The organism is Paenibacillus silagei (assembly GCF_017874735.1).
Taxonomy (GTDB): domain Bacteria; phylum Bacillota; class Bacilli; order Paenibacillales; family Paenibacillaceae; genus Paenibacillus_AQ; species Paenibacillus_AQ silagei.
Window position 1 is genome coordinate 1 of sequence record NZ_JAGGLV010000033.1, and the last position, 57,671, is coordinate 57,671.

The 57,671-nt window shown below is 50.4% G+C and carries 45 protein-coding genes (1 of these 45 running past the window's edge); 16 read left to right on the forward strand and 29 right to left on the reverse strand.

Features of this window, described 5'->3' with window-relative positions:
- Nucleotides 1–249: 249 nt before the first annotated feature.
- From J2Z70_RS30210 to J2Z70_RS30225, 4 genes are all read right to left on the reverse strand, one after another.
- Nucleotides 250–864: a TVP38/TMEM64 family protein gene (locus tag J2Z70_RS30210; protein ID WP_209879070.1), complete on the reverse strand. Its 615-nt coding sequence runs from the start codon at nt 862–864 to the stop codon at nt 250–252.
- A 208-nt stretch (nt 865–1,072) separates the two neighbouring features.
- The gene (locus tag J2Z70_RS30215) at nt 1,073–1,957 is read right to left on the reverse strand and encodes a glycine betaine ABC transporter substrate-binding protein (RefSeq protein WP_245368634.1); all 885 of its coding nucleotides are present in this window, start codon (nt 1,955–1,957) and stop codon (nt 1,073–1,075) included.
- Nucleotides 1,958–1,972: 15 nt separating this feature from the next.
- Entirely contained in the window at nt 1,973–2,809 is an 837-nt protein-coding gene (locus J2Z70_RS30220) for an ABC transporter permease (protein ID WP_209879072.1), read from the reverse strand.
- Complete coding sequence (locus J2Z70_RS30225; RefSeq protein ID WP_036732571.1) at nt 2,806–4,005, reverse strand: quaternary amine ABC transporter ATP-binding protein; 1,200 nt, start codon at nt 4,003–4,005, stop codon at nt 2,806–2,808. The genes J2Z70_RS30220 and J2Z70_RS30225 overlap by 4 nt, the downstream gene beginning before the upstream one ends.
- Before the next feature lie 255 nt (nt 4,006–4,260).
- On the opposite strand from J2Z70_RS30225, the gene J2Z70_RS30230 reads away from it, so the two are divergent.
- Complete coding sequence (locus J2Z70_RS30230) at nt 4,261–4,815, forward strand: GbsR/MarR family transcriptional regulator (RefSeq protein WP_036732568.1); 555 nt, start codon at nt 4,261–4,263, stop codon at nt 4,813–4,815.
- A 735-nt stretch (nt 4,816–5,550) separates the two neighbouring features.
- On the opposite strand, the gene J2Z70_RS30235 is transcribed toward J2Z70_RS30230, so the two are convergent.
- A complete protein-coding gene (locus J2Z70_RS30235; protein WP_209879074.1) occupies nt 5,551–10,794 on the reverse strand; it encodes a carbohydrate binding domain-containing protein in 5,244 nt (1,747 codons plus the stop codon).
- Between the two features lie 315 nt (nt 10,795–11,109).
- Here J2Z70_RS30235 and J2Z70_RS30240 point away from each other — a divergent pair, with 315 nt between their 5' ends.
- Nucleotides 11,110–12,135, forward strand: a complete 1,026-nt coding sequence (locus J2Z70_RS30240) for a LacI family DNA-binding transcriptional regulator (protein ID WP_036732636.1) — start codon at nt 11,110–11,112, stop codon at nt 12,133–12,135.
- A 241-nt stretch (nt 12,136–12,376) separates the two neighbouring features.
- Here J2Z70_RS30240 and J2Z70_RS30245 read toward each other — a convergent pair whose 3' ends face one another.
- A complete protein-coding gene (locus tag J2Z70_RS30245) occupies nt 12,377–13,393 on the reverse strand; it encodes a ketoacyl-ACP synthase III (protein WP_209879076.1) in 1,017 nt (338 codons plus the stop codon).
- A 204-nt stretch (nt 13,394–13,597) separates the two neighbouring features.
- On the opposite strand from J2Z70_RS30245, the gene J2Z70_RS30250 reads away from it, so the two are divergent.
- The 3 genes from J2Z70_RS30250 to J2Z70_RS30260 are packed head-to-tail and all read left to right on the forward strand — an operon-like array spanning nt 13,598 to nt 15,324.
- The gene (locus J2Z70_RS30250; protein WP_209879078.1) at nt 13,598–14,167 is read left to right on the forward strand and encodes a TetR/AcrR family transcriptional regulator; all 570 of its coding nucleotides are present in this window, start codon (nt 13,598–13,600) and stop codon (nt 14,165–14,167) included.
- A 12-nt stretch (nt 14,168–14,179) separates the two neighbouring features.
- A complete protein-coding gene (locus tag J2Z70_RS30255) occupies nt 14,180–14,689 on the forward strand; it encodes a flavoprotein (protein WP_036732563.1) in 510 nt (169 codons plus the stop codon).
- Nucleotides 14,686–15,324 carry an NADPH-dependent FMN reductase family protein gene (locus J2Z70_RS30260; protein WP_209879080.1) on the forward strand — a complete coding sequence of 213 codons (639 nt, stop codon included), beginning with the start codon at nt 14,686–14,688 and terminating at the stop codon, nt 15,322–15,324. The genes J2Z70_RS30255 and J2Z70_RS30260 overlap by 4 nt, the downstream gene beginning before the upstream one ends.
- Before the next feature lie 527 nt (nt 15,325–15,851).
- Here the strand turns inward: J2Z70_RS30260 and J2Z70_RS30265 are convergent.
- From J2Z70_RS30265 to J2Z70_RS30285, 5 genes are all read right to left on the reverse strand, one after another.
- Nucleotides 15,852–17,195, reverse strand: coding sequence for a glycoside hydrolase family 28 protein (locus J2Z70_RS30265; protein ID WP_209879082.1), 1,344 nt, complete (start codon nt 17,193–17,195; stop codon nt 15,852–15,854).
- 101 nt (nt 17,196–17,296) lie between these two features.
- Nucleotides 17,297–18,406, reverse strand: coding sequence for a glycoside hydrolase family 88/105 protein (locus J2Z70_RS30270; protein ID WP_209879084.1), 1,110 nt, complete (start codon nt 18,404–18,406; stop codon nt 17,297–17,299).
- 90 nt (nt 18,407–18,496) lie between these two features.
- Nucleotides 18,497–19,372, reverse strand: coding sequence for a carbohydrate ABC transporter permease (locus J2Z70_RS30275; RefSeq protein ID WP_036732546.1), 876 nt, complete (start codon nt 19,370–19,372; stop codon nt 18,497–18,499).
- Nucleotides 19,373–19,393: 21 nt separating this feature from the next.
- A complete protein-coding gene (locus J2Z70_RS30280) occupies nt 19,394–20,362 on the reverse strand; it encodes an ABC transporter permease (protein WP_036732542.1) in 969 nt (322 codons plus the stop codon).
- Nucleotides 20,363–20,574: 212 nt separating this feature from the next.
- The gene (locus J2Z70_RS30285; RefSeq protein ID WP_036732540.1) at nt 20,575–22,134 is read right to left on the reverse strand and encodes an extracellular solute-binding protein; all 1,560 of its coding nucleotides are present in this window, start codon (nt 22,132–22,134) and stop codon (nt 20,575–20,577) included.
- A gap of 146 nt (nt 22,135–22,280) precedes the next feature.
- On the opposite strand from J2Z70_RS30285, the gene J2Z70_RS30290 reads away from it, so the two are divergent.
- Nucleotides 22,281–22,433 carry a hypothetical protein gene (locus J2Z70_RS30290; RefSeq protein WP_209879086.1) on the forward strand — a complete coding sequence of 51 codons (153 nt, stop codon included), beginning with the start codon at nt 22,281–22,283 and terminating at the stop codon, nt 22,431–22,433.
- A gap of 544 nt (nt 22,434–22,977) precedes the next feature.
- On the opposite strand, the gene J2Z70_RS30295 is transcribed toward J2Z70_RS30290, so the two are convergent.
- A complete protein-coding gene (locus J2Z70_RS30295; protein ID WP_209879088.1) occupies nt 22,978–23,238 on the reverse strand; it encodes a hypothetical protein in 261 nt (86 codons plus the stop codon).
- Between the two features lie 138 nt (nt 23,239–23,376).
- On the opposite strand from J2Z70_RS30295, the gene J2Z70_RS30300 reads away from it, so the two are divergent.
- Nucleotides 23,377–23,583, forward strand: coding sequence for a CopG family transcriptional regulator (locus J2Z70_RS30300; RefSeq protein ID WP_245368635.1), 207 nt, complete (start codon nt 23,377–23,379; stop codon nt 23,581–23,583).
- A gap of 140 nt (nt 23,584–23,723) precedes the next feature.
- Nucleotides 23,724–23,996 (forward strand): DUF6809 family protein, encoded by a 273-nt coding sequence (locus tag J2Z70_RS30305; RefSeq protein ID WP_209879090.1) that lies wholly within the window; start codon nt 23,724–23,726, stop codon nt 23,994–23,996.
- Between the two features lie 255 nt (nt 23,997–24,251).
- On the opposite strand, the gene J2Z70_RS30310 is transcribed toward J2Z70_RS30305, so the two are convergent.
- The 9 genes from J2Z70_RS30310 to J2Z70_RS30350 form a co-directional block, all read right to left on the reverse strand.
- Nucleotides 24,252–25,370, reverse strand: a complete 1,119-nt coding sequence (locus J2Z70_RS30310) for a transcriptional regulator (protein WP_209879092.1) — start codon at nt 25,368–25,370, stop codon at nt 24,252–24,254.
- Nucleotides 25,371–25,388: 18 nt separating this feature from the next.
- On the reverse strand, nt 25,389–25,571 hold the full coding sequence (locus J2Z70_RS30315; protein ID WP_209879094.1) for a helix-turn-helix domain-containing protein: 183 nt from the start codon (nt 25,569–25,571) through the stop codon (nt 25,389–25,391).
- Nucleotides 25,572–25,796: 225 nt separating this feature from the next.
- Nucleotides 25,797–26,354 (reverse strand): hypothetical protein, encoded by a 558-nt coding sequence (locus J2Z70_RS30320; RefSeq protein ID WP_209879096.1) that lies wholly within the window; start codon nt 26,352–26,354, stop codon nt 25,797–25,799.
- 53 nt (nt 26,355–26,407) lie between these two features.
- Complete coding sequence (locus J2Z70_RS30325) at nt 26,408–26,851, reverse strand: GNAT family N-acetyltransferase (RefSeq protein WP_209879098.1); 444 nt, start codon at nt 26,849–26,851, stop codon at nt 26,408–26,410.
- A gap of 24 nt (nt 26,852–26,875) precedes the next feature.
- Complete coding sequence (locus tag J2Z70_RS30330; RefSeq protein WP_209879101.1) at nt 26,876–27,694, reverse strand: DUF4037 domain-containing protein; 819 nt, start codon at nt 27,692–27,694, stop codon at nt 26,876–26,878.
- An 830-nt stretch (nt 27,695–28,524) separates the two neighbouring features.
- Complete coding sequence (locus J2Z70_RS30335; protein ID WP_209879102.1) at nt 28,525–28,869, reverse strand: DUF3969 family protein; 345 nt, start codon at nt 28,867–28,869, stop codon at nt 28,525–28,527.
- A 15-nt stretch (nt 28,870–28,884) separates the two neighbouring features.
- Nucleotides 28,885–34,788 carry a polymorphic toxin-type HINT domain-containing protein gene (locus J2Z70_RS30340; protein ID WP_209879104.1) on the reverse strand — a complete coding sequence of 1,968 codons (5,904 nt, stop codon included), beginning with the start codon at nt 34,786–34,788 and terminating at the stop codon, nt 28,885–28,887.
- Between the two features lie 69 nt (nt 34,789–34,857).
- Nucleotides 34,858–36,183, reverse strand: a complete 1,326-nt coding sequence (locus J2Z70_RS30345; protein WP_209879106.1) for a hypothetical protein — start codon at nt 36,181–36,183, stop codon at nt 34,858–34,860.
- A gap of 572 nt (nt 36,184–36,755) precedes the next feature.
- Nucleotides 36,756–38,285 (reverse strand): extracellular solute-binding protein, encoded by a 1,530-nt coding sequence (locus tag J2Z70_RS30350; RefSeq protein WP_209879108.1) that lies wholly within the window; start codon nt 38,283–38,285, stop codon nt 36,756–36,758.
- A gap of 185 nt (nt 38,286–38,470) precedes the next feature.
- Between J2Z70_RS30350 and J2Z70_RS30355 the strand changes: the two genes are divergently transcribed.
- Nucleotides 38,471–40,810 (forward strand): AraC family transcriptional regulator, encoded by a 2,340-nt coding sequence (locus J2Z70_RS30355; protein WP_209879110.1) that lies wholly within the window; start codon nt 38,471–38,473, stop codon nt 40,808–40,810.
- On the opposite strand, the gene J2Z70_RS30360 is transcribed toward J2Z70_RS30355, so the two are convergent.
- The 3 genes from J2Z70_RS30360 to J2Z70_RS30370 form a co-directional block, all read right to left on the reverse strand.
- Complete coding sequence (locus J2Z70_RS30360) at nt 40,785–41,549, reverse strand: hypothetical protein (RefSeq protein ID WP_209879113.1); 765 nt, start codon at nt 41,547–41,549, stop codon at nt 40,785–40,787. The genes J2Z70_RS30355 and J2Z70_RS30360 overlap by 26 nt on opposite strands.
- Nucleotides 41,550–41,710: 161 nt before the next feature.
- The gene (locus J2Z70_RS30365; RefSeq protein WP_209879170.1) at nt 41,711–43,540 is read right to left on the reverse strand and encodes an APC family permease; all 1,830 of its coding nucleotides are present in this window, start codon (nt 43,538–43,540) and stop codon (nt 41,711–41,713) included.
- A gap of 279 nt (nt 43,541–43,819) precedes the next feature.
- A complete protein-coding gene (locus tag J2Z70_RS30370) occupies nt 43,820–44,236 on the reverse strand; it encodes a MarR family winged helix-turn-helix transcriptional regulator (RefSeq protein ID WP_209879115.1) in 417 nt (138 codons plus the stop codon).
- 143 nt (nt 44,237–44,379) lie between these two features.
- Here J2Z70_RS30370 and J2Z70_RS30375 point away from each other — a divergent pair, with 143 nt between their 5' ends.
- Nucleotides 44,380–44,853, forward strand: a complete 474-nt coding sequence (locus J2Z70_RS30375) for a DUF2798 domain-containing protein (protein ID WP_209879119.1) — start codon at nt 44,380–44,382, stop codon at nt 44,851–44,853.
- A gap of 156 nt (nt 44,854–45,009) precedes the next feature.
- On the opposite strand, the gene J2Z70_RS30380 is transcribed toward J2Z70_RS30375, so the two are convergent.
- From J2Z70_RS30380 to J2Z70_RS30390, 3 genes are read right to left on the reverse strand one after another with little or no spacing between them, the layout of a single operon-like run.
- Nucleotides 45,010–46,464 carry a glycoside hydrolase family 32 protein gene (locus J2Z70_RS30380; protein ID WP_209879121.1) on the reverse strand — a complete coding sequence of 485 codons (1,455 nt, stop codon included), beginning with the start codon at nt 46,462–46,464 and terminating at the stop codon, nt 45,010–45,012.
- A 56-nt stretch (nt 46,465–46,520) separates the two neighbouring features.
- Entirely contained in the window at nt 46,521–48,140 is a 1,620-nt protein-coding gene (locus J2Z70_RS30385; protein WP_209879124.1) for an extracellular solute-binding protein, read from the reverse strand.
- Nucleotides 48,141–48,158: 18 nt separating this feature from the next.
- Nucleotides 48,159–49,061: a carbohydrate ABC transporter permease gene (locus J2Z70_RS30390; protein ID WP_209879127.1), complete on the reverse strand. Its 903-nt coding sequence runs from the start codon at nt 49,059–49,061 to the stop codon at nt 48,159–48,161.
- Between J2Z70_RS30390 and J2Z70_RS30395 the strand changes: the two genes are divergently transcribed.
- Complete coding sequence (locus J2Z70_RS30395) at nt 49,060–49,638, forward strand: PfkB family carbohydrate kinase (protein WP_209879130.1); 579 nt, start codon at nt 49,060–49,062, stop codon at nt 49,636–49,638. The two genes, J2Z70_RS30390 and J2Z70_RS30395, sit on opposite strands and share 2 nt — an antisense overlap.
- 113 nt (nt 49,639–49,751) lie before the next feature.
- Nucleotides 49,752–50,450 (forward strand): DUF6710 family protein, encoded by a 699-nt coding sequence (locus tag J2Z70_RS30400; protein WP_051478692.1) that lies wholly within the window; start codon nt 49,752–49,754, stop codon nt 50,448–50,450.
- Between the two features lie 74 nt (nt 50,451–50,524).
- On the opposite strand, the gene J2Z70_RS30405 is transcribed toward J2Z70_RS30400, so the two are convergent.
- On the reverse strand, nt 50,525–51,496 hold the full coding sequence (locus tag J2Z70_RS30405) for a LacI family DNA-binding transcriptional regulator (RefSeq protein ID WP_209879133.1): 972 nt from the start codon (nt 51,494–51,496) through the stop codon (nt 50,525–50,527).
- 139 nt (nt 51,497–51,635) lie between these two features.
- Here J2Z70_RS30405 and J2Z70_RS30410 point away from each other — a divergent pair, with 139 nt between their 5' ends.
- The 4 genes from J2Z70_RS30410 to J2Z70_RS30425 all read left to right on the forward strand — a co-directional run bounded on the left by J2Z70_RS30410 (nt 51,636) and on the right by J2Z70_RS30425 (nt 57,193).
- Nucleotides 51,636–53,057, forward strand: coding sequence for a glycoside hydrolase family 1 protein (locus tag J2Z70_RS30410; RefSeq protein ID WP_209879136.1), 1,422 nt, complete (start codon nt 51,636–51,638; stop codon nt 53,055–53,057).
- A 534-nt stretch (nt 53,058–53,591) separates the two neighbouring features.
- Nucleotides 53,592–55,064 (forward strand): hypothetical protein, encoded by a 1,473-nt coding sequence (locus J2Z70_RS30415; RefSeq protein WP_209879139.1) that lies wholly within the window; start codon nt 53,592–53,594, stop codon nt 55,062–55,064.
- Between the two features lie 15 nt (nt 55,065–55,079).
- Nucleotides 55,080–55,766 carry a response regulator transcription factor gene (locus J2Z70_RS30420; RefSeq protein WP_209879141.1) on the forward strand — a complete coding sequence of 229 codons (687 nt, stop codon included), beginning with the start codon at nt 55,080–55,082 and terminating at the stop codon, nt 55,764–55,766.
- A gap of 2 nt (nt 55,767–55,768) precedes the next feature.
- The gene (locus J2Z70_RS30425; RefSeq protein ID WP_340980289.1) at nt 55,769–57,193 is read left to right on the forward strand and encodes a sensor histidine kinase; all 1,425 of its coding nucleotides are present in this window, start codon (nt 55,769–55,771) and stop codon (nt 57,191–57,193) included.
- A 20-nt stretch (nt 57,194–57,213) separates the two neighbouring features.
- Here J2Z70_RS30425 and J2Z70_RS30430 read toward each other — a convergent pair whose 3' ends face one another.
- Nucleotides 57,214–57,671 carry the 3' portion of an OsmC family protein gene (locus J2Z70_RS30430; RefSeq protein WP_076085265.1) on the reverse strand. 16 nt of this gene lie beyond the right edge of the window, so the window shows 458 of its 474 coding nt (coding positions 17–474); its start codon lies off the right edge, out of view — the gene reads right to left on this strand; its stop codon occupies nt 57,214–57,216.

The following is a 57,671-nucleotide window of genomic DNA, read 5'->3' on the forward strand; positions in this document are numbered from 1 at the left end:
TCCAGCCTCATTTAGAATGGATGCGACGGATGCCACCCACTTATTTTCATTCCTGGGGGTGACAAGGCCTCTGTCTTGTCATGCCTGTTTTTCGACCATATCCGGCCCAGAATATAGTCATCCTGCCGATGCTCCAAGACACTTACCCCCAACTTTATGCACAACTTATCCACATCGGACGCAAATCATAATTTTCCAATCCACAAAAAAAAGAACATCCCCGCGGCACCACACCGCAGCAACGTTCTTCTAATGCCCCGCCCGCTTGCGCTTATCCTCCTGAAGATGCCCCCAATGCAGCCGGACAAAGATAGCAAGCAGAATCAGCATAAATACGCCATACCACAACAGAAAACCGTTCCAGTCCTCACGCGGGACAATGAGCGAGGAGCTGAGCGTACCGAACAGCCAGATAAAAGACAGATTGCCGAGCACCGTCCCCCAGACAAAAGCCGCCGGCTTCATCGGAGACACGGCTGACATCAGGTTGATGATATTGCTGGGCACAATCGGAATCGTACGCAGCAGCACCAGCGTCCAGATGCCGTAACGGTCCAGAGAGGTCTGCCATTTCTCATACTTCTTGAGCTTGTAGCCCCATTTACGGTCGAACCAGTCGAAGAGATAACGCCGGAAGAGAAAATAGACGACTACCGCGCCCAGGTTGCAGGCCAGCCAGCTGACAGCCATCCCGCCGATCACTTCGAATACAGAGACATGCAGCACAATCAGAATCGCCAGGGGGAAAAATCCGAACAAGCTTTGCAGCACGGCGAGCGGAAAGGTAGCAAAAACAATATACGGGCCGCTAAGTCCCAGACTTTGCAGCAGCCAGTCAATCCAGGCATTGATGATCTCGGTCATAGAGCGCTCTCCTTCCCTGACTCTTAGCAGCATGTAAAGGAACCGCTCATTAATGTTGAAGAAAAACACCCCTTGCGGGGTGTTTATTGAACATTTAACTATAGATTCTGCGACATTATCGTACAAGTTACAGAATTGTTGCTTATTTTCTCCCATCATAGCACACATCGGTCATCGCCGCCAGATCACTGAACCCTACAGAGTTCACTTAAGCAGAGATACCAGCCGTCCACTCATTAACCTTGGCTTCATTACTCTCTACCCATTCCTTGGCCGCTTCTTCAGGCGATTGTCCGCCCTGAATCTTGACCATAACCTGCTCCATATCCTCTGCGGTCCATTTGAATTGGCTCAGGAACTTGTGTACATCAGGCATATCTTCCTTCAGGCCTTTGCGGACCATCGTATGAATCTGCTCGGCACCGCCGTAGACATTCTTCGGATCGTCCAGGTACTTAAGGTCCATGTTGGCGAACATCCAGTGCGGAGTCCAGCCAGTGACTACAATCGGTTCATTCTTGTCAAAAGCCTTCTGCAGCTCCTGCGCCATTGCCGCCGACGAGCTCTCCAGCAGCGTATAATCGCTCAAGCCGTAGGCTTCGAGCGCTTTTTCCGTGGCCGTCATAATTCCGGCCCCCGGCTCAATTCCGATAATCCGCTTATCGAGCGTTGCCGCTACTTCTGCATTATTCAGATCTTCAATGGAGTTGATCTCCATATAGGCGGGAACGGCAAGCCCGGTCTTCGTTCCATCCAGATTCACACCGGCATCCTCAATGTCCTTGCCGTATTTCTCCAGATAAGAGGCATGCGTGCTTGGCAGCCAGGCGGCTACCATGGCATCTGCGCTTCCGTCAGCAATCCCTGCCCACATCGGTCCGGCATCGACCTGCAGCATCTCCACCTTCACGCCGAGCTTCGTTTCCAGCACTTCCTTGACTACGTTAGTACTGGCGATCTCGGAATCCCAGGCCACATAAGCCAGCTTCACCGTACTGTTATTATTGGACGAACAACCTGCTACCAGAATTACTGCCATCAGCAGCATGAGCATCATTAGCGGTTTGCGCTTTATCGATTGGATTCTTTTCATATTAATCATACACTCCTATTCTTGTGGTTTGGATTTGAAGAGCTTCTGGGTCAGACGATCCAGCAGAATGGCAATAATAACAATCGCAATCCCCGCCTCGAAGCCCGCACCCGTCTTCGCCTGTGATACTGCACGGTATACATAGGCACCTACACCCTGGGCACCGATCATGGACGAGATGACGACCATAGACAGCGAGAGCATAATCGTCTGGTTAATCCCGGCCATAATGGTCGGGAGCGCGATCGGCAATTGCAGCTTGAACAGCTTTTGCCCTGCGGTTGAACCGAAGGCATCCGCCGCTTCCACCAGCTCCGGTGAGACCTGGCGAATCCCCAGGTTCGTTAACCGGATCGTTGGCGGAATAGCAAATATAATAGAAGCAATGACGCCGGGAACAACACCCAGCGAGAAGAACGACACGGCTGGAAGCAGATATACGAACGCCGGCATCGTCTGCATGAAGTCTAAGATAGGGGTGGCAATATTCTGGAAAGTCCGGCTCTGTGCACACAGCACTCCGAGCGGAACCCCGATCACTACAGCCAGCAGAGAGGCTGTCAGTACCAGGGCCAGCGACTGCATCGACGGTCCCCACAATCCAAGATTGTCAATCAGGAGCAGTCCGACCACCGCAAACAGCGCCATCCGCCATTTGCCGATCCAGTAGGCCAGAGCTGCGATCAGAAGGGTCAGCACAATTGCGGGCAGGAAATTCAGCGCCGCATCAATCCCGCTCACCATTCCGCCAATCACAGCATGAATGATATCAAATATAGGGCCGAAGTAGGTCGTGAGCCAATTTTCAATCCATTCTACGCCCTTTCCGAGCGGTATTTTAGGTAAATTCATGAACCAATTCCTCCTTCAGGAACCGCGTTACCGGCCAGGGCAGACAACACGGCCCCTTTGATAACAATGCCCTTCAGCTTCTCGCCTTCCCCCACTACAGCAACGGGCAGATGCGTCTCCGACATCAGCTCGAACAGATCATTCAGCAGGGTATCCGGCTGAACCCGGGGAATGTCGCGCAGCATCACATCCAGAATACTGCGGTTCTCCTTCAAGGCCTGTGAGGCATTATCCGCTGTCAGCAGACCTTGCAGCCGCATCTCATTATCTGCGACATACAGGCTGGAGACCCCGCTGTCCCGCATGAGCTGCAGGGCTACCCGGGGACCGCGTTCCGGGCGGATCATCTCCGGCTGGCGCATCACATGGGAAGCGGTCAATACTTTGGACAGATCCACATCCTCCACGAAGCGTTCCACATATTTGTTCGCAGGCTGAATCAGAATTTCTTCCGGCGATCCGATCTGGACAATGACCCCGTCCTTCATCAGGGCAATACGGTCCCCGATCCGCAGCGCTTCATCCAGATCGTGCGTGATGAAGACAATCGTCTTCTTCACTCTGGATTGCAGCTCCAGCAATTCCTGCTGCATATCCTTGCGGATCAGCGGATCAAGCGCACTGAAGGCTTCATCCATCAGCAGAATGTCAGGATCATTGGCCAGACCGCGCGCCAGGCCGACACGCTGCTGCATGCCTCCGCTGAGCTGATCCGGGCGGTGGTTCTCCCAGCCCTTCAGCCCCACAAGCTCAAGAGCCTCCATGGCCAGCCGGGTTCGTTTGCTTTTCTCCACGCCCTGGACTTCCAGTCCGTATTCTGCGTTAGCCAGCACACTGCGGTGCGGGAACAGCGCGAACTTTTGAAAGACCATGCCGATATTCTTCCGCCGGAATTCCCGAAGCTGCTCCGGATTCATCTTGACAACATCCTTACCCTTGAACAGCACCTGTCCTCCGGTAGGCTCAATCAGCCGGTTCAACAGACGGACGAGCGTGGATTTACCACTGCCCGACAATCCCATAATGACAAATATTTCTCCCTCTTCAATGCTGAATTCGGCTTTATTCACACCGACCGTCAGCTTGGCTTCCCGGGCGATCTTTTCTTTGGACCAGCCTTGTTCTAATAATGGAAGCGCCCGTGCTGCATCATGACCGAATACTTTGGTTAACTGTTTCACCTCTATAATTGCCATGTTGACCTCCTTCTCTCCTTTTACTTTCGGGTTAACGCTACTGACCTAGTGTAACGGACTTACGAAAAAATACGCAAAGCTCATATTCGCTAAGAATTGAGTGTACAGTTTTAACTTTACGTACTTTACGTATAGAATACTCTGTTTAACGCCGGATTCCGTTCCGGATGAATTCTTTACTTCTTGCCGGGGATTTGATTACAATACACTAGGAGAGACATGCAGAATGTCAGCCTATTCCTCAGGAGGGACATCATGAACGATTTAGAGGGGCTTTTGCCCGAGCAAATAGAAAAAATCAGCAAAGCCCGTGAACGGGTCATCGACTCTATCGGCAAAAATATGGATTTATACGGCATCACCCTGTCCATCGGGCATTTATACGGTTACATGTACTTTAATGAGGGCCCGGTTACACTGGATGAGTTAAGCAGCACCATGGGCATGAGTAAGACCTCCATGAGTACTGGAGTACGTACACTGCTTGATTTGAAGATGATCGATAAAGTCTGGGGCAAGGGCACCCGCAAGGATCTGTTCGAGGTGGTTCCCGACTGGCATCAGAACTTCAGCGATTACTTCTCTATTAAATGGAGAAAAGCAGTTGAAGGGAATATGACCGCCCTTAACAAATCACTCGCCGAAATCCGGCAAATGAAAATCGATTACGCGGACGAGCCCGACCTATCGCGCCTGCTCCACACCGACGAGCTCAAGATTGAAGAAGCCATTAAATATTACCGCTGGCTGCTGAAGCTGATCGAAGCGCTGGAGACCGGCAAGATTTTTGAATTAATCCCTAAAGAATAATATCAGCTATTGGCGTTCAAACTATTCTGCTCATGCTGAAAAGGCTGTCCCAAAAGGGGATGTTCCATAAGCCATGAAATGGCAGGGACACCCCTTGTTTTGGAGTTGGATGGACGTTTGCGCTCGGTGAGGACGCTCCGCGAACGAAACGTTGTTACAATCGCTGTGCTCGTAAGAATTTTTTTCATTCCCCTATTCGGTGAAAATCCGGAGACCAAGGCGACCGCTATCGCTTCTCCGCGGGTCGTTTCGTCCTCTCCACTGTTTAAGCAGGAAATGGAACTACCAAAGACTTCAAGGGAACCTAGCCTCGCATACATTTGAGCCATCGCCTACGTTTGAGCACAATGTATGCTGTTTTCCGCACACATTCGGGCCATCGCCTGCGTTTGAGCACAATGTATGTTGTTTTCCGCATACATTCGGGCCATATGCCTGCGTGCGAGCACAATGTATGCTGTTTTCCGTATACATTCGGGCCATATGCCTGCGTGCGAGCACAATGTATGTTGTTTTCCGCATACATTTGGGCCATGCGCCTGCGTTTGAGCACAATGTATGCTGTTTTTCACTTTCATTTGATCCCATATGATGATTTATCAGGGAAACTATAGTTTCCATACAAGTATCAAAACGGCCGCGACCCTTGAATTCAAGGATTGCGGCCGTTTTCGCATGCTGATGTGCTGTCTTTCGGCATTATTACGCCAGCAAATCACACCATCTTTCGTTAGCTTACGGGTTCTCGATCAGACTGACATCATCGATGTAGATATGATTGCCTGCTTCGATAGCGGCATTCGTCTCTGCGCTGTTTCCGGGATTCAGCCCCAGCAGAAAGACCAGATGAACCCCTGCATCCGTTCCGCCATTCATGGTGAAGGTGTAGCTGAAGCGCTGCATTTCGCCAGTTAATGAAGCGGCGGTTGTCTGCAAATATTTCGTATAATCTCCTCCGAAATGCTCGACTGCTACTTCAATCTGCCGGTTGATATCCGAACGGGCGCTGAAGGCCAAGGTATAGCTTTTACCCTGAGTCAGCTTCAAATCCCTGTAGTCTACCTGAGCGGCGTAGTTGGCAGAGCCCGTGAAGCCCAGCGACACCTCAAGCTCCCCATTCTGGACTGTGGCATTTCCGGTGCTCTCGAAGTACTGGGTCCAGCCTTTAAGGGCCGGCTGCGTATCGAATGTGCCGTTATCCAGTGTGCCGCTGGCAGGCTCGGTGTCCGGTCCGTCTGTTACCTTTCTAAGAACTATATCATCCAAAGAAATCGTATGCGCCGTATGGTTTGCCGTTTTATCTTCACCCAGCGTGGCGCCGATCAGATAGTTCAGCTTCAGCGGATTGGCGTTCGTCACACTGAACTGAGTGCTGTAAGTCGCCCATGTGGCTGTAATGTCGAACTTCGCCTGAGCCGCCTGGGCAGAGGTTCCGCTATATTCCACGATAATCTGCCGGGGAACGGTAGATTTCGCTCTGAAGCTTAGCTCATAGGTTGCGCCAGCTTCCAGCGGGATTTTCTCCTGATAGAGCTGGGTGTGCCAGGCTTGTGACCCGGCCGCCGTGATCAGCACCTCCGCTGCTCCGTTCACCACTTGGAAGGACGAGACTCCACCTTCACCGGACCAGGTGGACCAGCCCGAGCTGCCGCCAGTGAATGATCCGTTGACGACCAGATTGTTATCATTCGCCAGTATAGTCTGAACCACACTAGCATTGACGTACCCTTCGGCTTCCACGATAATGTTATAGCTTCCCTCTGCCGGGAATGCGGCAGGCTGAATTGTGATTGCTCCCGGTCCTACATCGTACAGCTCCGCCGCAAGCGTGACGCCGTTCACTTTAAGAGACTTAATGCTGCCGGACCATTCTGCTTTCGGGATGAAGGTAAGCTCAATCGGCTGTGATACCCGGTTGGCTGTGGAATCTGCAAGCAGCTCCTGCGGCTTGGCCGGGGCGTCCTTGATCTCGAATCGCACATTGTCGATGATGATATCATGACTTTGCGGAACGCTCACACCCCCTACCTTGCCAAGCAGGAATTTCAGCGAGAGCATATCATTCGCCCCCTGCCGGAATTCGAACCGGTAATGCTTCATCTCTGGTGTCAGCTCCACCGTCTTATCGATGGAAGGGGAATAGCTCGCATTCTCTGCCTTCACATTCATCTGCCGGGCCACGCTGGCACTGGCATCGAATTCAACCACATAATCGAGGCCCGCCGCTGCCTTGAGGTTATTCTGGAAAAGCATCACCGAATACGCCTGATTGCCGGTATTAGTAATGCTGAATTTGGCTGCTCCATCCACCGCAGCGGCATTGCTCTGGCCGCCGTCTTCTGTCAGCAGCCGCTCCCAGCTCGTAAGCCCGAAGCTGAAATCACCGTTCAAAAGCGGGTAATAGGTCAGATCAGGATCATAATAGGAGCTGGTGCGTACCAGCACGAATTGATCCAGAAGGACCGTTCCTGCTGTCCCGTCAAGCAGCAGTACGAATCGTCCAAGATGATCCGTGGCCCCCGCGAGATTCTTGAACAGCGCTTCAACCTGCTGATGTCCTGCATTCAGCTGAACCGGCTCCGAAGCATAGACTACGCCGTCATTGCCTTGCAGTTCGACTACAGCTGTCCTTGCGGAGAAGCTATCGGCCTCGAAGGTCAGCTTATAATCCTGGCCTTGCACCAGGAAGATTCCCTTCTGTTGCAGCGTAACCTCGCTGCCGCCGGTGTCTGCGTCTGTAATGTCCAGCTTCAGGCGGCCGTCAGCCTCAACCTGCGGAGTAACCTCCGCACCTCCTGAAGCAGCAATATGCCAATAGCTCATCCGGTCCGGTTCTCCCAGATCAAAGCTGCCGTTGTAGAGGTGGTTGCCGTTGCCGAGCGGCGCCTTGGCGCTGTCATGATCGAAGGGAATGCTATCGATCTCTTCAAGCCGTGCATTGCCAAGCCATACCGGGGAAGCATTGGTCCCCAGATTGAACTCGATCCGCGCGGCATTGTCCGAGCTCTCCTTCATCTGGAACATCGTCTCGTAATGCTGAAGCTGCGGGGTCAGCGCTGCCTTGAACGCTGGAGAATAAGACGGGAAGCCAAGCGGTGCGCCGCCTGTCAGCCGGGCGGTCAGCTCGCGGGCCGTATCCGTTCTGGCATCGAAGCTTAGCTTGTAGAATCTGCCCTTTGCCAGCGACACAATCGCCTGCGGCTGGATCGAATAAGAGTTGCCGCCCGGCTTCAAGATGTTTACCTTGAGCAGATTCACGCCGTCTGCCTGCTCCAGAGATAGAGCCGCATCTGCGCCTTCATCTTTGTAGAGTACCCAGTGGGCTGTATTCGGGATGCCCATCCCGGGATCTCCTTCTACCTGCTCCGTGAACCCGCTGTTATAAATGAAGTTCCCGTCTGCCAGCGGCGGCTTCGCTCCCTCCAGATAAGGTTCCTTCGCCAGCTCCACCGGTACCGGCTGCCGGTATTCGCGTCCAGTCAGCTCATAGATTCTGACATAGTCAATTTCCATGGAACTCGGAAATACGGTCTCATCCGTAGGGTTACCGTCAAAGTTGCCGCCGACTGCCAGATTCATCAGCAGGTGGAACTTCTGGTTGAACGGTGCCGGATACGCGTTGATAGCCGGCTGTCCGCTGCTCTTGCTGTACCAGTCATTCTTGGTCGAGAACAGCACCCCGTCCACATACCAGCGGATCTCTCCCGGCTCCCACTCAATGGAGTAGGTGTGGAACTCTTCAATGGTGGAACTGCCAGGCAATACATACTCCTTGCCGGAATAGACATTATCCGGCCACTGGGAACCATAATGGATCGTTCCGGCAACCACATTCGGACGGCTGCCCCAGCCTTCCATAATATCCAGCTCCCCGGAGGCCGCCCAATTGCCGTACACATAATTCTCCGGCAGCATCCAGATCGCCGGCCACAGCCCCTTGCCAGCCGGAGCTTTTGCCCGGATCTCGAATTTGCCGTACATTTTGCTGTACAAGCCATTTGTCTTAATTCTGGTGGAAGTGTACGGCTTGCCGCCTATTGCCTCCTTGCGTGCGGTAATGATTAGCTTACCGTCCTGCTCTTTCACATTCTTCGGATCATTGGTGTAATATTCCAGCTCATTATTGCCCCAGCCCGGATTCCCGACAGCGGTGCCGTCTCCGAGATCATAGGTCCACTTCGCAGGATCAATGACATTATCATCGAATTCATCATTCCACACCAGACTCCACGGATCACTGCTCGGCGTCGGTGTTGGCTCCGACGTAGGCTTAGCTGTCGGTGTCGGCGTCGGTGTCGCTGTTGGCTCCGGCGTGACCTCTGGCGTCGGTATTGGCGTCGGCTCCGGCGTAACCTCTGGTGTTGGTACTGGCGTCGGTTCCGGCGTAGGCTTCGCTGTCGGTTCCGGTGTTGGCTTCGCTGTCGGTTCCGGCGTAGGCTTCGCTGTCGGTTCCGGTGTAGGCTTCGCTGTCGGTTCCGGCGTAGGCTCCGCTGTTGGTTCCGGCGTAGGCGTGACCACCGGAGTCGGCGTCACTTCCGGCGAAGGGGTGACAGCCGGTGTAGCCGTCGCTGTCTCTCCGCCACCGGCGGCCACCGGCGGCTGGCTGGCCTGCGGCGACGCCAGATTGAGATTGCTGCGGCTGCCTGTCATGAGAGCAATGCCCCCGGCCGTGACAGCCTCGGCCTGATTCAGCACAGTACCGAAGCTGCCGCTGCCTGTAATTGTAGTGCCCCGGGCACCGGCTGTAAGGAGCAGCTCAGCCACCTGCGCCTGATTCATCAGCACCAGCTTGCCGGGAGTGCCCCAGATCAGCTTGGATAGCTTGCCTGACAAGCTCAGCGTGAGGTTGCCTCCGGCCGCATCAGCGGTGGATACAACCCCATAATTGCCAATAAGAGTGACCGTCTGCTCACCTGCCGGGAGGACAACACCAGCGAATCCCTCCCCGGTAAGCGCAGCTTCTTCAAGGATAGCACCGGAATCAAGATGTACCGTTCCGGCGGATGTTGTCCCGCTGGCAACGATGCGGACACTGCCCTTCGGCTTCGCCACCTGCACAGCCCCAAGGCTGCTGTCCGTAAGGCTCACGCCCTGCCCGCCACCGCCGCGAATATAGGTTGTGCCGGTAACCTGCACCCCCTGAAGCCGGATCACTCCTTCCCCGATCCCCTCGGTAAGATAGAGATTTCCTTCTATGATAGTGTCCCTCAGTGTAATATCCTCATGGCTCAGCACCACATTGCCCTTCACCTTGCCCAGCTTCACTTCCCCGGCGGCGGAGCGCAGCTCCGGCACCAGTGTATCCGCCAGCTTCGCCAGCTCGGCACGGGTGATCCTCCCGTCTGGCTTGAATAAGCCTCCGGGGTAGCCTTGCATATAACCGGCTGCCGTAAAAGCATCCGCCGCAGCGCTAACTGCACTGTCGGCTCCCGCCAGGTCGCTATACATCCCCTGCGCTTGACGCTCAGTCTCCAGCCTCAGTATCCGCTGAAGCGCAAGGACCGCCTCCCCGCGTTTCAACGGAGCCGCAGGTTCGATTCGCTGATGTGCGTCTGCACTCAGATACCCCGCTGCTACCGCTTTGGCGATATCGTCCTTGTACCAGGCCGCCGCCGGGATATCCGCCGGAAGCACAGCCGCCATATCCTTATAGCCAAATATACGGTTGACGATTGCCGTGAATTCTGCCCGGGTGACCTGCTGCTCCGGCCGGAAGCTGCCGTCCCCGTAGCCGGAGATCACCCCGCTGCGGCTCCAGCGCTGCACCGCATGTGCCGCCCAGCTGCCCTCTTTTACATCGGTAAACGCTTTCAAATCATTAGCAGCCAACCTCCCGCTCTGGAAGGCGGCTGTGGTCTCCGCAGACGCTGTCAGTCTGCTCTGAACAGACTTCGCCTCAGCCCCGCCGCTGCCCAGCGGCGATAGAAGTCCCGTAACGATGACAGCGGCCGCTAACAACGCTGATATATTTCTTTTCATTCCGTGTATGCCTCCTCAGGATTAGAGTCTCCTCTTACCGCATTTCCATCGCCCCGCTGCCTTCAAGTTGCTCTCAGTTCAATCTAAAGTACCCTCAGGCACCCTGACCGAAATCGGTTTCGATTTTCTCCGTGCCATTCCTCTAAACGCAATTAACCTTTGACTTGTTTCGGCAAGTTGAATAGACTCTAGAAAGGACTGCTGTTTGACAGCAGAGAGTGTCCAAGTGAACGGTCAGTAGCCTTGATAAACCCTGGCATACCCGTCTTTTGGCCCTGTTATAACTATGAAGCGGGGGTGAGCATAGCCATGCAAATGAATATCAAAAAAATCGCCGAAATGGCCGGGGTCTCTGTATCGACTGTCTCCAAAATCATGAATAATTACAGCGATGTTTCCGAAAAAACGAAACGAAGAGTGCTCGAAATCATCGAACAAACCGGATATACCCCCTCAAGCTCCGCCAAGACGCTGGCTACCAAGAAATCGAATCTGATCGGGGTTATTTTTGCCGGTGAGCTAAATGTGGAATTTACCCATCCTTTTTTTGTTGAGGTGCTGAATTCGTTCAAGAAGCAGATGGGGGTTCTGGGGTATGATCTGATTTTCTTCTCGAATGAGAAGTTCATTAACAGCGGCGATTACTACTCGCGTTGCCTGCATTTCCATGTGGACGGCTGTGTCATTATCTCTGGAGAACAGATGGAGCCTGCGATACAGGAACTCGACCGGAGCCATATTCCCTGCATCGGCGTTGACCTGGAGCTGACCGGCAGGAAATCCGGCTATGTCATGTCAGACAATTACCAGATTGCTTCCAAAGTGGTGGAGCATTTCTACCTGCTCGGACACCGGGAGCTTGGTTTCATAGGCAGCAGAGCGGATTCGGATATCTCCAACCGGCGCGAAGCAGGGTATGTCAGAGCCATTGCCGGCTTCGGCCTGGTCATGAATCCTAAGTGGTTCGTGCATGGTGATGATTTCTTCGAGCCCAGCGGGTATGCAGCAATGAACTCGTTAATTGAATCGGGAGATTTGCCAAAAGCGGTCTTCGCCGCCTCCGATCTCCTCGCCCTCGGCGCAGTCCGCGCCTTGAAGGAGCAGGGTCTGCGTGTTCCTGAGGATGTAGCCATCATCGGCTGTGACGATATCGAGGCCTGCCAGTATACCAGCCCTACGCTGACTACCATCCGCCAGAACAAGGAACGCCTGGGTGTGCTCGCCGCCCATATGCTGTTCGATCTCATCAATAACCAGTCTGAAGGCGGCTCATTTGTAGTTGAACCGGCGCTGATCGTCCGTGAATCCTGCGGCAGCGGGCTGAACCGCTTGAACCGCTGAACGCCTAAACCACTGGATCGCCGTAACGCTGAACTTCTGCCTTTCCCGGATCTGCCCTTCAATCCCTCCCCTCCAGCCCAGAACAATAGCTTGGCTGCATTCCGCAACTACCTGAGAACGCTTTCGATACTATAATCGCTCATTTAACGGACTGCTTCAAGGCACCGTTTTTCTGGTTTTGGGGACCATTTTTCGGCTTGGCCCCCGTATTAGCCTGTCCATGCTCTCTATCCTGGCCGCATTACAGCGGAGTAGGCTCAGCCACCTGAGGGTCCAGCGACAGTCTGACCAGTTGGCCCGCATGGGTAAGACCCGCACCGAAACCGTACAGCAACACCTGCTGGCCGCTGCGCACCTTCCCTTCGCGGATGCCCAGATCCAGCGCAAGCGGAATACTGGCTGCCGAGGTATTACCGAAGGCTTCAAGACTGTATAATGCCTGCTCCAGAGGATAGTTCAGCCGTTCACAGATGGGTTCAATCATCCGCAGATTGGCGCTGTGCGGGATGAACCAGTCTACTTCCGCAATATCTGCTCCGGCGTTCTTCAGCACCTGCTGTACTCCCTGCGGAACCGTACGGACCGCCCACTTGAATACTTCACGGCCATTTTGCACCAGCAGCCCTGTCCCGGAGAGCTCCACTCCGTTCACCTTCTCCGCCAGCCCTGTGCGATAGACATGCTGCGCTCCGCTTCCGTCACTCCCGAGATGGTATCCCATGAAGTCGTCCTGCGCCCCGCTCCCGCTGCGCTCCACCAGCACAGCCCCTGCTCCATCCCCGAACAGAATGCAGGTACTGCGGTCCGTATAATCTGTGATCTTGGATAGCGTATCTGCACCGATGACCAGCACCTTATGATGCAGTCCCGAAGACACCAGCGCGTGAGCCGTATGCAGAGCATATACGAATCCGGCGCAGGCAGCGCTCAGATCGATCGCTCCCGCAGTCAGCGGAATACCAAGGGTATTCTGCACAATGGACGCTACAGATGGAAAAGAGAAGTCTGGCGTGCTGGTCGCCACAAGCACCATATCGACATCCTGTACGCTTTTGCCATAACGCTTCATCATATCCCGGACGGCAGCTGCACACAGATCACTGGTATATTCATCCGCGCGGCTGATTCTGCGCTCCCGGATACCCGTCCGCTGCACAATCCACTCATCATTGGTATCCACCATCTGCTCCAGATCCTGATTCGTAAGTCTGCGGGCCGGCACGTAAGATCCGATCGCTGTTATTCTTGCACCTGTCATTAGATCCACCTCAGCTTTCGATTTTATTAGTATCTGATATTAGCACTTGGTACTAATTATAACCTGCTCCTGACTATTTTGCAAAATGTATACCCGGAATCGCCCAGCAGCAAGCACATCTTAACATTGTAAAGATCACTAACACATGCTACAATCTTTACAATGTTAAGATGACAGGCAAGTATGAAAGGAAGAATGCATACCTTGAAAGATAAACCTTACCACCACGGCAATTTACGCAACCAGCTGATCGAAGCTGGCATCAGGCTGATTAACTTGGACGGCATGAATAGCTTTTCCCTGCGCAAAGTAGCCGCCGAATGTGCAGTCAGCCATACCGCCCCCTACAGCCATTTTAAAAATATAGATGAACTGGTAGCCGCCATGGGGGAGCATGTCACGAGCCAGTTTATGGACACTCTGCATGCCTCGGTTCAAGGCCAGGAGGGGAACCCTGATACGATTATTCTGCTGGGGCAGGCCTATATTGATTTTTTCATAGAGCATCCACAGTATTTCCAGTTTCTGTTCTACCATTCAGGCATCGTTATTGATCTGGACAACTACGATTCTGACAGCTATCCGCCATTTGCCCTATTCCGGACAACGGTCTATGAAGTGTTCCGCAGCAGCGGGCTGCCGGAGTCGGAATTCACCAAGCACCTAGTTACACTCTGGTCCATGGTGCATGGAATTACGGCTTTGCTTACTAATAACGGAGTGCGTTATTCGGGCAACTGGCGCGATCTGCTGGAGCTTAAATCTATCTTTTAGGGAGATGAAGTCTTGAGAACGATCATACACGATCTGCAGGAGCAAGAATTCGCGGGCTGGCTGGGGGATACGGCGCAAGAGGAAGTAACGGTCATCTCGGATAGCGGTGCGATCCGTTCGTGCATGGGCTGCTTCGGCTGCTGGACCCGGACTCCCGGGACATGCGTCATTAAGAGAGATGGCTACGACAATCTGGGCGAGCTGTTCTCCCGCAGCGATGAGCTCATGATCATCAGTAAATGTATGTACGGCAGCTATAGCCCCTTTGTGCTGAATGTGCTGAACCGGAGCCTCTCCTACATGCTGCCCTATTTTGTCACCACACACGGGGAGACACATCACCGGCCCCGCTATAAGCACCAGTTCAAATTATCCGTACATTTCTATGGCAGTGACCTTACGGAGGGTGAGCAGCATACGGCCCGAATGCTGGTCGCGGCAAACGGCCTGAATCTGTATTCGTCAGAGAACAATGTCTATTTCCACACCAGCCCGCAGCACATTAAGGAGGCCCTCCAATGAACATCGCGCTGATTAACGGCAGCCCCAAGCCAAACGGCAGCAACTCGGGCATACTGCTGTCCATGCTGGAGCCGCTGATTGCGGACGGGAACGAACTGCACCCCTATACGCCGAATAAAAGACCGCTCACTCCTGAAGAATACAGCGAGCTATGCCGCATGGATGTGCTGGTTCTGGCCTTCCCCCTGTATTATGACGGAATTCCGTCACACTTGTTCCAGCTGCTGGTTACCCTGGAAGGATATTTGAAGACCGAGCGCGAACGGGAGATTTACGTCTATGCGCTGATTAACAACGGCTTCTACGAGGGACAGCAGAACCACATTGCGGTGGAGATCCTTAAGAATTGGTGCGCGCGCGCCGGTGTTCACTTCGGGCAAGCCATAGGCCAAGGCGCCGGGGAAATGCTGGGCTCCCTGGATAAGGTGCCTCTGGGCCGGGGGCCGCTGAAGAATCTGGGCCGTGCCATGTATAGCCTGGCCGAGAGCATCCAGTCCAGAAGCGCCGGGGAATCCCTGCTCTTCAGCCCGAACTTCCCCCGCTTTGCCTGGAAATTCTATTCCACCCGTTCCTTCTGGCACCGCACAGCCAGGGAGAACGGACTGAAGCCGAAGGATCTGCGGCGGCGGATGTAACGAATACTGTAACTAATTGCATACTGGCGGTGGGGGGCTGCCGTACCCGATTAAGGTACAAGTGGAGGACTAAATTTAGGACTTAATTGCACTCTGTACATCTAAATCACCTGATATTCCTCCGATGATATGTTTAGTTGTATTTCGTACACCTAAATTCCACCAATACCGGCCTTATCCCCCATTCGGGCAGATTTAGTTGTACAAACTACATTTAGAAGCGGCGAACCTTCCTTTTCACTGTTTTTAAGTGTACAGAATGCAACTATCTATCCCTTATCCGCCGGATTTAATGTTCCCAATCGTCCCGGCACCTACATCTACGGGTAATGGCCACTTGGAAGAAAGGTAATGCTATTTATGCCTTAAAAATTCAAGTTAAATAGTACAAACTTCTATTTAACCTTAAAAGCCCGGTCCCCCAACAGGACCAGGCTCTTTCACTTTCAACTTCCACGCACACGCCCAGAGGAATGACTCCGCTGATCTCGCCAGACCTCACCTGATCTCACCGGCCCTCCAGGTCATTACCGTTCCGCCAGCGCCACCGTAACCTCCTCCACCAGCTTCTCCGGCTTGACCGTGTTCCTGGAGCGGCAGTTCAGGAATTCCACTTCTTCCCCATTCTCAACATAAAAGGCCGGGCCGTCATGGTTCTCAATTGTGACCTGCTGGAACTGCACCTCGCGGACATTGCCGAGGAAGAAGCCACGGCGCTGCATGTCCTGAAGTCCTGCCATCATATCCGGCTGGCCGGGCACCGCGTGCTCCGCCATCGAGATATCGATGTTGGTGAAGGTGATTTCCGAGACGGCCTGCTCCGCCAGCCCGTACAGGAATCCCGCCGCCGCATGGACATTGCGGGCTGTAATATTGGCATAATGAATCCGCCGGAACTGCGGGGTCTCCTCCGTCACCGGATACGGGTTCTTGTCCCAGACGTATTTCTCCTTGCCCCGGGGTCCGCAGAAATAATAGAGATTCAGCGTGAAGGGACAGATCACATCCTCCATCACAATGTTGCTGATCCGGATATCCTCAATAATCCCGCCCCGTCCCCGCCGGGACTTCATGCGGATGCCGCGGTCCGTCTGCTTAAATACACAATTGCTGATCGTCACATTGCGGATATCGCCGCTCATCTCACTGCCCAGCACCACCGCTCCGTGGCCGTGAACCATCACGCAGTTCGTAATCGTGATATTCTCGCAGGGAATTCGTTCCCGGGTATCCTCGGTGCCTGCCTTAATGGCAATGCAGTCATCACCGACATCGATATGGCAGTTGCTGATACGCACATCGCGGCAGGATTCGGGATTGATTCCATCGGTATTCGGGGAATCTGCCGGATTCAGGATCGACAGATTATCGATCATCACATTGCTGCAATTAATCGGATTCACCGTCCAGCTTGGGGAATTCACCAGCGTCAGATCGCGGAGCGTCACCCGGTTGCAATCGTCGAAGCCAATCAGTCTTGGACGGGGATACTCCAGCTCTTTTGGGCAGTCCCGATGCTTTTTCCACCAAGGTTCTCCATTCCCGTCAATAGTTCCGCTCCCGGTAATCGAGACATTCCTCAGGCCCGCTCCGTAGATGCAGGCGGCATGAACCTCCCGCTTCACCCCTTCCCACCGTGATTCCACGGCAGGATAATCCGCCGGATCGGTACTGAAGGACAATAGCGCACCGGGACTGAGATGCAGCTCAATGTTGCTGCGCAGCCTAACCGCGCCTGTCAGGAAAGTACCGGCCGGAATATATATCGTCCCGCCACCAGCCCCGTGCGCCGCTGCAATCGCATCGGCGATCGCCTGCGTTGCTGGCAACCCGCTGTCCCGCTGCGCTCCGTAGTCTACTATGTTATACACTGTCCGCCTCCATTCTTGTCATCCGCTGCCGGGCTGATCCAGGCAGCTTCCGGCTCTATTGTGCCTATGTCTGAACCGGCAGCCCTCTAACTCCACTCCGCTTATGCCGGATACAAATCCTGCATCTCCACACAGGCCATCACCAGCGCGCCCACGCCGTGCAGATCATTGCTGACCTTCGGACGGGTTACATAGTTACGGTAATCTCCCGCCGAGGTCCCGATGCAGATATCCGGCAGCAGCAGCCGGCCCTGCTCATCCCACTGGAGCACCTGAATTAAGCCTTCGTAGCCTTTACGCGCGGCTTCCGCCGCTTCATCCGCAATTTCAGCCGGAAGGATACCCAGCTTCACTGCTCTGGCAATCGTGTAGACGAACAGACAAGAGCCGGAGGTCTCCAGCCAATTATCAGGTTCATGTCCCTTATCCACCACCTGATACCACAGACCGCTCTGCGGGTCCTGATAACGGATCAACGCCTGTACGAATCCGTTTAGCTCGGCTGCAAGCTCGGCCCGACCAGGATCAGTCTCCGGCAGTTCATCCATGAACTGTGAGACGGCAAGCCCGTACCAGCCAAGCGAGCGGCTCCAGAATTCTGGCGAGCAGCCGGTGGCAGGATTCGACCATGGCATGCGGCGGCTCTCATCCCAGGCATGGTAGAGCAGGCCGGTCGCCTCGTCTTTCATATATTTGCGCATTAGGCGCTCCTGATGAAGGACTTCGGCCCGCAAGGCATCGTCTCTATAAGTATTCGCGTACTTCAGCGAGAACACCCCGGCCATGTACAGCCCGTCCAGCCACATCTGGTGCGGATATTTGTCCTTATGCCAGTACCCGCCCTCGGAGGTCCGGTTCAGCGTCAGCAGCAGATGGCGGAGCTTGAACGCAGCCTCCCGGTATTTCCGCTTACTGGTCCGTTCATACAGTGTGAAGAGCAGCAGCCCCGCCTGCACGGCATCCAGCTCATCCCGGGCAAAGTCGAAATTCCCCTGTTCATCCACCAGATCATCCACATACTGCTGGATATAATGGATGTAGCGGTCCTCCCGGAGCGTCTTCCACAGCAGCTCCATCCCGCACAGGAATACGCCCTGATGATAATGCCAGCGGTGCGCAGGCGGGAGTTCTCCCGCCTGATACGTATCCATTAATGAATCACAGGCCTTTTGCGCCCATTCAATCGGTGTTTGCGGCAGACTGCCTATCATCGTAATCCCCCTTCAATTGCTCAGAATATCCGGCGGCCCCTCTATCTCAGCGACCCTCCTTCCATCCTTCCATCCTTCAGCCGTCAGTCATCAGCCCTTCATCGAGCCCAGCATCGCACCCTTGGCAAAATGCTTCTGCAGGAACGGATACACCATCAGAATCGGCAGCGTAGCGACCACGATAACCGCCATCTTGATCGTCTGATCCGGCGGCGGAACCGTGCCGTCCAGTGTCGCACTGTGATCCATCCCGCTGGCCAGCACGACAATCTGCCGCAGCAGGACTTGAATCGGCCATTTGGCGCTGTTATCCAGATAGAGAATGGCGCTCATATAAGTGTTCCAGTACGTCACAGCGTAGAACAGAGAGATCGTGGCAATCGCTGGCAGCGACAGCGGCAGCACGATTTTGAACAGAATCCCGAAGTCATTGCAGCCGTCAATCTTGGCCGATTCCTCCAGCCCCTCCGGAATGTTCTGAAAAAAGTTCTTGAGTATAATCATATTGAACGCACTGATCGCGGAAGGAAGAATCAGCGCCGCATACGAGTCGATCAGCCCCAGCTCCTTCACCACGAGGAACGTAGGAATCATCCCCCCGTGGAACAGCATCGTGAACACCACCAGGAAGTTGAACACCCGGCGGCCGTCCAGATCCTTGCGGGAGAGACCGTAGGCCATCAGCGCCGTGATGAACATACTGAACAGCGTGCCTATCAGCGTGACTCCAATCGATACCCCCAAGGCTCTGAAGATCGTATTCGTGGAGAAAATAAATTTGTACGCCTCTAAGCTCCATACCTTCGGAATCAACACAAACTTGTTGGCAGCCAGCTCAGCACTGGTTGTGAAGGAGCCTGCTACGACGTGGATGAACGGCAGCACCGTTACCAGCGCGATAAGGGCAAGCAGTATAAAGTTGACGGCAGAGAATAGTCTGCCGCTGAACGTGCGGTCTTCTACCATTTGAATTCCTCCTGCGGCATTTTAATATACGCCTTCTTCTCCTATTTTCTTGGATACCTTATTGACGGTCATGACCATGATCAGGCCCACAATCGACTTGAAGAAGCCGATGGCTGTACTGTAGCTGAACTGCCCTTGCCGCAGACCGGCGGTGTAGACATACGTATCGATAATTTCCGCAACCTCGCGGTTCATGGAGTTGAGCAGCAGGTAGACATGCTCGAAGCCCAGGTCGAGAACGGAACCGATTTTCAGAATAAACAGGGTGATAATCACTCCCCGGATGGCCGGAAGCGTAATATGCCAGACCTGTCTGAGCCGTCCGGCTCCGTCCATGCGCGAAGCTTCATAGAGCCCCGGATCAATAGCAGCAATGGAAGCCAGATAGATAATCGTCCCCCAGCCTGCTTCCCGCCAGATGACCTGAAGGATATACATCGGCCGGAACCAGCCTGGACTCAGCAGGAAATTGATCTTGGCGAATCCGAAGTAAGCGAGCAGCTCGTTGATAATCCCCCCGTCCATCGTCACCATGACGAAGGAGATTGAGACGACAATAACCCAAGACATGAAGTGCGGCAGATACACCAGGGTCTGGAAGAATCTTTTGAAGAAGGTGCCTCTGAGTTCATTAAGCATCAGGGCCAGAATAATCGGAATCGGAAAATAAATCAGAATATTCATCCCGAACAGAATCAGCGTATTGGCTAATATGTTCAAGAAATCAGGCTCGGTGAACAGCCGGCTGAAATGCTTCATGCCCACCCATTCGCTCCCGGTAATCCCTTGGTAAGGCTTGTAATCCTGGAAGGAAATAATCAGTCCGTACATCGGTAAGTATTTGAAGATAATGAAATACAGCACGCCGGGGATGAGCATGACATAGAGCAATTTGTTGCGCCACAGCCGCTTTTTCAGCTCACTGCTGCTCTTGTATTTCTTCGGCTGCGGTTCGGGAACTACGCGGGGCGGGGCGGTTACTTCCTGCATGATTCTCTTCCTTTCTCTGTAAATTATTCGTTAGTCAAGTGGAAACAGCTTCGCAGTCCTTTTAAAGGACGGTAATGTTTCAGCGAGAAATAGAAGGATAATCTATAGCGTGAAACATATAAATTCTTATATTTGGAAAAAAGGCTGCCGGAGCGCTAACCCGGGTCAGCCCTCTTCCTCTTCAGTCCGCTGCTATAGCGGCTATGCTCTGCTTATTTTTTGTACGCGGCATTATATTCTTCGATGATCTTCGCCCCGCCCCGGCTCTTCCAGTTCTCGACTTCCTTCTCGAAGCCGGCTTTATCCAGCTGACCGTACATGTATTTATACGTGGCATCCGCAATAATCTGCTGAAGCTCAACGCCCTTGGACGTATAGGTAGCCGAGTCGAGCGCAGCCGTAGGATCTGCGACCCCGTATTTCACATTCTCCAGCACCAGCTCCTCCGCATGAATCCGGCCCGGCAGCACGTTCAGACTCTGATACATGCCGTTCGTTTCGTATTCGCCGATAACGCTGTCCTTGAAGCCTTTGACTTCGCGTTCAATGAGCTCTTTATTGTCGGTCGCTTTGGCTTTGCCGTCCACCACAGTATAGTGTGTGCCTTCAATGCCCCAGTACATCAGGTTCGATACTTCAGGAGTCATCATGTAGTCGAAGAACTTCAGAATCTTCTTCAGCTCCGCTTCATCCTTCACCGCCGATTTCGGGAACAGCACTACGTTGTTATAGCCGGGAATCATCCACTGGGCGAACTTGCCGTCAGGTCCAGCCACCATACTATGCGTATCCAGCACGGCATCCGGCACGTTCTTGATCAGGTCCTTGTTCAGGGAATCGATATCCTGCATCGAGCCGCCGATATACAGCCCGGCCTTGCCGCTGGTGAACATATTGACCGCATCCGTCTTGCTGGTTGCTGCGAAGTCCTGGTTCATGTAACCGCCTTCACGCAGCTTTTTGAAGAAATCCATGGTATCGATATATTGCGGAAAAGTGAACTCTGGCGCAAGCTGCCCGTCCTTCTCCGCCCAGTTGTTCGGGGTGCCGAACCAGGAGGAGACGGTTTTAAACGCACCATACACCAGCTCATTGCGGTCCACCACGCCGATGGTATCCTTTTTCCCGTTGCCGTCCGGGTCCTGCTCGGTAAAAGCCTTAGCCATCGCGAACAATTCCTCCGTGTTGGCCGGTGCTTTCAGTCCCAGCTTATCCGCCCAATCCTTGCGGTAGATGATGCCCTGGCGGGCCAGCGGACGGCCGATATACAGGGTATACAACTTACCGTCGACCTTGGTGTTATTCAGGATCTCCGGCTTCAGCTTATTCAGGTTCGGGAATTCGCTGAGCAGCGGCCCGATCTCCCAGAACTGCCCGTCCTTGATCGCTTCCTTCATCTGCAGGAAGGTCGTCTGGTTCTTCAGGTACGTCACCTGCGGCAGGGAGCCGGTGGCGAACGAGGAGTTCAGCTTCTCCTCATACGTATCGGCTGGGAAGAACTGGTAGGTCAGCTTCGTATTCGTCAATTTCTCCACTTCATTCTTGATCGTATCCGGTGGAGTATCTGTCGTATTCAGCGGCAGCATAATCTTGATCTCTGTTGGCTTCTCCGGCTCTGCGGCCGGGTCCGTGGTTGCGGTTGTGTTGGTCCCGGTGCTGGCGCCCGGGTCTTTCGTGGCTGCCGCCTCTTTGTTGTTGTTACCGCCGCAAGCGGACAACATGCTGAGTGTCAGCAGCGAGCTTAGGAGCAGGGTGAAGGATTTTTTCGTCATTCCTCTTTGACCTCCGTTTAACTTGTATTGGTTACAAGCCTCACATTACGCTCTGCGCTGGATTACGAAAACAATCATTTGCTCATAAAGGTGCACAGCGGCGGGAGGTGTGGGTTAATGATTATCGTGTGATGGGGGGATAGGCATTGAAAGCTAAGTGTGTTGGAGCGATGGTCGAGCAGCGGCGGGCGGTATTGAGGTGCAGCTGCGAGGGGCGGGACTGCGGTGGCAGGGCACGAAGCGGCGGCGGGCGGGACTGCGCTGGCAGGGCGGGTGCGGCGGTGGGCGGGACTGCGTGAGCTTTGGACTTCCGGCCGCTGTTAGGTTTGGATTTCCTGATTCGGACCGCTAGTTGCGGTAGAAATCCAAACCTAAAGGCGGACGCTACCGCTCCTACAGTTCCAAACCTCCCTCCGTCCCTTTCTGCCGCTCCAGTTAGGGGGCTTTCAAGGCCTATCCTTGAAAGGGGAGCAATGGGAATAGCCCCGCCGCTTCGCGCGGCGGGGCCTTAAAGTATGCTGTGTAGCGGGCGAGGAAGAAAAGGATAGAGTGAAGGTGCTGAAGAGGCCGAGATTGGGTCAACTTTTGCTACCTTAGGTGGGCTGAATAGGATTAATGGATGAACAGTCTCGCTATTACTCGAAAATCCTGCACAAATTGCAACATTCCTCTCATAAAACTAACCATAATCAAAAAATGTTGCAGGAAAAGCAGCATTCTTTCTCTTATAAGCTGCTCAAAGAAAGAATTCCTGCATTTCGTGCAACATTCCTTTGTAATGCCCTGGTATGGGCAATTCAGAGATGCATTATCTGCAACATTTTAAGCGCATCTTCGTGAGAACTATTTTCCTCTTGCAGCATTCTTTATATAACTCTTCGCTTCAGCCAGGGTTAACTGTGTAGACGTAATGGATACCTTTAATTCTTCTTGAGTTGTTTCATTGTATAGTGATTTCTCACCCAATGAATCAAGATTTCCAATTAATTTGTTTAATAAGGAAGGGAGTTTACTTTCAACCTTAATGATAGAGAAATAATTGTCTTCAGTCTGTACAGAAAAAAAACCTAACCGTCTATACTCCACATAGACTTGACCTCTCATTAACCCACTCCTTTCCCCTTACCATTTGCTTATCTTGTTCTGTATTTTCATCAGCGTTAGATTCATTTTCGGGATGAAAAGATAGATATATCACGAACGACCTCATTGACTTTTCGTGGACACAAAAATATACTTATTATGGACACAAAAAGTGAGGTGAAGTCGATGTCGTCCAAAAAGATGGGGCGTCCACCATCTGACAATCCCAAAAGCGAATTGATTCGGGTACGTGTAGATCAAGAAATTCTGAGCAAGCTTGATGCCTGCACCGAGAAGCTCCAAACGACCCGTTCCGATGTGATCCGCAAGGGAATTGAAAAGGTGTTTGACGAGCTCCAAAAATAAAGAAGGAAGCAGCGTTAGTCCCTAGAAGAACACCGCTACTTCCTATCCCGCAACTGCTTGGATAAGCAGACTGCATAAATATCCTACCATGTGCAGGAATCTCATTCAAGCGGTGCGATGAACATAATGGGAGGACAAACATGAGAACAATTTTGGAAGCCTTGTATCATGGGCAGCTTCAACCCAATATGACTATTGTGCCGTCACATCCAGAATATCTTTCCGCATGCAAACAGGTAACAGCAGAGACACAGCAATGGCGCGAACGGTTGGGCGAGGAAGTGTTTAGAGCGCTGGAGGAATATTTGGATTTGTACGATAGCGTGAACAGCATGTATGTGGAAGCTGCCTTTCATCATGGGTTCAAGTTGGGGGCAAACCTACTGATTGAAACGATGAGTCCTCGGCAGTAAGCCTTAGAGGATTTATCGTCTGTATTGCGCGCGGATTAGTCCCATATCTAAGCCCCACCGCTGAAGCGGCGGGGCTGCTTTTGCATCAACAGCTCCATTCTGGAGATGCCGATACTTCTGCAAATCGTTCAGGTGTGTGCTTGAAGTCTACTGGGAGTGGGCAGCGACGGTGATTGGATGATTGAATGAAGCTCAGCGGGTACAGGGGGCAATAGGTTCTATGGAGGATTGTAGGAGAAATAGCTTGTTCAACTGTTAACCTGTACTGCTTGCAGAATGCTTAAATATGTTGGTGAAAACGCCCAGAATCTTATGCTTCTCATCATTGATCAACTGATACTGTTGAACCGACTTCGTTAGAAATTCTAGGCCGCTGTCATATTCACCTCTGTCTAATAAGTACTTAGCCAACTCCAATAGTAAATTAGCATGACGGTCTAGAACTAACTTGCGCGAATATCTTATTTGGACCAGATCAATAACACTCTTCTCTAGGTCCTGCTTAAATTGTTGTAAGGTATCATCGATATTAAAGTTGTATTTATTAGCAGCCTTAAGCATATACAAAAGCCCAGTAATTCTCTCCTCTTGATGTGCGTTAAGGTAGGCAGAATATTGATCAATTACAGTTGAATCTCCACCTAGCAGCTTTGTCAAAATAATATTAGCTTTGGACCACTCCATGAACAGACTCTCCCAACGCTCGACTTCATCCCCTTGCTCTCTTACCCAGCTCAAATCAGCATAACTCTTTATATAACCCAAAGCCCCCTCATAATCACCCAGCTCATCGCAGACATTTCCACGCAGCAAATGACTGTACGCAATGTAAAAGAACAGCGGTCTGCCGGGAAGCTTGACTGGCTCGGATGCTCTGCGTTCGTCCCGGACCTTCAGGTCATATTGAATTCTAGCCTTATGGCCCATCTTGGCAGCGTATTCCTCAACCTTGTCCCAGCGCTGTAAGGAGCGGTATGTATTGGCAAGTTCTTTGAGTGCATCGAGTTGATCGACTTCATCGAGCCGTTCCACAAAAGTCTCAAACCGATTCGCTGCCCACAGGTTCCGGTTCTGATCATCACTGAGCGAAATGGTAAACAACCTGAACTGGCATAGCGCCAGCCGTTCCGAATGTTGGTAGCGTTCGGCTTCGGCGACAATCTCATAGATTGCAGCAGCAGCTTCCTTTTTCCCGGCTATGAAGAGTTCTTCTGCACTATCAAACAACAAGGGAGCGTACATCAGATTGGACAGAATATGGCGGGCCATTCGCTCAATACTCTCCAGCATGTTCAGTTCGGCACAGCGAAGCAGCAGCGGTCCAATCCTCCGCCAGTCGGAAGAGCCGCCGATAATATAGTCATTGATGTACAAGTCGTAAAAATATCCTTCTTACCGTCCCATGGCCTGAGTAATCCGATCCAGCTGCTGCATCGCAATAGGCCGGTGCCCGCGAAGAATATTGCTGAGTGTCCCCGAATGAAGCTGAGAACGCTTAGCGAATTGGGTAACTGTCAAGTCCTTCTGCCGCAAATATTCCTCTAGTTCCGATAATATCGTAGTCGTTGCCTGCAAGTCCTAACCACCTTTCCTCTTCAATTTGTGATTTATAGAATAATATCCCTTTTATATTACACAAAATATATCAATGCCCGATACGTTAATCAAGTACTATTTTATGTATTTTTCCTAAAATTTAAAATTTTGGCATTACGATTGCCATTGTGAGCATCCTGGTCATACAACATAGCGTAATGCATAGTTCGGGTGCAAAAAAGACCCCGAGAATTCACTCAAGGTCTAAGAAATTTCACTATCTATAACATTAACAATCGTTTCTTTCAGTATAGGTACAGTCCAATCTTTCACTACTAAAAGCTTAATAAGGACTTGTATAGCCTTCCTAAAACTAACTGAACTTGAAGCTACAGATCCATGAGCTCCTAGATGAATATGTATCTTACCCGATGGTATTTCGATAATCGATTCTTCAGAAAGAACCCTTATTTCATCTAAGATAGCATCCGTATATTCCTCGGGTATCCCCAGTCTTACCTCTTCGGGCTGCATGGCAATTACTTCGTAAACAATCTCACCTTTTTCATAACCTATCTCTACTTCCACCTCTAATTTATCTTGAACAGATGGATCATAGGAGAGACCAATAAAGGCATAATTACTAACCATACGGGCTGCAATTATTAGTTCAACAGTTATTGAACATGGTGCTATACTTGGAATGTTTGAAGAAAAGACGTTCGTCTTCTTTCCTCTTGAAGGATACGGGATAAGCGGAAACTCATTCACCCAAACTCTTCCTCTTCTATATTTCCCCAAATCATCAAAATTAGCATGCATGATTTATTCACCTCCCAGAGTTCCTCTGTTAAAGAGACATTGCTCTTAAAACCTCACATCATATAAGCCAAAATAATATCCCCGTTGTCTTCAAACTCCCCAGTATCAGAGAATCCTACACTCTTATAGAGCTTATTAGCCACTAGATTAATCGGGATATGCGACACCCTGATCTGTGTGCAATCCTCGCGGGTGCTCAGCATCTTGATAACCTCTTTAATTGCAGCTTTCCCATAACCTTTGCCCTGAAATCTTGCGTCAATCATAAATCTCAGAATCCAATAGTAGCCGTCTGTATATCTCTCATTATCAAACAGAATAAATCCAACCATCTCTTCATCATTGAAAATACCATAGGGTACAGAGGTAGGTTCGTTGGCCGCATGTATAAGAGAGTCGGCATTGCTTGCCACCAAGTTCAGTTGCTCTTTACTTACACTCAATTGGACGCATTCCTGTTCCAGGTCAGGGGTAATCTTATGTAGTTGAATATTCACGGTGTAATCGTCCTCCATATTGATCTAAAATGCACTAAATATTTGAAATGGTTTTTGAAAAATCATACTGTAGTTGTCAATACACTCTAGTTCAATCGAATGCTGCTGAATCATAAATTGCTTCATACATTCATGCACTTTCATAAACTCTTTATAATGATCTTCTTCACAATGTGATGCAGCTATTTGTTCAAGAGCATCTCCCAGCCCAAAATCCTTGTGTACATTAACTAATCCCGCTGATAACCATTTAGTTGGATAAAAATATTGATTATTAAGAACATACACCAGCCTGAGCATAGCTTCTATTGCTCTATATTGATAGATCCGCCCTTCAATTATATTATTTCTTGTTAATGCTTCGCAGAAATTGTACTCACCACTGTCATTAATGGTAACCCATAGACCACGAATAATCTTCTTTTTAATCTCATCCGGGTAGCATTCAACCTTTTTTTGCGATAATGCTAAGATTCCTTTGGGGTCCCACACTGGAATAGCTCTCATAATATTATTTAATACATAAGGATCAAACTCATTCCAAAATTGATCCATTTCATCCTTCATAAGGAGATCAAATTTCCAATACGCTCCGCCAAATCCATAAGATACCCGCACTCCTTGATACCAATAGGTTTCGCCCGTAAAAATTTCTCTAATGCTTTGACGGATATCCTCATTAATATCAATGTCGATGTAATAATCTAAATCAATGTCCGATTTCTCATCACAGAATCCATAAGCAACTGACCCTTCAATGAAAATCAACATATTATTGACAGCCTCGTCTGAAATCAATCTGAGTTTTGGAAGGATTACAGCTTCAAAATGCTCCTTACCCATTCTCACAAACTCATTCTGTGAATATTTTATTATTCGTTCCATATGTGTATTCATTCCTTTCGAAAGGCTTAAGTCATAGGAATAATGGATTTGAAATCTAATTCGCTACTTATTCTCTGCCCCATATAGTGTTTTTTATGTTAAACTCTGATCATCACCGACCAGGGACTACTCGTTATTTTAAATACCAATACTCCGCCAATTTCCTATGTGCTATATCTGTCTTTAAATCGAATGTATTGAACTGTATTGGTCACCGAAAAAGCAACTTTTACCTTCAGGGACTGATTCCCAGTATGATAATTTTTTGAATCGATATTGATCACCCGTATCTACTATTTTAACCTTCAGCGATTGCTTGCCCTGATATCTGACATTGCTATCTACGACAGCAGATCATTTGGCAGCACAGTTTATGGAACATGATTAAACCCATAAATTGGATCCATAAACTTAAAATAGACGAAAATCACCTCTCATTCAATATTTATATCTCCTAATAAAATTAAGTTCCTATGAGAAGTAGGTGCTCAATTTTACTATTTCAAACAAGAATTCAAGTCCATTTTTTCCTTTATCTAGAAAGTTTTCCAATCACCGTTTTCAGCCCTCTCCAGCCACTCCATGAATCATTTGCAAAAAAATTCCTCAGCGCATGTCCTATTTATAATAGGTTCAGGCGACCAGTAATTTAAACATTTTGTGTATACTAGCATATTATAAAAACATCTTACTGAGGTGATGTTATGTTCTTTTGGACGTAGCTGCTCAATTCATTCGGCACAGTGGGGATAAAAAAGACCTTGAGGACCGTCCCCAAGGTCTTTGAATCATTCGTCAAATTTATTAAGCCAATACATAGACTTTTCTGTATTAGGTATGGATTTAAGTAAGTCTAATGTTTCTAGCCTCTTCAATTTAAGTACATCTTGTAACTTTTCAGGAGCAATATCTTGTATATCCTCCAGCATACAGCATTCCTCAAACAATTCAATTATTTTCTTATTTGCATTATTTTGTTCCAGAAGTTGTGCTACATAAGGACGGTATAGGTACGTGTATGCATCTTCAATTGTTAATGCTCCTTCAAGCACGGAATCGAGCATGCCAAGATTTAGAACACATAAAAACTTTTGGATTTCTTCTGAATGCTTTAATTCAATTTGTAAATTCAATGTACCACCCCTTTATTAAGGCATTTGACTTGACGAATTGCTCCATCCATTCTTAACTTTAACATTAAAAACTTGACCGGATTGGCTTTGGAAGTAGTGGATAGAGATTTTTTTACCGTTTGCGTCCACACCATCCTTGTAAATCTTGTTCCATGTTCCAGATTCAATTGCACGTAATTCCTCCAGTAACTCTCCATTATTTACTTTATTTTTAACAGTTCCATTTTTAGCACCTGAGAATCCTTTTGGATATAGAGGTGCCTCTTTAATTGATTTAAATACATTTTGCAATGCACAATTATGCACCCAAACACCAAGATTAGAGACGAAGTAGGAGTTAAAATCCTTAACCTCAAAGTTATAAACCGTCGCTTTTCGTGGCTCTTTCTCAATCTTATCTATTACGAGTTTAGAACCATCACTTGAAACAAGCAAATCACCAACTTTCAGGTCTTTAACAAACGTCCATCCCTTACCGTCCAACCAGAACGGATGCTCACCTGTAACCTCAATAATTTCATCCCCTACATGGACATAGTAGATTTCGTCAGCCTGCTTTTGGAACAACCCCACGACTTCTTTATATGCCACTTCTCCGGTCTCATCAGACTTCGAGAGAACCTTATCCCCTACCTCAATATCCTCGATAGGCTTCTCCCCTTCATCGGTCTGAACCTTCGTTCCGGCGGTAAAGCAATTGCAAGCCTTTTGGGCAGCTTTTAATGCGTCTCCAGCTAGCTTAAATTCTTTTTCTACAACTTTCCCTTCTTTGCTGAGCAGTTGCAGCGTTAGCTTTCCGCCTTTGACGACCTTACCTAGGGGTATAAAGCCTGCTGCTGCCAGCCCCTTGGCTAATGCGGAGGAATCAGGGTCCCGAAGGGTGTTCACGTCATCTAAGATTAAGAAATTAGCAACGCTTCCTACCGGCCCGCTCCAGCCTTTCCATGGATCTGTTGCCGAGTATCTGTTCCCCGCAAAACCGCCCCAGCCAGCACCTTCTGCATGCATGTGTCCTGTAGGGTCTATATAAATTAACGGATTATTAATTACATATGTGTACAAGTTCTGCGTCAGCGGATTATCAATCTGCCCCTCAACTGTGTCCTCATTTAGGAATCGCCCAATACTAGGATCATAGTATCGTGCCCGCAGGTAATACAGTCCCGTCTCAGCATCATGCACTTCACCAGTATACTTGAAGGAGTTGGATACTCCTTCCACTTGACCTGTGATATTCCCCCACTCATCGTAATTGTAGTTATTAACCACTACTCCACTTGTATTCACAATCTGCACCACGTCACCATGGCCATTGTACAGGTAGTAATAGTCTTGGACAGTCTTTTTGTCTTTCTTGACCAGCACCCGGTCACCACGGACAAAGTTCGCCTGCTCCACCAACACCCCGTTAACGAGTTTCCCTTCGGTGATCACTTGTCCTTGGAAGTTATAATCCACTTGCGTCTGCGTACTGCCGTTAGTCTTCGTAAACCGTAAGCCGTCTGCATAATACTTGAAGCTCGTTACCGAGCCGCCCTTAGTCATGCTCGTAAGAGTATTCTGCAAATCATACGTATAACTGGTATCCATCGTTTCAAAGCCTATACTGCTTGTATCAGATAGGGTCTGCCGGTTGCCACGCACATCGTAAGTATATTTAGTCTGGCTGCCATCCGGCCGTGTGATAGATTCCAGCCGATTTAATACATCGTATCCATAATAGGTCGTTTGTGCCGCTGTCCCGTTACGCGACTCGCTAACCGAGGTCCGGTTACCATTATTGTCATAACCGTAGCTGTAGCTGGAGAGGACCGAATTTCCCTTCGTATTCGTCAGCGTCTCCGTCCAGCCCAGCGCCTTGTTATAGGTATATTTGCTGATAAGTCTGCTTCCATCTGTCAAGGTTGGATATACAATGGTGTCTACCAGGTTATTGGCATAATAGCTATATTGTGCATTGACGGACGGATCATTGCTCAGCGTAGAACTTCCATTGGTCTGCACCTTTTCCAGGCGCACCTTGTTGTATTGATACTTGGTGTAGAAGCTCATATATGAGTCATTTAATTCTGTCATACGGCCCAGAGTGTCCAGCTTGTTAGCAATATATGCTGAGTGAGTACCAGATTGTACATATGCAGATCTGACCTGACCTAAATTATCAAAGGTTTGGGTTAGAGTAGCAGCAATGGCCCCATTCTTAAGAGCTTGTATTTTCTTTGTCTGGGAATTGCCTGCAGATTGGATTATCTTTGTTTCTTCGGTTTGCGCTACATTGTTAATCTTCCCGCTAATGAAACTATTTTTCAGTTGACCACCTTCGTCATACGTATATCCGAACGCGCTTCCGTTGCGGTCTGTCTTAGCTTCCAGTTGACCAAGACTGTTATACGCATAACTCTCGCTCTGTGAGGCTCCATCCTGCTTCACATTAAGGAGACCCAGTTCATTATATGTTTTGGCATTTAGCATTTGCGGCGAACCATTCTTGGCTTGGATGGTTACTGCTGATAGCTGACTGTTACCATCGTATGCGTACTTCGTCGTTTGATTCAAAGCATCCTTGACAGCAATCAACCGGTCGAGGGCATCGTAAGTATACGACGTTGTAACACCATCTTCATTCAGATTCCTGTTCGGATCGGTATACCCAGTGACGTTCCCCCTAATATCATATCGATAGGACTCACTAATTCTTTGCTGATTGGCAGGCCAGTCTTTAAAGGTCGACGTTGAAATTAAATTGCCCCATTCATCAAATTGCTGCTCGGAATAGTTTAGAGCTTCACCTGTGAGCTTATCACTGATATATTTAGTGCTCAATCGCATCTTGGTATTATAGTCACTAACCACAAGATCACCATTGGCACTGGTAGCGCGGTTCTGTTTCCCCCAAACATCATACGTTGCTGTAATCTCATTACCTTCCGTATCCTTCTGATAGGTTGCCCGTCCCTGGTCATCGTAATGATAATGGGCAAAGACCCATTTTCCAACATTACTGTTCCAATGCTCTTCCATAAGGCCGAGACCGAGTCCGTTATAATACACAGCTGAATTACTTGACATCGAAGAGTTCGTGGCCAAATAAGTCAGGGTTTTAATGGTATTCACTTTTAAAACGAACGTTCCATCATTGACAGAATCAAAGTTTACCGAAGATTGATTATAATAATTGTAATCGATAACCTCTCTGAAGGTTTGACCGTTACTATTGGTTCGGATTGGATACGTTTCTTTTTTGGGACGACCGGCCGCATCATACTCATACTCTACAATTTGGTTGTTGCCATCTTTTTGGCTTTTTAAATTCCCCGTCCCAAGATCATAAGTCATATAGGTTTTGACAATTTTCTGATCCGGTTTGCCGATATTGAAATACTGTTGTTGTTCAGTAGGATTTGCATAACGGCTTTCCGGCCCATACAGAGTTATATTTCTAGCAACAATTTGACCGTTGGCAATCTTCTCTGTCGTTACTTGAGAGATTCCACCCGATGTATTGCGGCTATCATAACTGTATGTGGTTTGCTCACCCAAAGCATTGGTTGCCGTTGCCGGTCTGCCCTTATCTGTATACGTATACCGTTCACTCTTTGGAGCCAGATCAGATTCATTCTGATACCAGGATGTTGTATCCAAGAATCGATACTTTGGTTCATATTGATATGTTGTAGTATAGTGCTGCTTAATTCCAGGATTGTTAAACTTGTCACTGGTTAACGGTTGTGTCTGGCTTCGAACTAGCCCCCACTCATTAAGCTCTGTTTCGGTGTACTTCCGGTCAGCCGTGGCGTCACTATCTTGAGCGGAATATTCCGAGATCGTCGTGCGTATGGGTGATTGAGTAAATAACCCGTGAAATGCTGTATTTTCAATTACTTTTCGTTCTCCGCCAGCCTCCCGGGTCTCTGTCCGCAGAACTCTTCCATCTTTATCAAAGGTATTTGTAGTTTGAATTCCGTTGCTAGGGGTATTACTTACTATTCTTGAAGTAGTACTAAACCGGAAGTTATCAGGTAAGTGATTAGGATATTCGTTAACCCCATTTCCTGTATAATCACCGTCATAGGAGTAATTCATTTGATAGTATGCCTTACTTCCGGTATAATCCCCTCTCGATTTCACACGATATTCAGTGACATAATCATACTGCTGGATTTTACGTGAAACACCTTCCATTTCATATTTAGTCGTAGAGTGAGGGTAACGAATTTCTTTCAGTAGTGAACTGAGATTATAACCATAAGTATTATATAGGTCCACCACATTCTGGTAATCGAAATAGGTTTTCTCCCCGTTTTGGTCTGTGAAAGAGTACAGAACAGGGATAGCCCGTTTATAGGGTTCAACCAAAGCGCCGTTAGGCATGCTGGCAATCACTCTGCCTTTGGTTAAAACGACCTTCTGTACTTCACTTGGTCCATCATACACACTGAGAACAATATCATCTCCGTCAAAATTAGATGAGTTAAGGGTGTCTTCATAACTTATTCTAACCACTCGTCCAAGGGTATCGGTGATGGAAGAGATATATCCGTAAGTATAATTAAAAGTGATGGCATTACCGAACCGGTCAACAATTCCAATTAATTGCCCACTGGTTGAATAATACTCACGCGTCAAGTCGGAGTGCTCAATGTATCCTGAAGATCTGTTTTGACCATTGCTGAATTGACCGTTATTCCATGGTTCGCTAACAAATCTCTTGTCTTTGCCTTTGTAATTGATCAATCCTGTATAATTTGAAAGTTCATCTATATTTCCGAGTTTATACGTATTTCCTTGTCCATCATGGTAATACGCAGTGTAATCATCACCGGAGTTTTGAATGTAGGGGAACTGAAACGACCATCCATTTCCTATAAAGGGTACTCCATAGTTATAATCATGATCATACATTCCGAAATTTGGATTCCAATAGTAATTATGTGTGAAGGGAACAGTTTGATTGGAGTTGTACATAATCCCTACATCAAGGTCCAAACCATCTACACCTGGCAAATGAAGCAGGTTCTTTTTGTAGTTCAGACTGCCTGACACCGGGTCAACGACTTCACCGCTTTTATCCCGGTCGTTATACTGTGGCTTCTGAACCTGGTTAATTTGGGCTTGAACAATCATATCATCAAGTATACTAGACACCGAAGCATCAAAAGCAGTAAATGAAGTTGGCGCAAAAGCGTTTTGCAGGGTCTTATCCGGAGTTTCATAAACATCAGAAATCACGGAAGAGCGAGCATCTAAGGATAGATCGCTTGCAATTTCATCATATACGTTCTTTACAACCGAGGAATCAAAAGAGTTGTCTTTGGGCTCCATTTGCATCATTGCTTGTACATCTTCCCAGCTAAGCTGCTTGTCCTGCTTCAACTTCAGAATGTCCAAGGAGGTCAACTTCGTTTGTCCCATAAGCAGGAAGTTAATCCAATATACATCCACCATGGATGCACCTGACTCAACAAGAGCTTGAATTTCCTCCCGGCTCAAATCGGCAGCATCTTGCGGAGTAATCCGAGATAAGTTTGGATTAGTATTTTGCTTATTCGTTCTGGCTTGCAGCAGATTTTTTTTCTGGAGGGTTTTAGCCCTTAATGTCTGAAGAGTCTGTTCGTTCGTGTCAGCATATACTTCATTGGATACAGTGACTTCTTCATCGGCAACAGGCTGCCCGGAGTTTAATAATTTGAATTCTCCGCTCGGTGGAGGTGTTGCGCTAGGCATAGGAACAAGTGAATCGGAAAATAGCTCGTCCGGTGATTCTGGCGTAGGGGATGGGGTTGGTACAATGTTAGCCGATAGTTCTTGGCTACGTTCTCCCGCAGCCGTTACTTGATTCACCGGCGGGAAACAGGAAAACAACAAAACAATTGATAAAATAATCGATAAAGGCTGTCTTGCTTTCTTAAAGAATTTCAACATAAACTCTCCTGTCTAAATGAAGTTATATTTGGTGCAAATAATTAAAAAGTCTTTCGTATGTTGCTGTTAACGCAGTTTAATAAATTTAATATTATCCACGTAAGCGGTACCAGTTGCCCCGGAGTCACATACAATTCTCAATACAACAGTTGAAGTTTGTGATTTAGTGGTAAACTCTATCTCGCTATCTCCCCATTGCTTTTTAATTGCATTAAATAATGTGCCTCCATCATAAATTAATTCGCCTTTCTCATTGACTTCAAGCCAATCCACATATAATCCACCAGTATTCAACGAGTTATAAAGCGAAGCGCTTAACTTATACTTTGTGTTTGGAGCAACGATAATTTGTCCATAATCTGCTGTAGTTGTTACAGGTTCATTTGAGAAGAATCTCATACTCGATAATCCATTCTTGGCAAACCCTCTAAATAATGAGATTTTTGGAGTTGATGCATACCATAACAGATCATTTTCTTCAAAATCTGTAACTAATAATGGAAGCCCTTCACCTTTACTGAATTGTATAGCGTCAAAATACACTGTTCCAGTAGCAACTTCATCTACGACTGCCCTAATAACAACTTTGGTAGTTGTTGGCTTGGTTGTAAATTCCACAGCGCTATACTGCCATGTTTTATTTTTTCCCGTAGTGTAGACTGATCCTCCATCAAAAACTAATTCACCTGCGTTATTGTACTCCATCCAATCAATATATGTATTTCCTGTAGTTAAGGAGTTATTGATCCACCCGCTTAATACATACTTGGTGTTAGGTTTCACAATGTAATCACCAGATTCCGCTGTAGCCGTAACTGGATTAAGAGAATAAAATCGCAAGCTTTGTTTTCCGTCTTTAGCACCATCAGTGGAATATGTGAAAATACTACTTGGTAAATTGGCGTACCATGAACTTTGATTTAATTCAAAAGAATCATAAGCAATGGGAAGGGTATTCCCTTTCTCGAGTCTAATATTATCGAAATATGCTTCACCTGCCGCCCCAGCATCAAGTACAACCCTAAGAATAATTCTGGTAGTCTGAGCCTTTGTTATAAATTCTTCCCTATCATATTGCCATTTGTCCTTATTAACAGCAAAAACAGTCCCACCATCGTAGATAAGCTCGTTGGATGAATTATATTCCATCCAATCAATACTCGCATTACCACTGGTTAGTTTGTCATTGATCCAGCCGCTTAGTGTATAAAGTGTGTTGGGTGTAACGTTTATCATTATAGATTCGGCTGTCGTTACTGTTGGCTGTGCAGAATGGAAATAGAGACTTTGTGCTCCTTCTTTATAGATATTATTTGATAAAGAAAAAAACGGGTTTTGGATTTTAAAATTTGTTGATTCTGTACGAGCATCAAATGAAGATTCCAGAATCAAAAAATCTTTTGAAGTGCTATATTTCCCTAGAAGATTACCATTGTTATCATATGAAAATTTTCTTTGATACTGTATATTATCTTTGATATATCTCAGATTTTAATCTCAAACCTTGATCATAGTTATAATTTGAAGCTATCATTAATTTTGGAAACATAGTCAAAATAACTACTACAGAAAAAAATATTGATATCCGTTTTTTCACAATAACTCTCCTAATATAATTTTAAATAAAAAAGTATCTATTTCTTATCCTGTTCGCTCCTTCCTAAACTCAATAAACAAAAGCATACAAAAATGCCCATATTTCTATTTCATAATGGGCATTCGTAAGACCAACTAAAGAACTAATATAAGATTCCTTCTTATGTATCCCCAATCCCAATCATATGACAATAATATAAATTTGGAAATGGTGGAATATTGTCGAATCATAGGAATTTTTGTATTAGGGTGTCGACATAAACACAAAATATAATTCACTTAATTCAGCATCAATTGCATTGATCTACATAAGCACTTCCAGCAGCATTAGCAGATTCAATTTGCATACTAATGTATCGGGTTCACCTTCACTCCTCCCCCTCCCGCGCCTTCCCCTCCGCCTCCCCGTACTCCTGAATAATCAGGCTGCCGCCGCTGGTCTGCCATTTCTCTACCTCCCCGGCGAAGCCGGCGGCGTCGATGTTGCCGAGAATATAATTGTAGGTGGCATCCACGATGATCGCGGACAGCTCGGCGTTCTTCTCGTCATAGGTCGGCGAGGTTAGCGACACGGTAGGATCATCGACCAGAAACTGCTCGTTATCCCGGCTGAGCTGGTCGGCCAGGGCGGTGAGCTGCTCCTTTTGTGCGACCTCCTTGATATGGGTATTGCCTACATCGGCGATCATCAGGGAATTGAGCGGATTGACCTCATACACCCGAAGCTGGGACGTTTCTTCCGGAAGAATCACTTTGCCTTCCCCGTCCAGCTTATAGTGGCGGCCCTCGAAGCCGTAGGCCATCAGGCCCGCTACATCCTCATCCATCGTGCGATCGAAGAATCCCAGCACCTGCTTCAGCTCCTGCTCGGTAGCAATGGCTTTACGTGAAAAGAGGTACAAGCCGTTGTACTTCGGTATGGACCATACCTTATATCCGTCCGGCCCTTTAATCCTGTTAATCAGCGTCAGCTCTGCTTTGGGGTTGATCGCCTTGGCCTCAATGGAGAGCCGCTGCACATCCGTCATGCTCCCGATGAAGATCCCGGCCGTTCCCCGGATGAATTTGTCCCGCTGCACTTCCTTGCTGGTCAGGGCGAAATCCTGGTTAATGATCCCCTCCTTGTATAATTTACGCATGAAGTTCATCGTGTCCATATATTCAGAAGTGGCAAATTCCGGGATGAACTGTCCATCTTCAATTTTCCAGTTATTCGGCGTACCGAAATAAGAGCTTAACGTCTTAAATACCCCGTACACCAGGTCGTTGCGGTCCACCAGTCCGAGGGTATCTGCCTTGCCGTTGCCGTCCGGGTCATTCGTGGTGAACTGCTTCATCACCTCATAGAGTTCCTCCAGCGTTCCGGGCGGACTGAGATGCAGCTTCTCCAGCCAGTCCTTGCGGATAATAATGCCCTGCCGGGAGGCCGGTCTTTCTGTATAGAGACCATAGATTCCCCCGTCCACCGAAGTCTGCTTAAGAATCGCCGCATTCAATTGACTGAGATTCGGAAATTCCGCCAGATAGGGACCAATCTCCCAAAAAGCGCCCGAGCGGATCATATTCTTGACCGGATTATAATCGGTAAATTTCACGAACGTTACTTTGCCGAGGGAGCCGGTGGTCAGTGCGGTATTCATTTTGTCCGTGTAGACGCCTTCCGGCACCCAGGTAATATCGAGCTGAGTCCCGGTCAGTCTCTCAATCTCGGCGATCAGCTCCGCTGAAGGCGTCTGCGGAAAATGCAGCGGTGCCAGAATCGAGATCGGTGCCGCTGCCCCCGCTGAATCGGAACGCCCAGACTCATCCCTGCTGCAAGCGCTTAATATAATGAACAATAAGAACAGGATGAAGCACCCTGCAAGAGCTTTCTTCCTGCCCGTTAACCGGTTGAACATTCCATAACCCCCTGAAGCGTAATATTTATCTGCCTTAGAAGCCTATCTATTGAATAATGCAGCTTATGTATGAATGATTAGAGAAAATGATTATTGCGGCACCAGATGATTATTGTTATTATCCTTCGTGATGCATACACTTAAGACAGTGATTTTCCTATTTCATGCAAAGGTGCTGAACGCTGTTGAAACATCTTAGCTTTCTCAGTAAATTAACTATGTTCGCGTTCGCCATCAGCATCCTGCCGGTGCTGTTCATTGGTTCGTTCTCCTATTTCACATCCTCCAGTGAGATTCAAAAAAATGTTAATGAAAGCAAAAAGGAACTCATTTTACAAATTACCTCAAATGTAGAGCATAAGCTGAATACTGTCAACCAGACACTGAACCAGGTCGTAAACTCTTCGGTGCTGAAGAAGGCGCTGAACAACCCGCTTAGTGAAAACGATTTCATTTTATATAACGACATCCGCAATGAAATCCGCAATATGCAGTCCTTCGATACGAAGCTGGAGGATGTCATCCTGCTCAATCAGCGCCAGAACTGGATGATCAAGAATTCCGGGCTCTACCGGCTGAATGAATACCGCAATTACGAGCAACTGACGAATCTGCTGAATGTGGAAGGCAGCTCTTCTTGGGTGCTGAACCCCTCCTCCCTGTTCTACAGTGAAGAGAGCATTAACGTGACCGGCTGCAATTACAGCATCAGCCTGATTAAGAAGCTGCCGACCACCAAGCTGCAGAAATACGGACTGGCTCTGGCCAATATTCCGGCCTGCAGTCTCCAGGACTTCATTAATCCCGATATGCAGCCGCTGGACAATATTATGGTGCTGGATAAAAGCGGACGGATTCTGCTGCATCCGGACCGCAAGCTGATCGGAGAGCCTGCCACAGCGGCCGGATTCACGGGATTCGAGCAGATCGCCACTACCACTGAGCCATCGGGACAATTCAAGACCAAGCTTAATGAAGCTGATTACTCGATCACCTATATGCGTTCCCAGTTGAACGGCTGGATCTATCTGTCGGCCACCTCCATCAAGAGTCTGACCCGCGAATCCGGCAAAATCGGCACTTACACGGTATTCGTCTGCACGTTCATGCTGCTCTTGTCTGTGCTGCTTGCCTGGCTCGGCTCCCGGCGTATGTACACACCCATCGAACGGCTGTTGACCCAGATTGGACTGCGCCGTCCCGGTCTGCGGGCAGGGCGTACGGATGAATTCCAGCTCATCGGTGAGCAGGTCCATTCCCTGTTCCAATCCAAGTCACAGCTGGAGAAGGAGGTTAGCCAGCATCTCGGACAGGTGCGGACCTTCTTTCTGATTCAGGCGTTCGGAGGCAATCTGAGAAGACGGGAGCTGATGGAGGAGCTTGTGCAATACGGGTACGGTAAGCAAGTCGAGGAATGGAAGACGATGGCTGTCATTACGCTGAGCATCGACTTCTCCGAGGAGAACAGCTATGAGAAAAAGGATCTCAATCTGCTCTTATTTGCAGCGCATAATATGACTCAGGAGCTGGTCTCTGCGCAGCACAGGCTAACCCCTGTGATGATGGGCCATGCCCTGACTGTCGTCATCGGCAGTGAGGAGGAGAGCACTGAAGCTTTTCACCGGATACTCTATGCGCTGACGGAGAAGCTCCAGCAGGAGATTAACGGGGTCCTGAAGCTGCAGGTCAGCATTGGGCTGAGCCTGCCGTTTCATTCGTTTGACAAAATGTCCATTGCCTACCGGGAAAGCCTGGAGGCTCTGAAGCACCGGATTACCCTGGGCAAAGGTATCATTATCCAGTACGAGAATATCAATTCCGGCAAGCATTATCTCAATTTGAACTACCCGACCCACACGGAAAATGACCTGATGGATGCCATCAAGCTGGCGGACAGCGATAAGGCGAAGGAGCTGCTGCATAAGCTGTTCAAGTGTATTTTTGCGCTGGGACTGTCGCCGCAGGAATATCAGATTCCGCTGACCCGGCTGCTGAACAATACGCTCATTATGATGCAGGAATCGGGAATTACGCTGAATCAGATCTACCACGCGGGCGGTTCCCTGTTCGAGGAGCTGACCGATCTGCATATCGTGGCCGAGATTGAAGACTGGTTCTGGACCATTGTGATTCAGCCGGTCATCGTCATCTTCCACAGCAGGCAGAACGCCCAGTATCATAATATCTCCGAGAAGCTGATCGACATCGTCCAGCATGAGTATGACCAGGATCTGACGCTGGAGGAGTGTGCTTCCCGGCTGCATTATAACGCCAACTACATCAGCAGTGTATTCCGCAAGGAGACGCAGTATTATTTCAGTGATTACCTGACCATGTACCGGTTCAAAATGGCCAAGAAATGGCTGGAGGAGACCGATATGCCCGTGAAGGATATCGCCTCCCGCCTGAGATACAATAATTCACAGAATTTCATCCGTTCCTTCCGTAAGCAGGAGGGGATGACCCCCGGGCAGTACCGGGAGAGCTTCCACACGAAGCTTAGAGCGGTCCCGGGCGATGAGTAGGGGCCTTGCCTTCAGGCGGGGCCTTGAGCCTCTTCAGCTTTCTTTTTCTGATAAACCATGTAAGAATTACAGCCAGAATAAGCAAGATGACGCATGCAGTAATCGCAATATTCCTGATATCCGGTACATAGACTACCAGCTGAATCGGCTCGGAATCCGCAAGGGACACATGCCAGGTTAACGTGTTGCCGTCTTGCTCGGCCGCATTATTAGCCCCGTATAGATCATAGGGAATCGTTAATTTGAAATCGACGGAGAAGCTGCCCATCAGCAGCCGCACCAGGGACTTAGGGACATTCAAGCTGCCGATGCCGTCGATAATCTCATCGGAGTAGGCGTTCAGCTTAGGCTGGGCCACCACATCGTATTTGGTATACAGCCACCTGTCCGTCTGTCCCACCTTGGCCTCTACAATATCAAAGCCGCTGCTGCTATTCTTCAGCTCCTCCATCGAAGCATACGATTTATGAAATTGATATTCCGTTGATTTGCCGCTTGCTGTCTTCTTCAGCTCTATGCCTGCGGCCGCCAGCCGGGTGGTTAGAAGCTCCTCCGCTTTGCCGCTGACCAGCTTCTCTGCCCGGGCATCCAGCATAAGACTGAAGGCCAGATCCAGGGAGCCGTCCTTCTTCACGGTTACATGGGCGGTGCCTTGCGCGCACCCTGTAAGCAGCAGGACAAGCATAAGCATCATCAGTATTGCCTTAATTCGAGTCCCGTTCAACCTGCGTTTCTTCAACCTCTGTCCCTCCATCCGCTGACTGTTGCTCCTAGCTTAACCGTGCCTTGAAGAAGCGAATCTTCTCTTATGGAGTCAAGCTTAACACATCCCGGGGAGGTACAGAAAGCCCCCGGCCTGCGGATATCCGTAAGCTGGGGGCTTCCATGTGCATAATCCTGTTATTTTTTCAAATGATAAGGGACGGTAGTGATAATTACATTGCGCCGGTACAGCAGATGCGCGCGGATCAGCAGGCTCGATTGGTTATGCAGAATGTTATGCCAGCCCTTCTTCGGTATGAATTGAGGGACAATGACGGTCACCTGATAATTCGACTCGCTAGCCTTGCGCTGAACCGTATCAATGAACTTGGTCAATGGATGAATGATGCTGCGGTAAGGTGAATACAGCGTTACCAGCCGTACTTCAGGATGGAATTTCTTCCACTTCTCTTCGAAAATAGCGTCATCCTCCCGCTCGAACGGGATGTGGACGGCGATAATCTGCTGCGCACTCAGCGACTTGGCATACCGCAAGGAATTCTCCACTACATGGGTAATCCCTGCTACCGGCAGGATGATGATATTCCCTTCAATCGCAAGCGGCGGCTCCCCGCAGGTGGCTACCCGCAATTGATCGGCGACCGATTCATAATGCTTGTAGATGCGGTAGAAGAACAGGATAATCAGCGGCAGGAAGACCAGGACCGGCCAGACCTGCGTGAATTTGGTCAGGAAGAACATCATCGTGACAATGAAGCTGATCAGCGCCCCGATTGCATTGATGATCAGCTTAGGCAGCCAGCCCTCTGGCTTGTGCCGGAGCCATTTGACGATCATGCCTGTCTGCGACAGGGTGAACGGGATGAAGACCCCGACTGCATACAGCGGAATGAGATGCTCCGTCCGCCCCTCAAAGGCAATGATCAGGATAATCGACAAGATGCCCAGGCTAAGAATTCCGTTCGAGTACCCCAGACGGTCTCCGCGCACAGTGAACATCCGGGGAATGAATTTATCCTTTGCCAGATTCACAGCCAGCAGCGGAAATGCGGAATATCCGGTGTTCGCCGCCAGAACCAGAATTAAGGCTGTCGTTCCCTGCACGACATAATACATGAAGTTGCGGCCAAAGACATGCTCGGCAATATCGGACACCACCGTAACCTGTTCACGCGGAGCTATGCCGTAATAATACGCCAGGAACACAATGCCTGAGAATAACAGCGCGAGCAGAATTCCCATCGCCGCTAAGGTTTTGGCTGCATTATTCGGTGCCGGCGCCTTGAAATTGGGGATCGCATTTGATATGGCCTCCACCCCAGTCAGCGCCGAGCTGCCTGAGGAGAACGCCCGCAGCAGCAGGAACAGGCTGATTCCGGCCACCGGTGTTCCCAGTGAGGTGTGAAGCTCCGCCGGTACTCTTCCGGTCAACACATTGAATAGGCCCAGCCCGATCATAATGAACATCGCCAGTACGAACAGATAGACCGGATACGCCAGGAAAGAGGCTGACTCGGTAACCCCGCGCAGATTCAGTGTCGTGATCAGCAGGACGAAGATGATGGCAATTATCACATTATAAGGATGCAGGCTCGGAAAAGCTGAAGTGATCGCATCCGTTCCCGCAGAGACACTGACCGCTACGGTAAGTATATAATCGACGAGCAAGGAGCCCCCGGCAATCAGACCCGGATATTTACCCAGATTCTCCTTGGATACAACATAAGCTCCGCCGCCCTGGGGATAGGCGAAGATGATCTGCCTATAGGAGAGTATCAGGGCCAGCAGAAGCACCAGTACCCCGCCTGCAATCGGAATGGAATACCAGAATGCGGCTGTACTAACCGTGATCAGCACCAGCAGAATCTGCTCCGGGCCATAGGCCACAGAGGACAAAGCATCCGAGGACAGTATGGCTAGGGCCTTGGTTTTGTTAAGCTTCTGTTCTCCCAGCTGATCGGACTTCAGCGGCCGTCCGATCAGGAACCTTTTTACCGAAGACATCATCATCACTCACCGACTTTTTTATTGTTATATTACCCCTGGTGCACGAATAAAATCTGGACCTTTAATTGGATACAGACACTATTTTTGCTGCCGTTCGATACTACATTAATTCTTTTATCACCATCTGTATATATGCAGATATCCTAGACAAACCCCAAACCATGAATAACAAATGATATTCGCCGAAAGACACAGCAAAAGGGACCAAGCAGGCTTTCCGCTCGGTCCCTTTTGCTTATTTCAGCTTTTTTTGCTATATTCAGCCATTTTCAGGAGGTCTCAGAGCCAGTCCTGTGTAAGCAGCGTCCGCAGCAGCTCCACCTGCTCCCTGCCGATCCGTGCCGTGATTTCGGCTTCAATATTCTGCTTGATCTCCAGCATACTCCGGCAAGCCGCTGTCCCCTTCGCAGTGAGCACGATAGGCTTGTCCCGGCTATTCCCTTCCTTAGCAGCAGTATCCACGTAACCTTCAGCCAGCAGATTGTTGATCGTCTTTTGCGTCCCCTGGCGGGAAATGCTGATCAGCCTGCTGATCTCCGAAATGGACAGAACGCCGTGCTGCTCCAGCATCGCCAGAATATGCGTCTCTGTCTTATTCAGCGGCTCGCCGCTCATCTGGTTTACCTTGTCGCGCAGAACCTTGTGCTTCTCGCTGATCATATCGACCAGATTCAACCCGCTCATGTACTCATTCATCTACAAGACCTCCATTAGAGAAATGCAGTTCCGTCTTACCGAGAATTACTGTCGCTCTAATTGTCAACCAGGTTGACAATAATCCCTCCCACTGCTACTATAAGTGAAGTTTGACAAACTTACATTTAAGGGAGTTAGGAAACATGGGCAGTAACAAAAAGGAAGCTTTAATTTTCACCAGTATGATGTGTTTTTGCATGGTCGTCTTTATGTCTTTTTACAATGTGATTATAGCGAACGGACTCAACAGCAGGCTGCTCACGGATGTGGCTGTGGGCTTGCTCCCGGCACTTGCCGTTGCCCTGTTCTGCGATATTGTGGTGGTTGGCAGAATTGCCAAAGGGCTGGCCTTCAAAATAGTGAAGCCGTCCGCACCCCAGATCCGCAAAGTGCTGACGATCTCGTGCTTCATGGTCTGCGGCATGGTCATTCTCATGTCTCTATACGGCACACTAGCACACTTCGGATTCGGGGACAACTTCTTCCGTCATTACTTCTCCATCCTGGGGCTTAATTTCATCTGCGCCCTACCGCTCCAGCTGCTGGTGGCCGGTCCGCTGACCCGCTTCCTGTTCAGCCGGATGTTTCCGGTCCGTACGGCAGCACCAGGCGTCTAGGGCTGGCTGAACCCAGTCCGCCGTTTTTTACTCGAATACGGGCATGGCCTCCAGCCATGGCTGTGGTGTTCCCGCCATACCAAAAAGGGTGCTCAGCAAGCCATGACCTCATGGCTGTGCGGAACACCCTTGTCCGGGATTCATTCTATTGATTATTTATTCCATGAAAGACAGGTGCCCGCCCTGGAGCCGTACACTGCCGCCCTTAGCATAGAAGCTTAGGCCCGAGCAGATGCCTCCAGGGAAGACCAGGCTGGTGATGGCGGCAAGGCCGTCATTGGCGAATACCTCCACCGAACAGGCATCCAGCAGGATACGCAGGCTCTTCAGGCTGCCGATTCCCCTGGTGCTCTGGAGATCGGGAAATATTTCTGAGAAGCCGGTCTCGCCGGACTGATCTCTGTGCAGGGTTAGAGTGTCTTCAGCAGCAGAGTAAATGAGTTCAGTATACTCAGTAGCTGTATGATGAATAATAAGACCGAATTCTTCCGCTTCATTGTCCGTAAGCGTAAGCCGCAGCTCCAGGGCTGAATCCTTGCACTTGATATCCTGGCGCTCGCCCGGTATCAGCAGCATCTCCGGCAATGCCGCAGACTCTGCCGCGAAGTAACGATCCAGCTCTGCTACCGGCTGCTGGCGGATCAACATCCGGCCGTCTGCCGCATCATGGAGCGTCAGTACCCGCGGAATCGTCATCGCTCCGCGCCAGCCCTGGCTTGGAACCTGATTGGCATACCGCCAGTTGCTCATCCAGCCGATGAAGATCCGCCGCCCGTCCGCAGCCGGAATGTCGGAGAAGCTGACCCCTGCGTAATTGTCTTTGCCATAATCCAGCCAGCGGATGTCGCTGTGCTCCGGTGTGAAGACGGAGCCGTCGAAGCCACCGACGAAATATTGCGTCCGCGAGCCGTATCTCGCCCCGCTGTTATCACCGATGCTGACCAGCAGCACCCACTTGCTGTCTCCCGTCCCTTCCACCGGGAGCTCGAAGAGATCCGGGCATTCCCATACGGCATCATGAGAGCCTGCACCCTCACCGAATTCACTCTCCAGGCTCCACTCCCGCAGATTCGGGGAGGAGTAGAACGTGATCGTCTGATCGGTCGCCAGCACCATCATCCATTTCCCGTGAGCTTCAGACCAGAACACCTTCGGATCACGGAAATCGGCCTTGGAAGGATGCGTAAGCACCGGGTTGCCTGCATACTTGATCCAGGTCCGGCCATTGTCATGGCTGTAGGCCAGGCTCTGTCTCTGCACGGCAGGCGACGATTCCGTCGGCTCCTGATGACTGGTATAGATGGCAACGATACCCGGCTTCTCCGGGAACAGCCCGCTGGTATTATTCCAGTCAACGACTGCGCTGCCGGAGAACGCATAGCCGTGATCATCCGGGTACAGCGCAATGTCCAGCTCCTCCCAGTTAATCAGATCCTTACTGACGGCATGACCCCAGTGCATCGGCCCCCAAATGGAGGAATGCGGATGATACTGATAGAACAAATGATATTCCTCTTCGTAATAAACCAGTCCATTCGGATCATTCAGCCAATGCTGCTCCGGCGTAAAATGCAGCGCTGGCCTGTGTTTGGTTCTCCCGATAATTTCCACTCCATTACCACCTTTATCTATTTATAAGTTCATCATGTTCCGCGGCTAGTTCAGTCTCAGCCTTTATTCTTGAGATAGCTGTCATATCCTCTTTGCTTGATCTCCAGCCATTTGTCCAGCCCGAGTCTGGACAGCTCTGCCTGGTAATCCTTCCATTCCTCTTCCACTTTACCGGTCTTGGTCCATTCCGCGCGCTTGCGGTTCACATAAGCGAACAGGTCTGTCTCAATGGCGGTCAATTCCTTCTGATCCTCCAGGGAGTAGAAGACACGCGGGAAGTTGTTATCGGCCTTCATATAAGGCACCAGCTTCTCCTTCATGAGATCCAGCCGCCAAGCGGCATCATCTGGCTTGGTGGTCACCTTACCGTAGTATTCATCGAGGATCGCCAGCGGACCGCCGATGCTGGTTTTCTGGCGCAATTCAACCGGAGCCGCGCCTTCCAGCGGCAGATGCTTCAGCATTTTGGCCGATTCATCGTATTCAAAAATATTCTGCTGCGTCTCATCCCCATACGTTCCCCAGTTGTCCTCAACCGACTGCTGCGGCTCATAGAGCTGGTCAATCCACTTGGCGGTAAGCTCCAGATTCTTGTTTGAACCGGTAATAACCATCCGTCCACGGTCAAAACCGAAGTTGTTCGTACGGGCTACATTGACCTCTCCGTCCGGTCCGGCAAGCGGCTGCATCAGATCATATTTATCGTTGAACCCGGTAATATTGGCTTTATCCCACTGGAAATAGAGACCGTAGCGCCCGCTCTGCCCTTTGGCCAGATAGGTGTTGTAATCCTGTTCAAACGCCTCTTCGTCGATCAGATCCAGCTGGTACAGCTCGTTCAGATACTTAATGCCCTCTTTATATCCGTCCTGGCCTGCGGTGAAGACCACTTTGCCGTCATTGGTAACCACCGTGTGATCGCCGTTATCCCCGAGACCGAACGAGCCGAACAGGAAGTTCATATCCTCATTGCCGTTATTCAGCACAAAAGACAGCGGGATCTCATCCTTCTGGCCGTTCCCGTTCGGATCATCATTCTTGAAGGCAACCAGCACCTTCTTCAGCTCCTCCGTCGTAGTTGGCATAGCGAGTCCCAGCTTCTTCAGCCATTCCACATTGATCCACGGCATCCCGTTGACCGAATGAATGCTCTCCTTGCCGGAGCCCAGCTCTTCAATCCATGGAAAAGCATAGATATGCCCGTCCTGCGCAGTCATCATCGATTTGTACTCCGGCGCGGCGGCCAGCACCTTCTGCAGATTCGGCATGTATTTCTCGATCAGCTCCTCCAGCGGCACAATCGTTCCGTCCTTGCCCAGGGTCAGCAGATCATAATCCGAATACGCGGCATCGATGATTGCATCCGGCAGGTCGCCGCTGGCTACAGCCAGATTTCTTTTCTCAATAAAAGCGTCGTTCGTGTAGTTGGTGAAATCGATGTGGACCCCGGACTTCTCCTCCAGCCGCTTGTAGATCAGCTTCTCGTTCGGATCGGCAGGCGCCAGCGCTGAGCTCTGGGACATGAAGTGCAGCGATACCTTCTCTTTAAGAGGCAGCGTCACATTCTCCAGCTTGTAATCCTCCGAAGCCGAGGAATTGCTGCCCCCTCCGCCGCAGCCCGCAAGCACGGAAGCCGAGAGTGCCAGCACAGACAAGGTTTGCAATGTTTTTTTCATATGAGATTCCCCCTAATATTATTTAATGGAGCCGACCATGGCACCCTTCTCGAAGTATTTCTGGAAGAACGGATACATCACGATAAGCGGCAGACTGGAGATAACAATGGCAGAATATTTGATCATTTCGGACAATTTCTTAAGCTCCGCCTGGGCCAGTGCATCGGCAATCATGCCGGGCTGCACCTGATTCTGAATCAGGATCGAACGCAGCACCAGCTGCAGCGGGAACAGCCGGGAATCGTCCAGATAAATCATGGCATCGAAATAAGAGTTCCACTGCCCCACGAAGGCATATAAAGCCAGCACGAAGATAATCGGTTTGGACAGCGGCAATACGATCCGGAAGAAAATGCCCAGATCAGACGCCCCGTCGATACTCGCCGCCTGAAACAGCTCCTTGGGCAGGCCCTGGAAATAGGTCTTCGCCAGAATAATATTGAACACGCTGATCGCCCCCGGCAGGATCACCGCCCACACCGTATTCAGCATCCCCAGATCCTTCACGACCAGATAGGTCGGAATCAGGCCGCCGCCGAAGAACATCGTAATCAGGAAGAAGATCATTACCGGCCGCTTCCCGGCCAGCCCCTCAATAGACAGCGGATACGCCGCGAAGACGGAGAAGAATACCGTAGCCAGCGCGAAGGCGGCAGAGTAGAACAAAGCGTTGAAGAAGCCGCGGATCATCGCGTCGTTGCTGAGAATTTTGACGTAGCCTGTAATGGTCCAGTCCGACGGCGCAATGGCCAGCCCCTTGGTAATGAGCACATTCGGTGTTAAGAAGGAGGCCAGCACGACATACACCAGCGGAAACAGAATGACCAGGATGAACAAACCAAGCAATATATACGTGATAACAACCAGAATCCGGTCCTTCCCGGAATATTGAATATCCGCAGCCGTCCGTGAGGCGGCCATGCTTCATTTCGGCTCGGCGACAGCGCTGCTGGCTGATCCCTTCCGCGAGGTCTATATGACGCTCATGGATGAAGCGAAGGCGAACGGACAGTTCGTCTCCTTCGATCCCAACTACCGGGGCGACCTGTGGACCGGGCAGCAGGAGGAATTCATCACGCTGTCCAGAGCCGGTATCTCCAAGGCCGATCTGGTAAAGGTCAGCGACGAGGAGCTGCAGCTGATTACAAGCGAAGCGGACCGTGATGCCGCCCTTGATATGCTGCATGAGTGGGGAGCCGGAGCAGTAGCCGTTACTCTGGGCAAAGACGGCACCCTCATCTCCTCCCCGGACTCCCGGCTGCTGATTCCGAGCATCACCGTGAAGTCCATCGATTCCACCGGTGCCGGCGATGCCTTCATCGGAGCGCTGCTCTGCCGGATCAGCCAGCTGGCCCATCCGGCAGACTTCACCCGCAGCGCGGAGCTGCAGCAAGAATTCGTCACCTTCGCCAACCGGGTGGGGGCGATGGTCTGCACCAAGGTCGGGGCGATTGCCGCGCTGCCGACACTGGACGAGGTCCAGGAATTTGCCGGGTAAGCTGCGGAGCTGCTGTTAAACCAATCTTTACCTGCTGTTTTCATCACAGACAGGGGAGCATGGCACGTAATATGATAAGCACATTATCATATGGTTGAAGGAGCAGCTTTTGCATGACGATGAAACAAGAATTCGATAATCTGATGGCGTTTGCCAAGGATTTAATCAATGAGAATCTCGGCTTTTATTATGATATCAATTATGGTTATTTCCAGCCCGAGACCCATCCGATTGTGGACTTCATCCGGCTGATAGGCAGACGTATTCAGAGCCAGCTCATGCTGATGCCCGCGCTCTACGGGGAGGTCGACCAGATGGAGCGGATGTTCTCGGACAACCTGTTCTTTGATGAATGGGCCGAGGTGACGCTGGACGGACGGAGCTTCCACTTCCTGATGCGGCAGATTGACAACAGCAGCAGAATCATCAACCTGGCACGTGACCTGGTCTTCCCCTCCCCCTGGATTCCCCGCAAGCTGCGCGACAGTCTGATCCGCATCGGTGAAGGTACCCTGAACGGAAGCTGGCGGCAGGATAAGGATCATCAGGTTACCCTCTGGCTCCCTCTTGGCATCTCCTTCGTGGAAGGCTCAGGGCATCATTCCATAACGGCGGGGATCGCCAAGGGCGAAGGGGAGCTCTACCCCACCTCGGTGTATGACATCAGCCTCATCTATGATCACGTGTATACCGACGGCAGATATTACTACAGAACGCATGACCATTCGATTATCTCCGAGGTTCATTTCGTGGAATGCGCCGCTATCTTTGAGATCGGCCGGATCATGGCGGCGCAGAAGATTATTTTCTGAGGGACGACAAACCATAATTCCCCAAACAGCAAAGAAGCCGCGAACCCGCCCAAATCGGACGGTTCACGGCTTATTCAAGTAGTAGCTCTCTGTACGAGCTGAAATTCCAGCTCCTGCTGCCCGGCTTCTGTTCCCCCCAGCTTGCCGAGAATCAGATGCAGCGCATTCTGCGCCTGTGCGCCAATCGGATTATTAATTGAGGTGATCCCCAGCGTATGGGCCAGCTCCGTGTTGTCGAAGCCGACAATCGCCAGCTCCTCCGGTACCTTCACCTTAAGCCTGCGGGCCTCGCTCAGTATCCCTGCCGCTACCATATCATTGGCGCAGAGGATGGCATTCGGAGGCCCGCCAGCAATCAGCAGCAGCCTGCGGATCAGCTCCTCACCCTGCCGGATGGAAAAGATCCCTGTCTGCGACCATTCCTGGTTCACCTCCAGATGATATTTGCGGGCAGCATCCTGATACGCCTGTATCCTCCCGAAGGTATTCATACTGGCCGGCCTGCCCCAAGCATTGGCAATCCGCGTATAACCCCGTCCGATCACATGCTCAAGTCCCAGCATGTACCCGTCATATTGATTCATGGCGACACTTTGAATCTCAGGAAGCTCCATCCGCTGCCAGGAGACAATCGGCCCGTATTTGCAGTAAGAGCCCAGGAGCGCCTGATCGTTAACGCAGGTGCTGATGACAAGCGCATCAACTCTTTTGCGCCGCATATCCTCGAAGGCTTGCAGCTCTTTGGCCGGATCACCCCCGGAGGTATAGATAATCGTCTGATATCCGTGCCGGCTCGCAGTCTCCACGAAGCTGTTCAGAAAAGGCAGCATTACCTCGTTAATCCCCTCCGTTACCATCCCGATCTGCATCGTCTCTCCTGTGGATAAGGAGATGGCATTGCCATTGGGCACATAGTCCAGCTCTTCCATGATCTTCAGGATGATCTCCCGCGTTGCCTGGCTCACATGGGGAGAACGATTCAGCACCCTCGATACTGTAGCTTTGGAGAATCCCGACAGTTTAGCGATTTGATCCAGATTCGACATGATGGCTCTCCTTACATAATTTTTCATCTTTATAATAATACTTGACATGTAACGCGTTACAACATTTAGCATGGCATTATAGGACCTATGAACAGCTTACCATATCTGAATCCATAACTAATAGAAGGCGGGATTATCAATGAATACACCATTTCCTGAAGGCTTCCTGTGGGGCGGCGCAGTCGCTGCGAACCAATTGGAAGGCGCATACAACGAAGACGGCAAAGGCCTGTCCACTCAAGACGTAGCTCCGCAAGGAATCAGGGGCCCTATCACCGAGGTGCCTACCGAGGATAATATGAAGCTGGTCGGCATCGACTTTTACCACCGGTACAAGGAAGATGTTAAGCTTTTTGCCGAAATGGGCTTCAAGGTCTTCCGTACCTCCATCGCCTGGTCGCGAATCTTCCCGAACGGCGACGAGCTGGAGCCTAATGAGCAAGGTCTGCAATTCTACGACGACCTGTTCGATGAATGTCACAAATACGGCATTGAGCCGCTGGTGACCCTCTCCCACTACGAAACTCCGCTGCACTTGTCCAAGCAGTATGACGGCTGGGTGAACCGGCAACTAGTCGGCTTCTATGAACGGTATGCCAGAACGGTATTCACCCGCTACAAGGATAAAGTGAAGTACTGGCTGACCTTCAACGAGATCAACTCCATCCTGCACGAGCCATTCATGAGCGGCGGGATCTATACACCGAAGGACAAGCTGAGCAAGCAGGATCTGTACCAGGCCATTCATCACGAGCTGGTCGCAAGTGCTACAGCGGTCAAAATCGGACATAAGATCAATCCGCAGGCCCAAATCGGCTGTATGATCCTAAGCATGCCAACATATCCGCTCACCCCTAACCCGGACGATGTCATTGCGGCAATGAAGTCAGAGCATATGAATTACTTCTTCGGAGATGTGCATGCGAGAGGCGTGTACCCTGGCTATATGAAACGTTACTTCAGAGAGCACGGCATTGAGATTCACATGGAGCCTGGCGATGCGGACATTCTCAAGCATACCGTTGACTTTATCTCGTTCAGCTATTATGTGAGCATCTGTGAGACCGGAGACAGCAGCAAACGTACCCAGGAAGGCAACCTGATCGGGGGCGCACCTAATCCATACCTGAAGGCTTCCGAATGGGGCTGGCAGATTGACCCGCAGGGTCTGCGCTATGTGCTGAATATGTTCTATGACCGTTACCAGAAGCCGCTATTTATTGTGGAAAATGGACTCGGAGCCAAGGATGAGCTGATCACCGGCGAAGACGGCGTGCCAACCGTCAATGACGACTACCGGATTGAGTACCTGAATGACCATCTGGTGCAGGTGGGCGAAGCCATCGAGGACGGCGTTGAAGTCATGGGCTACACCTCTTGGGGCTGTATTGACCTGGTCAGTGCGTCAACCGCTGAACTAAGTAAACGCTACGGCTTCATCTATGTAGATCGCCACGACGACAATACCGGAACCCTGGAGCGCTACCGCAAGAAATCCTTCCACTGGTATAAGGATGTTATTGCTACCAACGGACAGAGCCTGCGGCGCTCAGGCCAATAGAATAGCCAGACAATACAGGTTGTCCCGAAAAGCCATAAAAAGCTGATTGGGACAGCCTTTTTTTTCATGGAAAAAGATAGCTTCTTGCGTTCTTCATGGCTTCAGATACAGGCTGCAGGATCCATTCCGCCCAGCCTGGGTTAGACTGTAGGAATGGTAGCAATAGCGGCCCATTCTGCTGTTCTTTGCCTGCCCCTCCCCCCCAATAACTGAAGATATCAATTTCAGTTGAATAAGCCATTAACAAAAAGCTGGGAAGGAGCGGAGGGGAAATTTGGAACTGTAGGAGCGGTAGCGACCGCCTTTGTATACGGATTTCAACCGCAACAGCGGCTTGAATCAAGAAATCTGTATACAACAGCGGCCGAAAGTCCAAAGTTCACCGCAGTCGACGAGTTTAAGCTTTGCGTTACCGTTCCTGGCTTTTCACCTCATAGAATATCTTTCAGTTATCCCCCTTTACCATTTTGAAACTAATTGCCCGAAAGGTTAGGATATACTAGCCACAGATGAATCCTAAGGAGCGTAACTGTAATGAACAAATATACCTTCGGCCTCAGCAGCCTCTTATTCTTAAGCCTGATTGCCTCCGGCTGTGGAACCATGAAGACGCCAAGCGATCTGCTTCAAGCCCCGGCACAGGGGAATAGCGACGGCAATCTTACCGGAATCGTCAAATCCTTTCTACCGGCCAACGCGCATTTAACGGTTCCCATCCACTCGGAATCCGGCAGTGCGATTCAATTACAGGATCTGGACAAGGACGGGCAGGAGGAGCTTCTCGCCTTCTACAAGACAGACAAAACCGATTACGAGATCAATACCCTCCTCCTCTCACAGCAGAACGGCAAGTGGACCAAGCTGGCTAACCTTACCGGGGTAGGCAGCGAATTGAATGAAGTGTCCTTCACAGATGTTACCGGTGACGGAGCGGAGGAGCTGCTGCTCGGATACGGCGGCGGGGAGGGCTTAAGCAAAGAGCTGGCGGTCTACAGCCTAAGCGGCGGCAAGCTGACGGAGCTGCTTAAGCAGCCTTACGACCAGTTGGTCCTTGGCGACCTGACCGGGAGCGGCCATACCGACATTGCCTTGCTTCAGAGTACCTACACCACAGATAACCTCCGTGAGACCCATCTCCTGTTGCTCCGGCTCAAGGACGGTACGCTGCAGACCTTATCTGACCAGAAGCTCGATGGTAATGTCATCGAAGCCCAGTTCGGCAAGGCGTCCCCTACCCGGGAAGCAATCGTCATCGATGCCGCCATTGGCGCACATGCTTCCTATACTTCACTGCTAACTTGGGAAAAAGACAGGTTTACTGATATACTGGCAACAGATGATTATCAGCGTACTGCGCTCGCTGCAAGCAAGGATCTGGTGCTATCTCCGCCAACCGTCTCTCCTGACCTGCTTGGCAGCAGCAGTATTGCAATTAAGGACTACCCGCAGTCCAGCCTGGATGTGAATAATGACGGGATCTTGGAATTCGGCTTCCTGGTGCCGCCAGCCGGTACGGAGAGCATGGCTCCCTTGGCGACCCCATTCATCACCAAATATTATCAGTGGGACGGACAGACCGGCCTGACCTTCGTGCAGGAGCAGTTCGACCGCTGGGGCTTCAACTTCCATATTCCCAAGTCCTGGGCGGGCCAGACCCTGCTGGAGGTTCCGGGAGAATCACCCCAGCCCTGGGAGAAGCTCCAGTTCAGCTACAAGAATACCGGGTCTGCTGTGAAGGCTCCGCTGCTGGAGCTTCGCCTGCTGACGAAGAAGGCATGGGCTGCCGCAGAGGTCCAGCTGAAGGCTGAGAATAGAGAGTATAAGCTGCTGTATGAGCAGGGGAACTCTAACAATGACACGGAGCCTACCCTATTCGTTGCCGTAATGCCCGCAGCGGATGCCGCCGGCAAGCTGCAGGGGGCCGATCTGCAGAATTATAATCAGCTGAAGCTTACATTAGATGAAGTCGTTCAGCTGGCCGGCACACCCCAGAAGCCCCGGCAATAAGAAGGAGAGCTGTTCATGAAAGTGCTGATACTGGAAGATGAGAAGCCTATCCGTGATCTGCTGTGTATCAACCTTAAGCGGGCAGGCTTCGAGATCGCGGAGGCTTCTACCGGTGAAGAGGCGCTGCGCATTGCAAGAGAACAGAGAGATTTTGACATCGCGATTCTCGACCTGATGCTGCCCGGACTCAGCGGGTTCGAGGTGTGCACCCTTCTGCGGACACACTTCCCCCGGCTGGGAATCATTATGCTCACCGCCAAAAGCCAGGAAATCGACAAGGTCATGGGCCTGGAATCCGGCGCAGACGACTATGTGGTCAAGCCCTTCAGTCCGGTGGAGCTGGTCGCCCGGGTGCGCTCGCTCTACCGCCGGATGTATCCGGGAGAAGTGCTGCCGCAGGAGAATCTTATCGAGCTGCCGCCTTTTACACTATTGCTGGATGAACGGAAATTATTGAAGGACGGGCAGGATATCCCGCTGACCCCAACCGAGTTTATGATCGTTAAGCTGCTGATGGAACAGCCGAACAAGGCCATGAACCGGGATGATATTCTGACAGCCGTATGGGGGCAGTACTTCATGGGGGATCTTAAAATTGTAGATGTGAATATCAGCCGAATCCGCCAGAAGATCGGACAGGAGTCCTCCGGGCCGCAGTTCCTCGAGACCGTGTGGGGATTCGGATATATTTGGAGGGGCTAATTGTGCTGAAGGGAATCAGGTCCAGACTTATCGTCTATATTACCCTTGTGCTGCTCCTGATCGTGCTGCTGCTGGAGGGAGTGTTCATCGCTGCTGTCCACTATTATTATCTGGGCAGTGCGATGGAGACATTGAATACAAGGGCCACGACTTCAGCGACCTTTTTCAATAAGTATCTGGAGAGTTATAGCTTGAATGAGCGGGCGCGTTATATTCTGGAGAATCTCTCCCCTGAGGAGAGCAGTAAGGTGGAAGTGCTGAGTCCAGCTGGGCACGTGGTCATTAATTCCTTCGGCTTCTCCAGTACAGAGCAGGTGAGTACCCCTGATGTGAGAGCAGCTCTGACCAGCGGCAAAGGAAGCTTTCAGAGCATCAAGCCAGTGAACGGGGAACGAATTATGGCAGTCTCTATCGCGCTGAAGGAGTCGGGGAGCACAATCGGCTTGCTGCGGTACTCGGTCTCGGCAGAGCCTTTATATCATGTTATTATCCGGATCGCGCTCAATGCAGCCGTCATCGGACTACTCGTCATTGGATTCGGCTTCATGCTCAGCCTGATTATCGCCAAACGGATCGTAGGGCCGATCCAGCAGCTGACCGGGGTCGCCAAGGAAATGGCCACCGGTAATTTTGCCGTCCGGGCAGCGAGGCGCTATGACGATGAAGTCGGCACCCTTGCGGTAACACTGAATTATATGTCGGAGGAAATTCTCAAGAGCGAGAAGCTCAAATATGATTTCATCTCCTCCGTCACCCATGAACTGCGGACCCCGCTTACCTCCATCAAAGGCTGGGGGGAAACGCTGCTGGTCGGTGATTTATCAGATAGGCAGGAGATCCTGCAGGGGCTTGAGGTCATGACCGGGGAGACAGACCGGCTGATCGGACTGGTGGAGGATCTGCTCGACTTCTCCAAATTTCAGGCCGGAGAGATCCGCATTGTGCGCCAGCCGTATGATCTCAGAGGCCTGCTGGAGGATCTGCTGCTGCAATTCAGATACCGGGGACAGACGAAGCAGATCCGCCTCTACGCCGACCTTCCCGATCAGCCGCTGCCGGTGGACGGTGATTTTAACCGGTTGAAGCAGGTGTTTGTCAATTTGCTGGATAATGCGTTCAAGTTCACCCCTGCGGAGGGTGAGATCCGCCTTACCGCAGTGCTCGAAGGCGAACGGATAATCGTCACCGTGGCTGACAACGGCGAAGGCATCGAGGCCGCGGATCTGACGCAGCTTGGCACCAAATTCTTCAAAGGCCGCTCCCGTCAGTCCGGCAGCGGCCTGGGCCTCGCCATCTGCAAAGAAATTATCGAGCTGCATGACGGGCGTCTGCGGATCGAGAGTGAGTTCACCAAAGGAACCTCGGTAATTGTTGAGCTGCCGCGCTACGAGGTGGAGCAGCATTTTGCATCACCAGTGCAGCTTTAGCTCTGTATCCCCCTGTGCTACTATAACTCTACCCGGGCTTGTCCGCTCCCGTGCGCGATTTCCACAACTGGCTTAGTCTCTATAGAGACGTTACCGGCCACGGCTCTGGAGATCATACAGGAGGCTTCAGCCTTATGTGCCAGCCGCTCTGCCATCTTAAGCTGCGCCGGTGTCGCACCAGCCTGGAGCACAATGCTAGGCTTGTGCACGATCTTTTCGTACGTGAACACATTATTCGTGACATCTACTGTCGCTTCAGACGCCAGGGTCAGGGCCTCTGGAACAATCTCCGAACGCTCCAGCATTGCGGCCAGAGTAATCAGGTAACAGGTCGCTGCTGCACCCAGCAGCATCTCATCCGGGTTCGTGCCGGTTCCCGGACCGCCCATCTCCTGCGGAATCGATATAACCGTCCGCAGTCCGCCCGCATCAATATGCCCTTCGCTGTTCCGCCCTCCATTCCATACCGCCTTCAGGT

Excerpts from the sequence above, each read along its gene's own strand:
- J2Z70_RS30210 (WP_209879070.1), bottom strand. The coding sequence starts at position 864 with ATGACCGAGATCATCAATGCCTGGATTGACTGGCTGCTGCAAAGTCTG.
- J2Z70_RS30215 (WP_245368634.1), bottom strand. The coding sequence starts at position 1,957 with ATGAAAAGAATCCAATCGATAAAGCGCAAACCGCTAATGATGCTCATG.
- J2Z70_RS30220 (WP_209879072.1), bottom strand. The coding sequence starts at position 2,809 with ATGAATTTACCTAAAATACCGCTCGGAAAGGGCGTAGAATGGATTGAA.
- J2Z70_RS30225 (WP_036732571.1), bottom strand. The coding sequence starts at position 4,005 with ATGGCAATTATAGAGGTGAAACAGTTAACCAAAGTATTCGGTCATGAT.
- J2Z70_RS30230 (WP_036732568.1), top strand. The coding sequence starts at position 4,261 with ATGAACGATTTAGAGGGGCTTTTGCCCGAGCAAATAGAAAAAATCAGC.
- J2Z70_RS30235 (WP_209879074.1), bottom strand. The coding sequence starts at position 10,794 with ATGAAAAGAAATATATCAGCGTTGTTAGCGGCCGCTGTCATCGTTACG.
- J2Z70_RS30240 (WP_036732636.1), top strand. The coding sequence starts at position 11,110 with ATGAATATCAAAAAAATCGCCGAAATGGCCGGGGTCTCTGTATCGACT.
- J2Z70_RS30245 (WP_209879076.1), bottom strand. The coding sequence starts at position 13,393 with ATGACAGGTGCAAGAATAACAGCGATCGGATCTTACGTGCCGGCCCGC.
- J2Z70_RS30260 (WP_209879080.1), top strand. The coding sequence starts at position 14,686 with ATGAACATCGCGCTGATTAACGGCAGCCCCAAGCCAAACGGCAGCAAC.
- J2Z70_RS30270 (WP_209879084.1), bottom strand. The coding sequence starts at position 18,406 with ATGATAGGCAGTCTGCCGCAAACACCGATTGAATGGGCGCAAAAGGCC.
- J2Z70_RS30275 (WP_036732546.1), bottom strand. The coding sequence starts at position 19,372 with ATGGTAGAAGACCGCACGTTCAGCGGCAGACTATTCTCTGCCGTCAAC.
- J2Z70_RS30280 (WP_036732542.1), bottom strand. The coding sequence starts at position 20,362 with ATGCAGGAAGTAACCGCCCCGCCCCGCGTAGTTCCCGAACCGCAGCCG.
- J2Z70_RS30285 (WP_036732540.1), bottom strand. The coding sequence starts at position 22,134 with ATGACGAAAAAATCCTTCACCCTGCTCCTAAGCTCGCTGCTGACACTC.
- J2Z70_RS30295 (WP_209879088.1), bottom strand. The coding sequence starts at position 23,238 with ATGAGAGGTCAAGTCTATGTGGAGTATAGACGGTTAGGTTTTTTTTCT.
- J2Z70_RS30300 (WP_245368635.1), top strand. The coding sequence starts at position 23,377 with ATGGACACAAAAAGTGAGGTGAAGTCGATGTCGTCCAAAAAGATGGGG.
- J2Z70_RS30305 (WP_209879090.1), top strand. The coding sequence starts at position 23,724 with ATGAGAACAATTTTGGAAGCCTTGTATCATGGGCAGCTTCAACCCAAT.
- J2Z70_RS30320 (WP_209879096.1), bottom strand. The coding sequence starts at position 26,354 with ATGCATGCTAATTTTGATGATTTGGGGAAATATAGAAGAGGAAGAGTT.
- J2Z70_RS30330 (WP_209879101.1), bottom strand. The coding sequence starts at position 27,694 with ATGGGTAAGGAGCATTTTGAAGCTGTAATCCTTCCAAAACTCAGATTG.
- J2Z70_RS30350 (WP_209879108.1), bottom strand. The coding sequence starts at position 38,285 with ATGTTCAACCGGTTAACGGGCAGGAAGAAAGCTCTTGCAGGGTGCTTC.
- J2Z70_RS30365 (WP_209879170.1), bottom strand. The coding sequence starts at position 43,540 with ATGATGTCTTCGGTAAAAAGGTTCCTGATCGGACGGCCGCTGAAGTCC.
- J2Z70_RS30370 (WP_209879115.1), bottom strand. The coding sequence starts at position 44,236 with ATGAATGAGTACATGAGCGGGTTGAATCTGGTCGATATGATCAGCGAG.
- J2Z70_RS30375 (WP_209879119.1), top strand. The coding sequence starts at position 44,380 with ATGGGCAGTAACAAAAAGGAAGCTTTAATTTTCACCAGTATGATGTGT.
- J2Z70_RS30385 (WP_209879124.1), bottom strand. The coding sequence starts at position 48,140 with ATGAAAAAAACATTGCAAACCTTGTCTGTGCTGGCACTCTCGGCTTCC.
- J2Z70_RS30395 (WP_209879130.1), top strand. The coding sequence starts at position 49,060 with ATGCTTCATTTCGGCTCGGCGACAGCGCTGCTGGCTGATCCCTTCCGC.
- J2Z70_RS30390 (WP_209879127.1), bottom strand. The coding sequence starts at position 49,061 with ATGGCCGCCTCACGGACGGCTGCGGATATTCAATATTCCGGGAAGGAC.
- J2Z70_RS30400 (WP_051478692.1), top strand. The coding sequence starts at position 49,752 with ATGACGATGAAACAAGAATTCGATAATCTGATGGCGTTTGCCAAGGAT.
- J2Z70_RS30405 (WP_209879133.1), bottom strand. The coding sequence starts at position 51,496 with ATGTCGAATCTGGATCAAATCGCTAAACTGTCGGGATTCTCCAAAGCT.
- J2Z70_RS30410 (WP_209879136.1), top strand. The coding sequence starts at position 51,636 with ATGAATACACCATTTCCTGAAGGCTTCCTGTGGGGCGGCGCAGTCGCT.
- J2Z70_RS30415 (WP_209879139.1), top strand. The coding sequence starts at position 53,592 with ATGAACAAATATACCTTCGGCCTCAGCAGCCTCTTATTCTTAAGCCTG.
- J2Z70_RS30420 (WP_209879141.1), top strand. The coding sequence starts at position 55,080 with ATGAAAGTGCTGATACTGGAAGATGAGAAGCCTATCCGTGATCTGCTG.